Source organism: Vibrio aerogenes (genome assembly GCF_024346755.1).
Taxonomy (GTDB): domain Bacteria; phylum Pseudomonadota; class Gammaproteobacteria; order Enterobacterales; family Vibrionaceae; genus Vibrio; species Vibrio aerogenes.
Genome location: NZ_AP024861.1, coordinates 461,373 through 519,043 on the forward strand (window position 1 = coordinate 461,373; position 57,671 = coordinate 519,043).

Sequence of the window (57,671 nt, forward strand, 5' to 3'; positions counted from 1 at the left end):
TGAAGTATGAAAACGGAAAGCTGACAGGTGTTGAAGCTGTGATTGATAAAGATATGTCAGCCGCTTTTCTGGCCAGACAAATCGGAGCTGATGCATTGTTGATCCTGACGGATGCGGATGGTGTGTATCTGGATTGGGGGACCCCGGCACAGACCCGGTTGCAGGCAACAACGCCGAAAGCACTGAAGCGTTATCAGTTCGATGCGGGGTCTATGGGGCCAAAAATTGAAGCGTCCTGTGAATTTATTCGCCAGGGGGGGAAAGTTGTTGGCATTGGTGCCTTAAAAGATGGACTGAAGATTCTGGAAGGTACTGCCGGAACCTGTATTACTCACGATTAATTTTTTATTTACGAATGGGGGAGAAACGATCGTTTTTCACTGCCAAGGTATTGCCATTCGTAAGCATGATATAAGCAGAGGATTGATGTCATGGCTTTTAATTTACGTAACCGTAATTTTTTGAAACTATTAGATTTTTCATCCCGTGAGATCCAGCATTTTCTGGATCTGGCCATTGCCCTGAAAAAAGCAAAATATAATGGGTATGAACAGCCCCGTCTGGCCGGTAAAAACATTGCGCTGATTTTTGAAAAAACCTCAACCAGAACTCGTTGTGCATTTGAAGTTGCCGCATTTGATCAGGGGGCACAGGTGTCTTATCTGGCACCATCTGGTTCTCAGATTGGTCACAAAGAATCAATGAAAGATACCGCAAGGGTACTTGGCCGCATGTATGACGGCATTGAGTATCGCGGGTTTGGTCAGGAGATTGTAGAAGAGTTGGGAGAATATGCTGGTGTCCCAGTCTGGAATGGACTGACCAATGAGTTTCATCCGACTCAGATTCTGGCGGACTTCATGACGATGCTGGAACACAGCCGGGGAAAACAGCTTCACGAAGTTTCATTTGCTTATCTTGGTGATGCCAGAAACAACATGGGAAACTCCCTGATGGTGGGGGCGGCAAAAATGGGGATGGATATCCGGCTGGTCGCACCGAAACAATTTTGGCCAGAGGATCAGCTGGTAGCCACATGCCGGGATATTGCGCAGAAAACCGGCGGAAAAATTACCCTGACTGAAGAGGTCAATGAAGGGGTTCAGGGGTGTGACTTCCTGTACACCGATGTTTGGGTCTCGATGGGAGAATCTCAGGAAGCGTGGGATGAACGGGTCAAACTCATGACACCTTATCAGGTTAATATGGATGTGATTAAGGCAACCCACAACCCGGCGGTCAAATTGATGCACTGTTTACCTGCGTTCCACAATGATGAAACAACGGTGGGTAAAGAAGTGGCTGAAAAATATGGCATGTCAGGTCTGGAAGTCACCGAGGAGGTTTTTGAGTCTGACTACTCAATTGTATTTGATGAAGCGGAAAACCGGATGCATACCATCAAAGCGGTGATGGTTGCGACGTTGGGAGACTAATACCGGAATAACCTGAGTGATACGTAAATTCCCTTGCTGCTGGCGACATCTGAGACTCAGGGATGAACCACTCATTTTTCTGGTGGGTGTGATATACGCTCAGGTTATTTTGAATCTCATTAGAGCGTTTATCTTTCATCGCCGCTCCTGCCGGAGGCGATGAAAGATAAATACGCTCTAGTGAATAATTACATAAATGTGAATTAAATTGGTTTTTTAGTTTATATATTTGTCTGTTAACTATATTTTTATTTGATAATGAACCAAAAACTAAACTTTTGAACTGCTATTTATATTAGTGGTATGGATAATACATTCGGGCAACGCGGTTATTGTCAGTCTGGAGCGACTTCAACTTTGATGGATGAGTGTGATGTATTTTAAATACATTTGATTGCGGAACAGATCATGAGGCTTTAAAAACGGGCAGTCAGTCTGCTCCGGTCGCTGATGGTATTGTATCCATATGAGTATACCCTGCACTGCGTCTGAGTTTTCACACGGGCCAGTGATGGATATATGACTGAACTGAAAAAAGGGGGGCCTGTGAGAAGGCAAATCGTTCAGGAGGAAGGCTCAGGCAGAGAAGACTCACTATTATCTGTTTGTAAGCGGTTACTACAGCAGCAAAGTTTTTCAAATCAGGGAGAGCTCAGGGTGAGGCTGGAAGAGCTTGGCTATACCGGGATTAGTCAGTCGACCGTTTCGCGTTTATTGCTCCAGCTGGGCGTTGTGAAGGCGAAAAATGCATGCGGTAAAAAAGTGTACTGCATTACGGTTGAAACGGCGCCAGTGAATGTGAAGTCATCCATTGCATCTCAGATTGAGTTTATTACTCATAATCAGTCGATGGTGGTGGTAAAAACTTATCCGGGCAGTGCTCAGCTGGTGGCCAGACTGGTCGATTCAGATCCACACCGGGAGATCCTTGGTACTGTCGGCGGGAATGATACCGTAATTATCATTCCGCGTGATATTGAAGCCATTGAAAACTGTGAACATGTCGTGAAACAGCGACTGGGTGTGGCATAACCATCATCTGAAATCAACCAATCCTGATGATGGCCTGAGTACCTTTGAGTTGAATATACCCACACGATCTGAATATCTCATTTTCAGGTTGTTTGGGTATTGTACCATTCTAAGTCATTTTCTGATCTGGATATATCTGGTTCCGCAAACCGCTCAAGCCACCTCTTTTCGTTTACACCTCTTTTCGTTTATAAAAAGGGCTTAAACAAGGGCATCCATGCCCTAATGCCCTTGTCTGTTTGCTCCAACAGACACATCCAGATGATCAGTTTATTGTCCAGATTGGTATGAATCCGGAAAGTATTGTAATTATCCGGTTGAGTCTGAATACAACAGACGCAGAGCAGAAAGAAATACCAGTAGACCGGACTTAACAGACTGAGGAAGAATTGCCAATCAATTGTGCTTCCCCGATAAAGTAACCATCTTCATCAAATCGTTTTATCTCATTATTTTCCAGTACAATGGTGATTTTACGGATATCTGCAAATTGCCAGTTCCGCCATTGATAGAAAAATTTATCTTTTTCCACCCACCAGTACCCCTCATCGATGTCATTAGGCCTGTCAGAGACTCCGGTCATTTTACCGTCAGCCTGAAAAGAAATGCGGTATGGAATATTAAAACAATCTTTCGTTAACAGAACTTTGTTTGTCAGAAGCTGGCGAATAGCCTTACTGCTCAAAGGGGAGGCCGCACACTGGGACAACTGCTCAATCGGCATGATCTGTTTTGCAATTTGAGAAAGCAGCGCAACCCCTTCCCGGATACGTTCGGTTCTGATCGACTGAAAACTCAGCCGGAAGCTGTTGGTTTTTTTATCAGAAAAGTAATATCTGCCGCCGTTGTTGATCAAAATACCTTGTTGTTCAGCCAGCTCTTCAAACTGTTCTGCATCGAACCCTTGTTTATAGTTAATCCAGAAAGCGGTGCCAGCCAGTGAGGGAATAACACCGGACTGCGGAAAATAGTAATTCAGGGCTTTTTCCATCGTCAGCCATTTCTCCCGGTAGCGTTTCAGCATTTTCTGCGCCAGTGAATCGTAATGTCCCAGGCTGAGAAACAGCGCAAGGGTTTGGCAGTTATTTTTGGGCGGGCAACTGTGTGTCCGAAATTGCAGTGCTTTAATTTGTGTGATGAGTGGTTCAGGTGCAACGATATATCCGATACGTAACCCGGGTGCCAGCGTCGACGTAAAACTGGATATATAGATGATGCGATCACTGGGATATTCACTTTTTAAAGCCGGGCAGGCATCTTCGATGAAATTAATATCATGCTCGAAATCATCTTCAATAATCAGGAAATCGTGTTCCTGTGCCATATCCATCAACTTTTTGCGCCGGTCAGGAGATAAGCGGACTGTGGTCGGAAACTGGTTACTCGGTGTCGTGTAAACAAGCTGACATTGTGCCATTTGTTGATCGACAGCAATACCTTTATGATCAACCGGGAGCGGACAAATATTGGCCCTGCGGGCCTGAAACTGATGCAGTGCTTCCGGGTAGCCGGGGTTTTCAATCCCTACGGTTGTCTGGCTGGAAACCAGAAGTTTGGACAGATAATACAAGCTGTTCTGGCACCCCAAAGTCACTGCTATCTGATCTTTGTCGACAAAAATCCCCCGCTTCGGTAAAACCCTCGTACGTACCTGTTCTATCAGGGCTTCACTGCCTGCATTCACTGAAGTCCATGTCCGGTGATTACTTTTATTCAGCGATTGAATGCTGCACTTGCGCCATTCGGAAACAGGAAATAAATCTTCATCGACAACACCACTGACAAATAAATACGGATAGCGGTCTAAGTCCTGAGCAACCCGTTTGGACACGGTATTTTCAGTAATCAGATAATTGCTCCAGTCCAGCTGCTCTGTTTCTGGCTGTTGTTCAGATTGAATCGGTTTGAGGGCAGGGAGTTCCAGAGCCGGATTAATGAAATAACCTTTTCTTTCCAGAGAAACTAAAATGCCATCTTCGGTCAGCTGTTCATACACCCGCAAAATTGTATTACGGGAAACCTGAAGTTCTTTTGCCAGGCGTCTGGAAGAAACCAACGCTTTATCTTCAGGAATAAACCCTTCAAAGATAGCTTGTGCGATGCTGCTTTTGATTTGATCCTGAAGTGTTCTGTCATTCAATGGATCAATATGAATGTATTGGCTTAGCATACGGCTTACTCCTGCTCTGCTTTGTCACCGTAATCTCGAAACTATCACCAGTTTAATCAATGTTTCAACGACTATCTGAGATTCAACGGCTATCTGAGGCGTCGCTGCCGTCTGGGCGGGGTTATATGGAAAAAGCGAAGGTAATGCCTGAGAGGATGCTGTACCTTCGCTTTGAATACACCTGAGATGCTTTGTTCTCCGGTGTCTGTTTAGCCTGCCAGAAGCGTTTGTAATTCAGCTTTTACAATATTCAGCCCTTCTGTGATCAACTCTGGCTCAATCGTTAGTGGTGGCAGAAAACGAATCACATTTCCCTTCACGCCACAAGACAATAAAATCACCCCGGCGTGATTGCTTTTCACGACCAGCTGTTTGGTGAGATCAGCCAGCGGAGCACCAGTTGACGGATCATTAAATTCGATTGCGATCATCGCGCCCACTTGCCGGATATCTCCGATTTGAGGGATTTCTTTCTGCATTGCTGTCAGCTGTTCTGTGAACTGAGCCCCGACCAGCTGAGCTTTTTCACACAGATTCTCCTGCTTGATCACATTGAACACTTCAACAGCAGCCGTACATGCCAGCGGTGAACCCGCATAAGTTCCACCAATTCCACCCGGATTGGCTGCATCCATCACTTCCGCTTTGCCGACCACGCCGGAAATCGGGAAGCCGCCACCTAAGCCTTTGGCCATGGTGACAATATCGGGTTCAACATCAAAATATTCGCACGCAAACATTTTGCCGGTTCTCGCAAATCCTGTCTGAATCTCATCACAAATCATCAGGATGCCATGCTGGTCGCAGATTTCCCGTAGTTTGCTGACCCAGGAAGCTGGTGCCTGATAGAAACCACCTTCACCCTGGATGGGTTCGAAAATAATGGCTGCAATCCGGCCGGGTTCAATGTCACAGGCGAACAGATCAAACAGGGCGTTGATGCTCTCTTCTTCAGTCACACCATGATAAGTATTCGGGAATGGCAGATGATAGATTTCATTTGGGAAAGGTCCGAAGCCAGCTTTATAAGGGGCAACTTTACCCGTCAGGCCCATACACATATTGGTCCGGCCATGGAAGCCGCCTTTAAATGCAATAATACCGGAACGACCAGTATATGCTCTGGCGATTTTCACTGCATTTTCAACCGCTTCAGCACCCGTTGTCAGAAACGCAGCTTTGGTTTCTCCAGAGATTGGGGCATGCTCAACGACTTTTTCAGCCAGTTCAACGAAGCTGCCGTATGGTGTCACCATTGAACAGGTATGACTGAAATTTTCCAGCTGTTTCTTCACCGCTTCAACGATCTGTGGATGCGAATGGCCCGTATTATTCACTGCAATACCAGCAGCAAAATCAATATAAGTCTTACCTTCAATGTCAGTGATTTTTGCATTCTTAGCTGATGCAGCATAAACAGGCGCAAGGTTTGCCATCCCTTTTGCAACGACTTTTTCTTTACGTGCCTGCCATTCCAAATTTGTCATATCTTTATTCCTTCACAAAATCTGTGTTTACCCATTTCATCTGTTTCAATGACAGTTTCAGCGTATCGTGTCTGATGATTCAGGGTATCGGGTCATATTTGAAATGATCGCTGTTGTGACGGGCGATCATTCCGGTTCACATAATCTGTTCTTAAAATCCACCGAAACAGAGGTATTTCACATTCAGGTATTCATCAATGCCCTGTTTGGCACCTTCGCGGCCGAATCCTGATTGTTTAACACCACCAAACGGCGCGACTTCGTTAGAAATGATGCCTTCATTGATTCCTACCATGCCATACTCGAGTTTCTCTGCGATATTGAATGCGCGGTGCAGGTTGCCGGTGTAGAAGTAACTCGCCAGTCCGTAAATGGTATCGTTGGCTTTTTCGACCAGTTCAACATCGTTTTCGAAGCGAATGACCGGTGCTATGGGGCCAAAGAGTTCTGTTTGAACAATTTCCATCTCCTGCGTGACATCAGCCAGAATGGTTGGCTCAACAAACAGACCTTCCAGCGATCGGCCGCCTGAAATGATTTTCGCGCCTTGTTCAACCGCTTCGTTGATGTACCCCATCACACTGTTTTTCGCCTTCATATCAATCAGCGGACCAATATTGACACCCGCTTCCAGACCATTGCCGACTTTCAGCTCAGCCACTGCTTTGGCCAGTTTTTCAACAAACTCGTCATACACGGCATTCTGAACATAAAAGCGGTTTGCACAGACACAGGTTTGGCCGGCATTACGGAATTTTGAAGCAATAGCACCTTTGACAGCTTCTTCGATATCAGCATCTTCAAACACAATAAAAGGTGCATTTCCGCCCAGCTCCATTGAGGTACGCTTGATGGTATCCGCACATTGTTTGATGAGATGGCTGCCGACCTGAGTTGAACCGGTAAAGGACAGTTTTTTAATGTCATCGTTCTGGCAGAAAATATCGCCAACAGCGACAGATGAATGGTTGTTCAGCACAATCAGCAGGTCTTTTGGCAGTCCTGCTTCGTAAGCCAGTTCAGCCATTGCATAGGCAGAAAGTGGCGTCTGATTCGCTGGTTTGACGATAAAACTACATCCCGCTGCAAGCGCAGGGGCTGCCTTACGGGTGATCATTGCGATTGGGAAGTTCCAGGGTGTAATCGCCGCAGCCACACCGACCGGTTGCTTAATGGTCATAAGCCGTTTACCGGAGGCTGGTGTCGGAATCGTTTCGCCGTAAGTTCTTTTCCCTTCTTCAGCAAACCATTGAATGAAAGAGGCACCGTACAGGACTTCCCCTTTTGCTTCAGCCAGTGGCTTACCCTGTTCAAGGGTCATAATTCTGGCCAGATCATCACTGTTTTCAATGACCAGATCATACCATTTGCGCAGTATGGCACATCGTTCCGCAGCGGTTCTTTCCTGCCATAACAGTTGCGCCTGCTTTGATTTTTCGATTAATCCATTTATTTCAGCCGTTGGCACAGAGGGGATGTAAGTCAGGATCTCATCTGTTGCCGGGTTCAGCACTGCAATTGCATCATCACTGGAAGCACATGTTACTTTGAGTAAATTTTTATTAACAATTTGGTCCATCACTGTGTCTCACTTATTCGCTGTTATAGCGATGTTAAATCTAAAATCAGTGATTCCCGAAGTACCAGATAAATTAATTGTGTGGTACCAGTTATCAATCAGAACTCTGGATCAACATGGCTGGTACCATACGAAATCTCTGTCTGGTTCTATCGCTTTTCACTGAGTTTCTTCATATTGAGTCAGGACACAAATCAGTAACAAACTAGTAACGACACAGGAAGAGGAATTTCTATGTTTGGAGTAAAGGGAAAGACACTGGCGAAAAAATTACTGGCAGTAACGCTTGGCGTCAGTGCGCTGGTGAGTTCGGCTGCGGGGTTTGCCGCTGAGTATAACTGGCGTTTTGCAAACCTTTATGGCCGGGGAACAGCATTTGGTGCAGTCTATGAAGATTTAGCAAAACAAATTGAGACCATGTCTGGCGGCCGTATTGCTGTACAGGTACTTTATTCCGGTGAAGGTGTAGGAACCAGTGGTATCCTGAATGCGGTGAAATCTGGCCTGATAACGATGGGCGCACCGTTCCAGCCAATGCATGCAGGTGAGTTTCCTGCAGGGGTTGTTGAAGTCGGTTTGCCTGGTGGTACATCTGACGTCGGTGAACTGATGACTTTGTTCCATGAGCGCGGTTTTGGCGATGTCATGAAAAAAGCCTATGCATCTCAGGGCCTGGTTTCACTGGAACCTTATATCCAGCCACCGGTTTACATCATTACCAAGAAACCAATTAATTCAATTGCTGACTTTAAAGGCATGAAGATTCGTGCGCCGGGTGCTTATGGTAAGTTCCTGCGTAACTTGGGTGCTTCACCCGTTTCACTGGCATGGAGTGAAATCTATACCTCACTGGCAACCGGTGTCATTGATGGTTCGATTGGCTCGAACATGATTGACCACCGTGACGGTAACCACGTTGAAGTGGCCAAGTATATGTATCCACTGCCGATTGCCGGTGCTCAGGTATTGCCCATTGTGGTCAACCGCAGAGCCTGGAATAAACTGCCTGATGACTTGAAAGCGATTGTCAAAGGTGCAACGGCAGTGCATGCCATCGAGCAGGTTACTAAATCAAAGCTTTGGGAATCACAGGCTGTGGCTGAAATGGAAGCGAAAGGCCTGAAATGGAGCCCGGCACCATCAGATGCAGACAAAAAAGCCTGGAAGCAGGCAGGTCAGACGCTTGCTCAGGAATATGCGAAAGAGAATCCTTACTCGAAACAACTCGTAGAGATTCTTGAAAAGCAGTAAACATGGACATGTCAGGGTGAAGTGCTTGTCTTCACCCTGACTGGTTTAGGAGTTAAAACGATGACATTAGTTTTAAGAGGATATTGTCAGTTCATCAGATATGTTGTCAGATTTATCGGGCGCTCAGTGTCTTATTTACTTCCTGTGCTGGCCGGTATTGTCGCTTACGAAGTATTTGCCCGTTATATCCTGGATAAACCCACTATTTGGGGCTACGACTCTTCTCTGTTTTTGTTCGGATATATCGCTGCACTTGGCGGGGCGTATGCCCAGCAAAAAGAAGCGCACATTAATGTAGATATTGTTCACGGAAAAGTATCAGAGAAAGTGCGTCGTCTGTTTGATATGACGACCGCAATACTGGCAATCGGTTTTCTGGCTGTGATGACAAAAATGTGCTTTGGTATGTTTCTCGAAAGTATGGAGTTTCACTATAAGACCCAAAGTGAATGGGCACCGCCAATGAACCATTTCTGGCTCATGGTTACCATTTCTGCTGTGATTTTTATTGCGCAGTATTCGACAGAATTAATTCAAAACATTTTCTGGTTTGTCACTGGCAGAGAGTTATTGGGTGAGCACTGTGATCTCAGTGAGTTGAGTGAGCAACCTTTCAGGGTCGACAGCCACCAGATTGATAAGCCCGCTTTTGACAAGGAGAGTCCTGATGGGAATTGAAATGTTAACCGTGGTCCTGCTGGCCTGTATTTTAACGGCATTCGCCTTAGGTGCTCAGGTCGGTCTGGCATTGGGCGGAATTGCGATGGGAGTGGGTTACGTCACCTGGGGTGACTCCATGTTTAATATTGTCCCGACTACGGTTGAAAGTACTTTTTTCAACTTTATTCTTTTAGCAATCCCACTTTATATCTATATGGGACAAATTCTGACCCGTTCAGGTATCGGTGATGCCATGTTTAATGCCAGTCAGCTGGCGATTGGGCGCCTGCGTGGATCACTGGCGATCAGTGTGATCGGCGTCTGTTCGATGATTGGTGCGATGGTGGGAATTATCGGTGCCGGGATAATGACTTCGAGCAGTATTGCGCTGAAGCCGATGCTGGATCGTGGCTACGATAAAAAACTGGCGCTGGGCGTAATTATGGCGGGGGGATCGCTGGGGATTTTGATTCCGCCAAGTATTCCGATGATCATGTTTGCTTCTTCCACGCAAAACTCCGTGGGAAAAATGTTTTTAGGTGCCATGGTGCCGGCATTGATTACCATTGTTTTGCTGATTTCTTATGTGATTATCTCGTGTAAGCTGAATCCGGAGCGCGCACCGCTCGATTCTGATAATGATATTGAAGTTCCAAAAGGTTATGAGCTGTTTAAAACGATTCGGGATGGGGCTTCCTCACTGGCGCTGATCGTGGTTGTTTTAGGCAGTATTATTGCAGGGATTGCCACACCCACCGAATCGGGCGCTTTAGGCGTTGTGGGTGCGATTATTCTGGCGATTTTGTTTAAACGCTTTAAGCCCGAAATGCTGCGTAAGGCCGGGATGCAAACCTCGATTCTTGTGAGTGTGGCGATGTGGATTATTCTGGGTGCCTCCGTTTTCAGTAACTTCCACTTACTGATGGGCATTCAGGGGATGGTGTCAGGATTTACCAAAGGTCTGGACCTGCCTCCGATTGTGATCATCATGATGTTCCAGGTCATCATGCTATTCCTTGGGTTTATTATCGATGAATTTATTATCGTGCTGATGTGCGCGCCGATCTTTACGCCTGTGGCTGTCTCTCTGGGCTATGACCCAATCTGGTTTGGTGTGTTGATGATTCTCAACATTGTGATTGCTGTTCAGACACCACCGTATGGCTTTGCACTTTTCTATCTGAAGGGAATTGCACCAAAAGGGGTAACCATGATGGATCTGTACAAATCGGTGATTCCGTTTATCTCGGTTCAGTTCATTGTTTTGGTGATTTGTATGATCTTCCCTGACCTGGTGACATGGTTACCTAATCTGGTTATGAATAGTTAACATTGAAACGTTTGTGGTAGTTATTGATTGAGTAAAGCTGAGATAGCGCTAAAATCAGACAGTAGTCTTAACATACTGTGTAGTCTTCAAAAAATAAAAGGAGAAGATAAATGGCCACAGACTCAATTGCTGATACTGCCGCAGCAAAAACAGTGGAAAACCTGTCACAGGTGAATCACTGGCTGACTGATAATTCCGACCTGCTGGTTCAGTATGGCGTGAACATTCTGGCAGCAGTACTGATCCTGTTCATTGGTAACCTGTTCGTCAAACTGATTGCGGGCAGTGTTGCCAGAGTCCTGAAGAAAAAAGCTATGGATACGGCAGTCGTCGAGTTTATTCATGGTTTGATTCGTTACCTGCTGTTCATTATTGTACTCATTGCTGCGTTAAGCCGGGTTGGCGTACAAACGGCTTCAGTTGTTGCTGTCATTGGTGCTGCCGGCCTTGCTGTTGGTCTGGCTTTACAAGGGTCATTGTCAAATTTTGCAGCTGGTATTTTAATTGTCGCTTTCCGGCCATTTAAATCAGGTGATTTTGTTGAAGTCTCCGGCGTCTCAGGTGCGGTTGAAAGTATTCAGATTTTTCAGACGGTATTAAAAACGCCGGATAACAAAATGGTTGTCGTGCCTAACTCTGGTGTGATTGGCGGGCCGATTACAAACTACTCCCGCCATGCAACCCGGCGGATTGATTTTGTGGTTGGTGTGTCTTACAGCGCTGATTTGCAAAAAACCAAACAAGTGCTGAAAGAAGTGATGGAACGTGATGAACGTGTTTTGAAAAGCCCTGAAGTCACGGTCGGTGTCGTCGAGCTGGCGGACTCTTCAGTCAATTTTGTGGTTCGCCCATGGGTGAAAACGGAAGACTACTGGGGGGCATACTTTGATTTAACTCAGGCGATGAAAGAAGCGCTGGATGCAAATGGAATCGAGATTCCGTTCCCGCAAATGGATGTCCATCTGGAAAAAGCGGATGCTTCCTGATAAACGGTTCTGAACTGATTTTCTGTACAAAAAGCGGTGATGTTCACCGCTTTTTTTCATTTGAACGTCTATGACGTGATGAGTATATAAGACTAAAGTTGCAAATTGAATAATATTTAACCAATCTGGTACAATGATACCGTGAAATTATTTTGAAAAGCCTCTGTTGTTGAATCACCGCATACTTTACTTCGGCTGGATGATTATAAAGTTATTTAATAACAACAGGTTGTGTTTGAGGTGTTGTTGTATGATTTATCACTTTCTGGTGAGATTAACCATTGGTTCTCTGGCTGTATTGGGAATAAAAATCAGTGCGCTGTACTTTTTGCTGCTGGTGGTATTACTCAATACCCATCATAAAGAATTTTTTGGCTGGTAATTTTCAGACTAAAGTCTGATAAAAAAGGCGCTGATCAGCGCCTTTTTTTACTTTTTTGCAATGTATCACATGGTTACAACGGTTCAACGACTGATTACAGAACGTGAACAGAGGCAGTGTTTGTTGTGCCTGAAGCAACCAATGCACCGGAAACCATGACAACGATGTCACCTTTGCGGCCCAGCTCCGAGCTCAAAGCCAGGTCTTTACCTAAGTGGTAGAAATCGTCAGTGCTGTTAATTGAGTCAACAACAACAGGTGTAATACCTTTTGACAGAACCAGTTGTGCTGCGGTTTTCTTGTTGGTTGTCAGCGCAAGGATGTTTGCAGTCGGGAAGTACTTTCTGACAGAGCGTGCAGATTTTCCGCCTTCAGTTGCAACCACGATGAGTGGTGCACTCAGTTTTTCAGCAGTATCGACAGCGCCTTTACAAACGGCTTCAGTAATTCTCAGACGAGGGCTGTCAAGACGTGAGCCCAGTTCTGCTTTCAGTGCAACATCAGTGCGCTGAGCAATTTGCGCCATGATGGTTACCGCTTCTACAGGATACTTACCTTTTGCTGTTTCGCCAGAAAGCATGACTGCATCGGTACCGTCCATGATCGCGTTAGCTACGTCACCGGCTTCTGCGCGGGTTGGACGTGGGTTTTTGATCATTGAATCCAGCATCTGAGTTGCAGTGATAACAACTTTTCTTGCACGGTTACATTTTTCGATCATCATTTTCTGGGCAAAGATGACTTCCTCAGGTGGAATTTCTACCCCTAAATCACCACGTGCAACCATGATGCCGTCGGATAACTCAAGAATTTCGTCGAAGTTATCAACGCCTTCCTGGTTTTCGATTTTTGAAATGATATGGATGCTTTCGCCGCCATTTGCATTCAGCAGTTCACGAATTTCACGGACATCGTCAGCTTTACGAATAAATGAAGCCGCAACAAAATCAACACCCTGTTCACAACCGAATTTCAGGTCAGATTTATCTTTTTCAGACAGCGCTGGCAATTTCACAGAAACGCTTGGCAGGTTCACACCTTTATTCTCACCCAGTGCGCCATTGTTCAGAACCGTACATTTCACTTCTGTTTCGGTTTTTGCAATCACTTCCATTTCCAGCAAGCCATCGTCAACCAGAATGGTGTTACCTACAGAAAGATCCTGAGCAAATCCAGGATAAGTGACAGCAACACGGTCTTTGTTTCCGACCACCGTTGCATCTGTTGTAAATGTGAATTCCTGGCCAGCGACCAGATCAACATCATCGCCGTTTTCCAGCTTGATGGTACGGATTTCAGGACCTTTAGTATCCAGAAGAATCGCGAGTTGTTTTCCGGCAGCTTGCATGACCTGACGGAAGTTTTTGATACGACCGCCATGTTCTTCGTAATCACCGTGAGAGAAGTTTAAACGCATGACATTCATACCAGCGTCAACAAGTTGGGTAAGCTTCTCTACTGATTCTGTTTTAGGGCCAATCGTACAGACGATTTTGGTCTTCTTCATGGAAAATATTCTCCGATATTCATATCAAATTGAAAGAAAAGGGGTGCCTTAAAGTGTTTTACATTTCGGTTTAACCCGGATTGTTGTTCGTTTGCCGGGCATTAAGCGGCTTACACTGCAAAGCTGAAAATCTTTCAACAGAATGGTCATTTTACAACTGATAATGACCCCCTGTTTTGAATAAAAACACATCAATATTCGGGGTGTTGCGCGGTTTTTGTGATGTATTTTAGTAACTCAACATTCATTTTTGTAATTTTCTTACTTTAATGAGGGCGAATTCTATCATCTAACTAAGAGAATAGCACTGTCTAAGACTTGTTTTAGGACAAGGTTTTTGCATGAAGTATTAATTTTTTTTATCAAAATAAATAGACAATAACCTTTCGTTTTGATTATTATTTGTTTCACTTTGAAACTTATAGTTATCATTTTTTATGTTGAAACGAAACACTCAAGTCAGGCGTCACGAAATTGTTCAGCTGGTGAATCAGGATGGTGAGGTCAGTGTTGAGTCTCTGTCCCGGCGTTTTCAGACTTCTGAGGTAACTATCAGAAAAGATCTGACTTCCCTTGAAAAGAATGGGCAATTACTGAGACGGTATGGCGGTGCGGTCGCATTACCGCAGGAGGTTGTGATTGATGAGGTCAATTCAGATGTTTCGGTTCAAAAGGAATTACTTGCGGTTGAAGCAGCAAAACTGATCAAAGATCATCACAGGATCGTGATCGATAGTGGCAGTACCACCGCCGCATTGATTCAGCAGATGAATAATAAACAGGGTTTGGTGGTGATGACCAATACATTGCATATTGCGAATGCGTTGCATGAATTGGAAAACGAACCCACACTTTTAATGACCGGCGGCACGTGGGATCCGCATTCTGAATCATTTCAGGGACAGGTTGCCGAATCTGTTCTTCGTTCTTATGACTTTGACCAATTGTTCATTGGCTGTGACGGCATTGATTTAAGCCGGGGCACAACCACATTTAATGAACTCACCGGATTGAGCAAAGTGATGGCGGAAGTTTCCCGCGAAGTCGTTGTCATGGCTGAGTCAGAGAAAATTGGCCGGAAAATTCCAAACCTTGAACTTGGATGGGACAAAATTAGTGTGCTTGTTACCGATAATGATTTATCCAAAGCAGATGAACAGTTGATTATGGCACATCAGGTCAAAGTGATTCGTGCGAAATAAATACCCTGTGTTTTATAGCGAACAGCATCCGGGGTTAACAAATGAAGCAGGCGAAGCCAGATTGATCCGGTCTGTCGCCAACCATTGATGAGAATGGAGAAAGAATATGTGTGGAATTGTTGGTGCAGTGGCACAACGAGATGTGGCTGAAATTTTAGTCGAAGGGTTACGTCGTCTGGAATATCGCGGATATGACTCCGCCGGGGTTGCTGTGATTGATCATGAAAATCAGCTGACCCGGGTCCGCCGGCTGGGTAAAGTTCAGGAACTGGCAGATGCGGTTGAACAATCTCATGTTGCCGGTGGCACCGGCATTGCGCATACCCGTTGGGCAACACATGGTGAACCTTCTGAAGCCAATGCCCATCCACACGTATCGGGCGATATTGCCGTGGTTCATAACGGGATTATCGAGAATCATGAAGCACTCAGAGCGCTGCTGCAGGAGCGGGGATATCAGTTCAAATCTCAGACTGATACTGAAGTGATTGCACATCTGGTTGAGTGGGAACTGCGTCAGAGTGAATCACTGACAGAAGCGGTCCAAAAGGCTGCGAAACAGCTTGAAGGTGCGTATGGTACTGTCGTGTTGGATCGCCGCGATTCATCCCGTCTGGTGGTTGCCCGTTCCGGAAGTCCGATTGTGATTGGCTTTGGGGTCGGGGAAAACTTCCTGGCCTCTGATCAGCTGGCTTTGCTGAATGTGACCCGTCGCTTTATGTATCTGGAAGAAGGTGATGTGGCGGAAATTACCCGCCGTGAGGTGACTGTATTTGATGTCAATGGTGTCAAAATTGAGCGTGAGATTTCTGAATCGAATGCAGAACATGATGCCGGTGATAAAGGTCAATTCCGCCACTTTATGCAAAAAGAGATTTTCGAGCAGCCTAAAGCGTTAATCAATACGATGGAAGGCCGGTTGGGTAAAGATAGTGTTGTCGTTGACAGTATTGGTGTGCATGCCGCAGAGATCCTGGAAAAAGTTGAACATGTGCAGATCGTCGCCTGTGGCACATCGTATAACGCCGGGATGACCGCCCGTTACTGGTTTGAGGGGATTGCAGGGGTAAGTTGTGATGTCGAGATCGCTTCTGAGTTCCGTTACCGTAAGTTTGTAACGCGCCCGAACAGTCTGTTAATTACGCTGTCTCAGTCCGGTGAAACCGCCGATACACTGGCAGCGCTGCGCCTTGCCAAAGAAAAAGGTTACATGGCGGTGATGACGATCTGTAATGTGGCCGGATCATCGCTGGTCCGTGAGTCTGACATTGCATTTATGACCCGCGCCGGCGCTGAAATCGGTGTCGCATCGACCAAAGCATTTACCACGCAACTTGCCGCTTTACTGATGCTGGTTACCGGCATCGGGAAACAGAAGCAGCGAATCGATGCAGCGAAAGAGAAAGAAATCGTCGATGCATTGCGTGCGCTGCCGGCCCAGATTGAGTCAGCACTCAAGTTTGATAAGCAGATCGAAGCCTTAGCCATTGATTTTGCAGACAAACACAACACTTTGTTCCTCGGCCGGGGTGAGTACTACCCCATTGCACTGGAATCAGCACTCAAGCTGAAAGAGATTTCTTACATTCATGCTGAAGCTTATGCCGCCGGTGAGTTGAAACATGGCCCACTGGCGTTAATCGATGCGGATATGCCGGTTGTGGTCGTTGCGCCCGGAAATGAACTGCTGGAAAAACTGAAGTCAAATATCGAAGAAGTGCGGGCCCGCGGTGGCTTGTTGTATGTCTTCGCTGACGAAGGTGCGGGTTTTGAATCCGATGAAACCATGAAAATCATCACCATGCCGAAGGTCAGTGAAATTACCGCACCAATTTACTACACCGTGCCAATGCAGTTACTGTCTTACCATGTGGCTTTGATTAAAGGTACCGATGTGGATCAGCCGCGGAATCTGGCGAAGTCGGTGACTGTGGAATAGATAACTAAATTTTCGAGAGTTGTAAGACTTATACAATAAACCCTGTCTTTATCGTCAGGGTTTATTTATGAAAAAGAAATTAATGCATTGAACTTACAACTTTTAATTACTTAATATTTCTACACCATGGACATTAAGACCGTAGTTAGCTGCACAAGTATGATCTAACAGCAACATGACTTTTTTATTTTGTGCTTGTGCTGTAGCCAAAATTGAGAACATTTGCATACTAAAATCAGAGTTATTATCGTAATGATAGGTAGCCATTTTCTGCTCATTGGTGACACTACAAGTTGTATTTGGTGTTTCTGCTACATGAACAGTCATCCGATGAGCACCGTCGTAATATCTGGCTAGTTTAGTAATTGTGAATGGTCCATGCCATATTTGGTTCGTACCTGCATGTGTGGTTGCATATGTACTACAGGAAAGAAATAGTCCTAAAATAACAAGTAATATAGATTTCATATTTTGCTCCGGAGATTTTATGCTTTGACAGCCTCAGCATGTTGGGGAGTAATAAAAATTAATCAGATAAAATCTCAACACCGTGAACATTCAAGCCATAGTTTGCAGCACATGTTCTATCCAGTAATAACATAACCTTTTTATTTTGTGCTTGTGCTGTCGCTAACACTGTGAACATTTGCATACTATAATTACTGTCATTGGCTGTCTGGTAAGATGCCATCTTCTGTTCGTTGGTGATACTACAGGTTGTACTTGGTGTTTCTGCTACATGAACCGTCATCCTGTGGGCTCCATCATAATATCGGGCTAACTTCGTGATAGTAAATGGTCCGTACCATGTCTGACCGTTTCCAGCATTTGTCGTTGCAAATACGCTAAGAGAGGTCATTAACCCTAGTGCTAAAATAATTAGTTTTCTCATGTGCTTAATCTTCCGGTTGTAATATACTGAACTGAATAGTCAGAAATTCTGACTATTGTAAATAATTTTAAATTAATAATTCCTTATATTTTTACCTGATAAAAAATTAAAATCAACTTATCAAAATATTAGTTGATAGTGATCTATGCCATAATAAATTTATTTTTCATACAATTAAGTTCTCTTTATAGTTAGTTATTTTTTTTAAAATTTTTTTATGATATTTTAAAAAATATAATGCTTAGATTAAAATATGTATCCAGTGTCATAGTAATGTTAGTTATATAATTTATGACCTTGTTTTTATTATGATTTAATTAATTTTATTCGATTGTGTGTCAGGTGGGAAGTGATAATTAATCGTTGGCTAGTGATTTTTTTTATAGGTTCAGTTCTGGTTGCTGGTATTAATATTCTGCTTTGGTATAACGATACCCAGACAGAACCTAATACATTTTTGTCGACTGAAGAAAATGTTCAGTCACCTGTTTCTGCTCATAAAAAAGAACCCTTGACAGTAGAAAAAATAAATCGTCAGGCTCCGGTCAGACAACTTCGTAAGGTGTTGATTCATGGTGAGTTAGGTGAGTCTGACCATGTGCTCTCTTCACAAGAGATCGACCAACAAACACAGCAACTAGAACAAGAGCTAAAATCGCTCAGTTCGGAAAATGAATAATATTATTTATCATATCATGTCGTGATGTCACAACAATGTTAAGTAGGAATGGGATCATAAATCTATGAATAAGCTCGCCGGCCTGTTGGGTCTTTTAACCGCTTCCGTGTGTGCTCAAACTGTTTCTTATACAGAAACAGTCGGGACGTTGCCTGGAGAACTGAGTATTACTCAGGGAATCGCCTCTTATCAAATACCTTTGGAACTACCTGATGGGCGTGGTGGAAATACCCCGCAACTGGCGATTGAATATTCCAGTCAGGTTGACAGTCATTCATCGATGGGCGTTGGTTTTACTTTAAGTGGCCTGACATCAATTGGACGTTGCAGTAGCAACCAGTTTACCGATCAGCAATATTTACCGGCAGAAAATAGCCCGCGGGATAAGTTTTGCCTGAATGGTTCCCGAATGGTTATTGCTGATGGTATCCGGGGCGAAGATGGCTCCGTTTATTTCCTGCAGCAAGATAACCTGACCCGGATTTCACTGACAAATAACGCCTCTGATTCTGGCAGTTACTTTGTTGCTAAAACAAAATCCGGTGAGCAGATGACTTATCGTTTTCATACGCAGAGTGGTCTATGGCTGTTAAGTGAAACAACAAATACGACGCAGACGAATCCAGTGAAGTATACCTATACGGATAACGGAGATATTTCCCGGATTAGTTATGATATTTATCAGGTTGATTTTAAATATCAACCCATGCCAAATTCTGATTTTCTGTTATCCCGGAAAAACAAGGTTGGCAAACTCTATTCATCTTCTGAAAGGCTGACCCGCATTGAGCTTTCAGCCAGTGATACGCTGAAAACTTATTATAAAATTAATTACCAGCCAAAAGGGGAGACTCAGGTTTCCTCAATTGATGGTCATCTTGTTCGCTCTGTTCAGTATTGTGACAGCAGCAATCAATGTTTGCCGGCAACCACTTTTACCTGGAACAATATTCAACAGCCGGCAGCAGATCAGGAATTTTTCAGTCAAAGTACTTTGAATACTCAAATGGGGAACTGGGGTAAGAAGACGCCAGCTGGCTGGAGTGGTTACCCGATTTCATGGTGGACTGATGTGACCGGGAATGGTGATTTTGATTTTTGTAAAACAGCATCGTCCGGGATGAATTGCCATTTTAACGTGGCGGGGGAAAACCATGAGATTGCCTTTACTTTAACAAATTGGGGAAGCGCTGACTCTCATTGGTGGTTGGATCTCAATGGTGATAACAAAAATGAGTATTGCCGGGATGATAATCAACAGTTGGTTTGTACGACTTTTTCACGTGATGGTAGTCAAAAATCGGACCAATATCCTTTACCTGATCTCGGTGTCAAAGATTATCGTTGGTGGCAGGATATGGATGGTGACGGGGTGACAGAGTTTTGTCGCCGGGTGACAACCGATCTGGTTTGTAGTCAACTGGAAAAGCAAGATTCAGGTTTCCTCTGGAAAGACACCCTTCATCTGAAAAATATGACCTGGGAGAAAGGTGCTCAGGTCAGCTGGGTCGATCTGGATGGCAATGGCAGCCAGGATTTATGCCGGATTGCAACGACAGGTGCAATGACTTGTACCTTGTTCAATGGCACTGAAGTGAAAGGTGCTCAGGAACGTCATTTTTCATTGACTAAAGCTGGCGCCAGTGACAAGCGATGGTGGGTCGATATCAATGGTGATGGTGCCAGTGATTTATGCCGCGCAACAAAGAATAGTGCCGGAAAAGAGATTGATTTAACTTGTTCTTATGGTTCTTTGGAGCAGGTTACAGAGCTGAATAATGATTTGGTGCTGGAAGGTGGCACAGACTGGGCTGGCACCTGGGGAGATACCGGCAAAAGCTGGTGGCAGGATTTCAATCAGGATGGTGTGATTGATTTCTGCCGGGCGATAGGCACTCAGGTCTCATGTACGAATATCAATCATGAAAACTATCGGTTTAAGATCACTTCGTGGGGAGATGGCAAACGTTGGTTTTTCGACCTCAATCAGGATAGCAAACTGGATTTTTGTACCAGTCAATCTGGTCAGCTCAATTGTGCTTCAGCAAGTACGCCTGCCCGTCAGTTTTTATTATCCAAAGTCACAAACGGATTGGGGATGACCTCTCAGGTCTGGTTCGGTTCTTACGGAGCGCATACGGATCGTACCAAGCTAACACCACCAGAATTGCCGATGCGTTCACTTTCACTTGCCAGCCAGGTCGCTTACCGGTTGGATGCGGATAACGGAAGCGGAAAAACCAGTTATGTTTTCCGATATGGGCCGTATACTTATCATGGTGCTGGTGAACGAAGCGGCGGGTTCTCATGGATCATGCAAAGGGAGTTCATTAATGGTAAGAACAGCCGTAACCATTACGTTGAGTTATATACGGCATTCCCTTATACCCAGCGGACAAAACATTCGCAGGAATATCTTGCAAATGATGATCAACTTGATGCGACTTGTTCCAAATGTAATGAGGATAGTTTCTGGAACTATCGTCACCTCACATTGACCAGAGAGTCAGAAACTGCTTTTGGGTATAAAACACAGACACGAACCGGTCAGGCTTATCAGAAATCACAGCTTGAAGTGAATACAAAGGTACAAAGTCTTGCCAGTAAACCGTATCAGCTGATTCAGTATCAAAATCAATATTATGTAAAGAAACCAGAGATGCATGTGCCGATAGCCGGCTCGATTATCGTGCCGATCTCACCATCACCGCAATATTATCTGGCAGAAAATTTTGCAGAAATTTCAGAATTATCTCATGGTGCGAAAGCAACTTTGACGGCTGTATCTCAGGATGTTGCCGCACAGCTTGCTTTGCAACCGATACAGCAAGAAGTTACTTATATTGTTGATCCTGTTCAATATCAGCAAGTTCTGAGCAATACACCAGTTACTGTTTCACACGAAACCTATCTGGTTTATGAGACAACCCGCACGGACAAAGAATATGATCTGAGTAAAGACCTGCTCAGAACGATTGTCACATCCAATGAACAGGTTGATGATTATGGTAATCCTGCGAAAAGCGTGACTGAGACAACCGGGATCAACCCGGTCAGTGGGGTAAGCGAGTCATATAAGACCGAAGTTGAAAAACAATACAGCAATGATAATAGTGCGAAGTGGCTGATTGGTCTTTTGACTCATGTACAAACTACTCATATTCATGCTGATGGCAGTAAAATTGTCCGGTCATTGGTGAATGAATATGATCCGGACACCGGTCTGTTGCTCAAAGAAACCAAGAACCCAGGGAATTCGTTAGCAGTGACAAAACAATATCACTATAACGATGAAGGTTTCCCTGAATCTGAAACGATTTCGGCTCAGCAAAACGGAAGTCAGTCCAGCCGGACAACAGCATCATTGCAAAACTTTTCACAGGCTACGCTGACTGAATCCCGGACCGATCCTATGGGACACCAGATCCGGACGGTGTTTGATCGGGTCAATAATTTGACTACAATTCGCGATATCAACAACCTTGAATCCCGGATTTATAAGGATAGTTTCGGTCGTAAGACAGAGATCTGGCAACCAACAACAAATGGATTTGTGAAAACCTATATCAGCTATTTATCAGCATCAGCCAGCCAGTGTGGTCCGGTGCCATCAGGTGCTGTGTATTGTAAAGTATCACAAACCAGCGGTAAGCCTGATGAAGCTGTTTTCTACGATCTGCTTGATCGTGAAATCCGTAAGTCACATAAGGCATTGAATGGTAAGTGGGCGATAGTGGATAGCCAATACAATGCGCTGAATCAGGTATTGTCTGTGACACGTGCTTATTATCAGGGCGATGTGCCACAATATACTTATAATCACTATGATAAATCAGGTCGGCTTGTTTCTGTGTCTGAACCCGGACCCGCGGGTAAAGACAGTAGTTGGGTGACTTATACATACAGTCCGTTTGTGAAAGTTAAAACGGATGCAAATGGCAGAAAACATTCAACTTACACTAACGTCATGGGGTGGCAAATTCAGGTTAGTGAGGCCGAAGGTGGTAAGGTTTCTAAACATTACTACGCCGACGGTTCATTAAAACAGGTGACAGACTCGGGCGGCCATACAGCATCCTTCCAGTACAACATTCAGGGTAAAAAGATCTACCACAAAGATCCGGATCTGGGTACCTGGACATATGTTTATGATGGATTTGGTCAGTTGCAAAGCGTTACGGATGCAAAAGACCAAACGTCTGCGATGACCTATGATGCGCTTGGCCGGATGATAAAACGCACCGAACAAACAAAACAGAGTGGTGAAACGACTAAAAACCGGACGACAATCTGGGCTTATGATGCTGTTTCAGATAAGAATGGGACCCGCCGCTGGAATGGTGCGTTGCTGCAAAGTGAAGTAAAAGATGAGCTGATCGAGAATTACTACTTTGATACTGCCGGCCGGAAGATTAAAGAAGAACAGATTACGGAAGATCAGACATTTACGCGCTCATTTGAGTATAACACTTTGGGACAATTAGTGAAGGAGACCCGACCTGATAACTTTACGCTGAACTACAAGCGTGATAACACGACGGGGATCAATACGGAAATCTGGGGAGATATTACTCAGGCACAGGTGAATTTCAGTGCTGAAGAATATCAACAGGTCATTCTGCCGTTGATTGATCAGGCATTGGCCCGTGCGAAAGATTATCTGCAAAAAGTGAAAGAGCTTCGGGCACAGCAATACTTTTATCAGGCGCGTCAGGAGGAATATCAGGCACTTCAGGATCATGTCATTTCTGTTGATGGAGCTTCTGAGAATGCAAAATATGCGCAAAAGATGTATGCCGAATTACATGGACGTGCATTAGATGTGTATACCGATGAATATGGCGAAGAATATTATAGGGTGCCTGACCGCACTGTTATCGTGAATGGTTCGATGATGATTCCGGTTATTCAGTCCCCCCAATTCCATCTTAAGCTGGAAGGCAATGTTTTACGTCAGGTGAGTCTGGAAGAATGGGCAGCCGTTGAAAGCAGCCTGACATCTTCTGATAAGGTGGCTTATTACGGTAATTATACGCCGGAAGGTACATCAGGACTGGCAACGTTTACGCTTGACCGGGATGATCCGCTTTATGATCAACGGATGCGCCAGATGTTCACCCGCTTGAACACACTGGCAAGTGATATTCAGCGTGCTCAGTATGTTCAGGATCATATTAATCAAAAAGCAACCACCTATCTGGAAGCGGCAAATCAGTTGGTGAATCTGGTGAAACAGGTCAAACTGGTGTCACAAAAATATCGTTCTTTGACGACGTCGAGTGAGACAGAAGCTGAGCAGCTGCAAGCATTGAAAGATGATAACCCATCTGCCGGGCGTCTCAGTTACTGGAAAATGAGTGATATGGATGCTGAAGGAAGGATTACAGCTGAGGTTTATGGTAACGGGTTGATCAATAGCTATGACTACCATGAAGGCAGTGGTCAGTTACTGAATGTTTCAACCCGTCAGGGAAGTAAGCTGATTCGCTCGCTTCAATATACGTATGATCGTATGGACAATGTGACCAGTCGTTACGATATCGTGAATGATATTTATGAAACGTACAGTTATGACAAACTGGATCGCTTAATTTCGAACCGCCTGACGGGGACAAATGGCAAACATATGGATAATCCACTGTTTAATCAGACGTATACTGTGAAATACAGTACGGGTGGAAATATCGTTTATAAATCCGATGTCGGTAATTATCTGTATGCGGATGCTTCTCACGCTCATGCAGTAACGAAAGCTGGTGATGCGACATATACATATGATAATAACGGTAATATGCTGTCCGGAAATGGAAGAAGCTTTGTCTGGACTGGTTTCAATAAGCCAGAAAAGATGACTTCGGCTGATAGTTGGGCTTCATTCAAGTATGATCAGGACAGGAAGCGCTACTTTAAGCAAAATAACAACGGTGAGAAAACGTGGTATTTTGATAAATCTTACGAACGTGTTGAAGGAACTGATGGCAAAGTTACCCATAAGCAGTATGTTTATGCGGGTGGTCGCCTGATTGCTGTCAATATCGATGTGAAAAAGACCGATGGTGACGGAAATGATGCTTCTGTTGATCGACAGGTTCGTTATAGTCATAGTGATGCTTTACAATCAGTAGATATGGTTACCGATATCTGGGGGAACATTGTTACCCGTAAAAATTATGACGCATGGGGTAAATCACGTGCATTTGAATGGGCTAAACCGTCTAATTATGTTGCACAGGCGCTGATGATGAACCGGACTTATACCGGCCATGAAGAGGTGACAGAAGTCGGACTGATTCATATGAATGGACGGGTGTATGACCCGATACTGGCTCGTTTTATCAGCGCTGATCCTTATATCCAGGCACCGGATAATACGCAGTCTTACAATCGCTATAGCTATGTTGTCAATAATCCGATGAAATACTCAGACCCATCGGGGCACTTCTTTAAGAAGTTGTTTAAGAAAGCACGTAAGCTGTTGAAGCGAATTGCTAAAAATGTTTATCGGGAAGTATCTAAGAGTAAGTGGGTTAATGATACCCTCAGAGGCTTCTCCTGCTCCGTCGGGATGTTGGGATGTCTGTTATACGATGGGTTTATGACGCTTGGGAAAACAGGTTCTTTCACGAAAGCGGGGATATCAATGGCGGCAAGCTTTATTACGTCAGTTTCTGTAGATATCGGAGTTAAGGTAGGGAAATGGGTTCAGGAATTAGCGCTGAAAGCATCACCATATTTGAGTAAAGCGGTGAATGCAACTTTGTCATGGACAGGGATGGATAAACTCGTCGGTCTGTTTACCGATAAAAATGTCGGGAATCTGGCCTCGAAAGCAGCTGTATATGGTGCTTACAAAGGATCGAGTAAATTTGTCACTAAAGAGCTCAATAAACTGGCAGATTCGATGAAGAAAAATGCGAATTCGACTGAGACTGGTACGATTGCCCATGCGAGAAGCATGATAGCTTCTGCGGCTTCTATAACCAGTTCGCGTGGTGTTTCAGCGCAGCAGAGTCGTTCTCAATCAACGGCCGCTTCAGCCAGAACCAATCCATTGTCGGTATATGACACAACGACAAGTTATCAGCAGGATGTGCAGAGAGCCGCGGCAGGCTAGTTCACGTATTTTCAATCCCAATAGGAATCTGATGAAAAAACCTGACATTGATGTCAGGTTTTTTACTTGTTTGATAGCGATATTATCCTGACGATAAGCACTGATAATCCTATTTTAAAAGCCACTTTACTCCCTGACTTCCTCCCCCCATGCCAACTCTTTATAATTGTGTTTTATATCTTATTATGATATCTATTGCACTGCGTTGTGTTGTGTTACTTTGAAGCCACTGATGAATAAGTGACGGCTGTACATTCAAATATATCTTTGATGTGATTTGTTCTTTATTTCGATCGCTGAAGACACTGTCAGCTGTTTCTGCCTGTGAGAAAGACGATACTGACATTATCCCTTACAGATAATCCTGTTTTCACTCATGACGAGCGATTTGGTTGCAGTTTTCCTGCCTCAGGCGCTCAGGGTTTCAGTTGATTCAGAAGTTAATGTATATACCCAAAACTGAAGTTGCGCTCAAAGCGTGAGTCATAATAATTCCTGTATGGCCGGAGCTGGCAAAAGTATTGCCGAATATCAGCTGAGCAAGTTGGTTGTTTCTGAAAATAAAGGGATATTAAAAGAAAAGATACCAATCGCATAAAAGGTTTGAACATCAGAATGAGTTTGGCGGAGCAAGCGTCATTAACGTGATAACAACTTCAGGTATGTCCGGTATAAATTATATATAAGGTATACCATAATGTATAAAGAATTAGGCTGGATCCAGCAGACTCTGCTTGATCAGTTTCATCACCGTGCCAGTGAAATCGCTTTGCGGGACTGTGCTTCACTTCCGCATCAAATTTACACCTATCAGGACGTCGAGCATAAAATAAGCATCATTTCTGAATACTTACTCCCGCACTATAGCCAAAGAGCACTGCTGTTGCTTCCTGGTAGTTCTTATTTTGTGTTCAGTTTTTTAGCCTGTGCGATGTCAGGCGTGACGGCGGTACCGGTCAATCTGCCCGGAGAGAAAAGAATCCGCCGGGTGAAAACCATGCTGACCCATATCATGAAGGACTGCGATCCGAAAATTATTCTCGCCATGTCTTCATCCAGAGAAAGTATTGAATCACTGGGATGGAATCAGGAACGGCAGGTTATCTATCTGGATGAATTATTTGAAACTCATCAGGGGTTCTCACTCACCCAAACGATGTTCCGGGCGCCGGTTGCACCCGTTATGCTGCAATATTCGTCGGGGTCGACCGGGGTACCGAAAGCGGTGTGTAATTATGATAAAAATATCATGAATCACCATCACTTGATGGTCAGAATGAATGCTGCTGTTGACGGTATACATACGGCAACATGGTTGCCTTTTTATCATGATCTCGGATTGTTTTATGGCTTATTATTTCCGCTTTTCTCCGGCGGGAGCTGTACCTTTATCCGGCCAAGTCAGTTTGTTGCGGATCCGTTGTCATGGTTGTCTCTGATTGGACAATATAAAGCAACGATTATTACAGCGCCCGACTTTGCTTATCGTTTATGTGTGGATGCCGTTGATGAAAAAGAGGTTCCCGGACTTGATCTGTCCAGCCTGCAAGTCGCCTTAACCGCGGCAGAACCGATCCGGCCTGAAACCGTTGACCTGTTTCAAGACTACTTCCGCCCGGCAGGCTTTACCCCGGACATGTATATGACCGGTTACGGCATGGCAGAAGCCACACTGGTGGTCAGTTATAAAAAAATCGGCGCACCGATGATTCGCAAAACGTTTGATGAAAAAGCACTGGCACAGGGGATTGCCAAAGAGACGCCACAGGGCCGGGAATTGATTGGCTGCGGTAAAGAATTTGGCAGCTGGGATTTGAGAATTGTGGATCCGGATACCTGTCTTCAGTGTGAAGCGGGTCAGGTGGGTGAAGTCTGGATGAGCGGTGAATGTTTACCCGCAGGGTACTGGAATCAGCCAGAGCTGACAGCAAGTGTCTATCAGGCAAAACTGGCCGGGCAACCCAGTGATAAGCACTATTTACGGACCGGTGATTTGGCTTTTCTTCTTGAAGGTGAGCTGTATATTTGCGGACGAATTAAGGATGTGATTATTGTGGCGGGTGAAAACCATATGCCCAATGACATGGAAGCGACCATTGAAAAATACTGTGAGCTGGTAGATATCGGTGGTGCCTGCTTTGTTCAGGATACTGAGACCGGCGATATCAATAGTATTTGTGAAGTGCACCGTCATACGCCTGAAGAATATCTGGAAAGTCTGGCTCAGGATATTTACGCCCGGGTGCGTCAGCATCATCACTTGCTGGTGTCCCAAGTCATTCTGATCCCCAAAGGCCACCTCAAAAAAACTTCCAGCGGTAAAATCCGCCGCCGTCATATGCTGATGGATCTCAACAATGAGACATTGAATGTTTTATATCGTGCATCATTTAATGACATCAACAAAGAAGAGATTGCCCTTCGCACAGCAGACGGGAAGAGCGCAGAACCTGATTTCATTCTGTCGTCACTAAAAGCCGTGCTGGGAGAAGAGATTATCGATGAAAAACAGGGTTTTGCAGATCTGGGTGTGACCAGCCTTGTCGCTGCCCAATGGTGTCGGCAGCTGGCCGGACATTATGGGTTGTCCATGTCTCCGACGATCCTGTTTGCTTACCCGAATGTAAAAGCACTCCGCCAGTGGATCCATTCCCGTCTCCCATCTCAAGCGACAGAACAGTCGTCAGTTTCGGCCAGAAATCAGCAGGTTGCTGTGGTTGCAATCAGTTGTCGTTTACCCCGTCAGGAAGCAGACTCATCCTGGCGTGACTATGCTGACTGGCTGATGAAAGGTGAGTGTGCCGGAAAAATGCTGGCTTCGGATGATCGCCAGTTTTCCCTGCCGGTCGGCTATCTCGAAGATGTGGATAAGTTTGATGCCCGTTTCTTTGGTCTTTCTTCTCAGGAAGCCCGGTTGATGGATCCACAACAGCGTTGGCTGATGGAACTGGGCTGGCATCTGTTTGAGCAGGCCGGGTGGTCTCCTGCACAAATCAAAGGACAAAAATACGGCATTTATATTGGTCAGGGCAGTCAGGACTACAGCGATATGGTCGTCAGCCAGAATCATGAAAAGTTTGCCAAAGGGTATTTTGTCACCGGGAACTCCCGAAGTGCGGCGTCCGGCAGACTGGCGAAATACTTTGGACTGAGAGGTCCGGCAGTCACGATTGATACGGCTTGTTCTTCTTCTTTGGTGGCCATTGATGCCGCGGTGAAATTCATTCAGTCCGGTAGCGGTAATACCGCCATTGCCGGTGGGGTGAACTTTCTGCTTTCAGCATCGAATGAACAGGCATTGATCAGCGCAGGCATGCTCTCTCCGGATGGTTGTTGCTCAACACTCAGTGAGCAGGCCAATGGCTATATGCGCTCCGAAGGGGCCGGATTAATCCTGCTGAAAAGTTATGATGCTGCGGTTGCTGATGGCGACCCCATCCTGGCTGTGATAGAAGCCAGTGCCGTCGGGCAGGATGGTGAGAGCAGCAGCCTGACTGCGCCCAATCCTTTAGCGCAGGGGGCAATGGTTCAGGATGTTCTGGAACAAAGTGGCTTATCGGTTGATGATATTGATGCCGTTGAAATGAACGGCACCGGCACAGCGTTGGGGGATTCGATTGAATTGCATGCGCTCGACAGTGTGTATAGCCACCGTCAGAAAGCGTTGAACTTAACCACCTTTAAGCCTCAGCTGGGGCACTTTGAGTCAGCTTCGGGCGTGGTTGGGGTGATTCATGCTGTCGCGCAGATGCACCAGCAACACTTGTTTGCTCATCCGGGCTTTACCCGCTTCAATCCGCACTTGTCGGAATGGATGTCCCGCTATGCATTCAGTCGTCATGTGCGTCCTGAGAAACTCAGCCGGATGGCTGTGAATGCGTTTGGATTTACCGGCACACTGGCTCATTTGATCTTGCGTCATTATCCACAGGATTCAGACTGGCCAGAGGCGGGGCAATCGCAAACCGATCTGTCAGAAACGGATCTATCAGAAACGGATCTGTCAGACACAGATCAGCAGTCAGCTGCGGGTTCGTCGCAGCCGCCATTGCGTCAACCGACGGTGAACCGTTTCCCGCTGACCGCAGCCAGTGAACACAGCCTGCGTGCTCTGGCGGCACGCTGGAAATCACTGTTACAGCATCAGCCTGATACGATGCATCAGCCGCTGATACAGGCCTGGTTATGTAAACGGGAGCACGGATTGCCGGTCCGGGTGTGTCTGAAATATGCAGATGTTGCTGACCTGACGGCACAACTCGATGAAATCGCCTGTGGCATTTTGCCGGACAGTCAAACCGCCGGTTCTGAGGTGGAACTCTGGTTGCAGGGAGAGCACTATGACTGGTCAGCTTCTGTCAGCTATCCGATTTTCCCGGCAACGGTCATCAACTTATTGCCTTTGTATCCTTTCTGCCGGGAGCGTTACTGGATTGAGTTGCCTGAAGCAGCTGGTGCTGTTGATTCACTGGGCGCCGTGGCTGAAGCTGCCGTGGATGGGCATGCATTTATCACCCGCTGGCTGAAAGAGGCGCTGGATATTGAGACAGACACGCTCTCTGATCAGGACAATCTGATTAATCTGGGACTGAATTCTGTTCAGCTGATTGATTTTGTCGATGAAGCACGAAAAGCGGGCGTTCATTATGAGCTGGTTCGTCTTTATGAGCATCCGACGATTCAGGGGTGGCTGTCCCTGTGGCATCAGGAAACGCCGGTCTCAACATCGCAGGTTTGTGCAGAAAACTGCCCGGATGATGTCCTGAGCCAGCCCTTTGAGCTGACCAATATTCAGCGGGCTTACTGGCAGGGCCGGAATCCTGATCTGGTTCTGGGGGGCGTGGCCTGCCACGCTTATCTTGAATTTAATTGCCCGACGCTGGATACCGACAGACTCAGCGATGCCTTGAATGCGCTGGTTCAGCGTCACAGTCTGTTGCGGATGAGAATGAATGCAGACGGGGCGGGTTATTTTATTGCATATGAACCGGCCCGGATAACGGTTTACCCGTGGCAGGATCTCAGTGATTCAGAAGCGCAGCAAAAGCAGCTGGAACTTCGGGAACAGTTGCAAAGCAGAGTACCTGATTTGCGTACGGAGCCGGGATTTGCGGTTTGTGTCAGCCAGACAGCGCAGGGAAGCCGTTTGCATGTTGATGTTGATATGGTGATTGCTGATGCCATGAGTATTGAAATTCTGCTCGATGATCTGGCCGGTTTCTATACGCATCCTGAAACGACTCAAGCGGTGGAACCCACGGTTCATTTCCCTGAATATTTGCACGATATCCGGACAACAGGCGGCTCTGATGTCGATCAGGCGTACTGGGAAGCTCAGATTCCGGACCTGCCCGGTGCACCGGCACTACCGCTGGCAGTCCGGCCGGAGCAAACCGGAAAGCCCCGCTTTGTTCACCGGCAGTGGCAGTTACCGGCTACCCGGTGGACGGCATTGCAACAGGCCGGTTATCAGCACCAGATTACACCATCGATGCTGTTGGCCGCTTGTTTTGCTGAAACCCTCCGCGGCTGGAGCGATCACCGGGAGTTCTGCCTGAATCTGACGATTTTTAACCGTCGTCATGAAACGCTGGACATTGCCGATATGGTGGCAGACTTCACCACACTGATGCTGCTTGCCTGTCGTCCTTCGGCTCAGGATACCCTGCTGGACAATGCCCGTTGCTTAAATGAAACCTTTATGGCCGGGCTGGATCATGCCCGTTTTGATGCGGTCAATGTGCTGCGGGAAATGTCGCGACAGTCCGGTACTCAGGTCATGATGCCGGTGGTCTTTACCAGCAATATTGGTCATGATTTCCTCCCGGATTATCCGTTCGGAAAAATTGATTATGTGGTTTCTCAGACACCGCAGGTCTGGCTGGATTGTCAGGTCCGGCAGGACGACGGCAATCTGGTGATCAGCTGGGATTCTGTGGATGAACTGTTTCCTGAGCAGATGATCGATCACATGTTTGACTTTATGGGGCGCTTAATCACGTCGCTGGCTGAACAGCCTGAACGATTATCTGAACCGGTTCATGCCTTCCTGTCAGACGAACAACTCGAACAACGCTTTGTCAATAACCAGACAAATCTGATACCGCTTCATCACCGGACGCTGCATGGACGTTTCTTCGAATGGGCTGAGTCTCATCCCGGCCATATCGCCCTGATTGACGAGCGGGGTTCTCTGACCTATCAGGAACTGGCGGAAAGGGCAACCGGGCTCGCATATCGTCTGTATCAGCATGATGTGTGTGTCGGCGACCGGGTTGCTGTCATTCTGCCGAAAGGACGGGAGCAAATCATCGCAACACTGGCCGTGCATGTGGTTGGGGCTGCTTATATACCACTGGATAAAGAACAGCCTCAGCAGCGCATTCAACAGATCATTGCTCAGGCATCTCCCCGCTGTCTGGTGGCCGACAGCAGTGCAGAAAGTTATTCTCTGCCCGTGATTGATATTGCAGATACCGGCGCAGCAAGACTCGAGCAACCCTGCTGGCCGAGGTTCTGGCCGGGCAATGTGGCTTATATCATTTATACATCCGGCTCAACCGGTGTACCGAAAGGGGTTGTCACGACGCATCAGGCCGCAGCCAATACCATTGACGATATGATTGTTCGCCTCTCACTGAATCCATCGAGCCGCTCGTTTGCATTGTCAGCACTGAATTTTGATTTATCCGTGTTTGATATCTTTGCGCCTCTGGCTGTCGGCGGGGCGGTTGTCGTGCCGGCAGAAGCGGACCGTAAGGAAGCCCGGTGCTGGTTAGAGATGATCAATCAGCATCAGGTCACGGTCTGGAATTCGGTGCCTGCATTGTTTGAAATGTTGTTAATTGCAGCAGAAAGCAGCGAAGTATGGCACTTGCCGGAGACATTAGAGCACGTGTTACTTTCCGGTGACTGGGTCGGACTGGATCTGTATCCGCGTTTGCATCAGCAGAACCCGCAGACAAAATTGCTTGCTTTAGGTGGTGCAACCGAAGCGGCTATCTGGTCCAATGCATTTCCTGTTTCGCAGGTTGATCCGCAGTGGCGCAGTATTCCTTATGGTTATGCGTTGAGTCACCAGTCTTACCGGGTGATGGATGAACAATGCCGGGATTGTCCGGACTGGGTCATCGGCGAGCTGTGGATTGGTGGTGAAGGCGTCGCGCAAGGTTACTTTGGCGATCCGGAGAAAACCGCAGCTCAGTTTGTCGTGCATGAAGGTCAGCGGTATTACCGGACCGGAGATACCGGCCGTTTCTGGCCCGATGGCGTGGTTGAGTTTTCCGGCCGTCGTGACAATCAGGTGAAAGTGCACGGGCACCGTATCGAACTTGGCGAAATTGAGCATGTTGCATCTGCTGTTCCGGGGATTCAAAAAGCGCTGGCGCTGGTCACCGACGCGCCGTCAAAACAGATTCTGCTGTTTGTGGAAACCGATGACCCGGCAATTCAGGCACAGTTAACAGAAGACTATATGCCGGTGCCGGAACATGGATTTTCATCACAGGAGAAAGCATTGGTTGCACCGGTACTGAGAGCGCAGCTGCCGGACTATATGTTGCCACAGCACATCGTCTTATGCCGGAAAATTCCGCTGACGGCGAACGGCAAGCTTGACCGTAAGCAGCTGACCGTGATTGCTCAATCGATTGTTTCTGACAGTCAGCAGCATGAATTCGTCGCGCCTTCAAGCCCTGAAGAGATGCTGCTGACACAGGCGCTGACTCAGGTGCTGTCCTGGCCTAAACCGCTGAGTGTGACTGATAATTTCTTCTCCATTGGCGGGGATTCACTGACGGCGATGCAGCTGACGTCTGTACTGGAAAAGCAGCATGGTGTGATCTTGTCGCTGCGCACGATTTTCAATCATCAGACCATCGCCCGGATTGCTCAATCTATAGAGATTCCGCAGTCAACGGATGCGGGTGTCGAGTATGAAGAAGGGGCGCTTTAGGCCCGCCGGGGTTGAGGCTGTGATGTTGTGATGTATCCGGAACTCAGGATCTCATGGCGCAGAGATCCGGTATCAGATGCGGCTTCATCCCCTGTTTTGTCAGGGAACAGACCCTGGAGCGTATTTATCTTTCACAGTCACCTGTCGTCGCCTCCGGCAGGAGCAGGAACGGTGATGAAAGGTAAACACGCTCTAAACATTCAGGGAAGATTTTTGTCCATTCAATGAAAAGGAGTTGTATGAAGCATACAAACTATTCCCGGAGACGATGGCTGATATTAACAGCCGGATGTTTTATCAATTTATGTATCGGCTCAATGTATGCGTGGAGTGTTTTTTCTGCGCCTATGGCTGATTATTTGAGCCAGTTAAACGGAACGCAGCTGACAGCGGCTGATTTGGCGATTGTATTTGTGGTTGCCAACTCAGTCGGGCCGGTGACCATGATTTCAGGTGGCCGGATTAATGATATGTTCGGGCCAAAGCTGGTGATTCTTGTCGGCGGGCTGATGTTTGGCGGCGGGATGGTATTTTCCGGTTTCGCAACCAGCATCACGCATCTGATCGTTGGCTATGGATTGTTAACCGGCCTTGGGCTGGGCATGGTCTATGGCGCGACGATCAGTACGTCGATCAAATTTTTCCCGGACAAACGGGGTTTGGTGGGCGGATTGAGTACGGCATTATTCGGCATCAGCTCGGTGATTATTCCGCCGGTTGCAGCTGCGATTACCCGTCACATGGGCATTCTGTCTTCTTTTAAAATCATTGGCATTGCGTTTACCGTCATTGTTTGTGTCAGTGGATTTTTTATTGATAAATGCCCGGACGGATTCAAACCGGATGGCTGGAGACCACCACAGAAATCAGGGGACACACATCAGGAAAACTTCACCTGGAAGCAGATGCTGGGAACGCCGACGTTTTACATCTTGTTGGTGCTGCTCACCTGCGGGGCCGTCGCCGGGCTGATGTGTATCGCACTGGCTGCGCCACTGGCCAGGCAGATGATAGGAATGTCAGTGGCTTCTGCGACTGCTGCTGTGTCAACACTGGCTTTGCTGAATGTCTCCGGCCGGGTTGCTGCGGGGGTGCTTTCCGATAAAATCGGCCGGGTCAACACGCTGGCGCTGGCCTGTGTGCTTTCTGTGGCTGGCTTGTATCTGTTGTATATCGCCGGGCAGGGCGATGTGAAGACATTCTACGCAGGTATCTCTGTAATTGGGGTCTGCTTCGGTGCTTTTATGGGGGTCTTCCCCGGATTAACGGCCGATCAGTTCGGGACCAAACATAACAGTGTCAATTTTGGCATTATGTTCTGTGGCTTTGCGATTGCCGGTTACGTCGGCCCGACCATCATGCGACAAGTCTTCGATGCGACCGGCAGTTTTAAAGGCGCATTCTTAATCGGCATCGGGTTCTGTCTGGCCGGGTTTGTACTGACCGGTATTTATCATCTGCTGCATCAGAAAGCCCGGCGGATGAAAGTGGCTGCGGAGCATTGATCATTCGATATGTCAGCGCTGTTTTCACCGCGCCGGATCCTGCCCGTCACTGAGCAGGATCCGGCCGGCACTGATGTATGTCACAGAAAGTATCTGAAACAGAGCATATCCATAAAGCAGGACTTGCCCGTAAAACAGAACTTACCCGTAAAACAGACATATCTGTAAAACACGCCCTACGCAAATGCATTGACGAGATCGTCAATTTTACTGAGGAGGCGAACCGCATGATCGCGGGCGCGTGTTTCTACGCCTTCCTGCGTGTTGTACACCCCCGGAATATAAACCATACGGTGGGTATAAACCGGCGGCTGATAAATCATGCCGGACAGGTAAGCTAACTGCTGCATCGGGTGTGATAATTGTTCAATCGTAAAGTGATTATGGCCCAGCGGATCATAAGATTCTTTCGGGCCCCCAATCGTGAAAGACAGAATAAAGTGTTTGTTTTTCAGCTTGTCTCCTTCCGGCCCGTACGCAAAATTAAATTCAAACACATCATCAATCCACTTTTTGAGCAATGCAGGAACGGAATACCAGTAATACGGGTATTGTAAAATGATGATGTCAGCTTTTATCAGTGCGTTTTGTTCGGCTTCAATATCGATTTTATAATCCGGATATTGCTGATCCAGATAACGAATATCAATGCTTTCAACCTGTTGATCCAGTTGTTGCAAGATGATTTTGTTGGTCCATGACTTCTCTAAGTTCGGGTGACCGGAAATGACAACGACGTGACTCATATTGACTCCAGGGCTAAATCTTGTCTCTGTGATAAGTGTATTTTAGAGACTCCGGTAGCAATAACCAGATGACAGTCACCTAATTAATTGTTAGCTTTTGCCTAACAAAAATCGCGTGTCGCAGGCAGATAAATGAAAAGTTCCGGAGCCAGTTATAATCAGATCATGATATTTCACTCGATTGCCCGTGAAGGCAGTATCCGGGGCGCAGCCCGTCAACTGGAAATGGCCGCGCCTTCGGTGAGTCAATCCTTAAAACGCCTCGAAAGCAAACTCGGGCTGCCGTTGTTTAGCAGGTCGACCCGACAGATGAACCTGACGGAAGCGGGCAGGTTTTTACTGGAAAATACCAAAGAAGCCATGACAACCCTGGATTGTGCGCTGGAGGGTGTCCGTGATCTCCGTCGTGCGCCCTCCGGCAAGGTGAGCATGACGATTCCGCGATTTGTTTATCAAAGTATGATTCAGCCTGTTTTTGCTGACTTTTGCCGTCTGTATCCGGATATCGAACTGGAGATCTCGGTGTCTGAAGCGCTGGTTAATATTTCTCAGGAGGGGATTGATGTCGGCATCCGGTTTGGTGACCTGATTGAGGAAGGCCTGGTCGCGCGGAAACTGACCGGCCCTGTTCAGGAATCATTCTTTGCTTCACCCGCTTATCTGGAGAAGTACGGTACACCTCAATCACCTGAAGATCTTGAAAACCACAAACTGATTCAATACCGGTTTGGCGCTTCAAACCGACTTGCTCCGACACGGATGAAGCAAGCGGGAAGCACCGTGACCGTAGACATACCCGGAGCAATGATCGTGAACGACACCGACATCATTATAGACGGTGCGGTTGCAGGCATCGGTATCGGACGTTTTCTGACACCGTTGATGGCAAAATATTTTGAACAGGGCGTGTTAGTGCCTATTCTTCAGCCTTACTGGTTTGAATATCCGGGCCTTTATCTCTGTTTTCAGCAAAACAGTCAAAAAGCGAAAAGGATCCGGGTGCTTATCGATTTTCTCCTTGAGCATGCACAATTAAGAGCGCTTTAAGTACTCGCTTTTGGGGTGATAAATTCATCGTTTCCAGTGCTTCAAATCCTGCCAACAACAAGCATACAATCTTTGTTAAAAAACAGACAATCGACATTCTGTTGGTTGTCTGTTTTATATTTTTTCTTTTTATTTTATTGATTTTTAATGAAAAAATATCCTTCCCTAAGTTGGCTTAATTTTCGCACCCTGATGTAGGAATTGTTTTCTTTAACATCCTATGGAGGGAACCTGATATGGCAATTCGTCAATGTGCAATATACGGAAAAGGCGGGATTGGTAAGTCAACGACCACTCAAAACTTAGTCGCGGCTTTAGCGGAAGCGGGCAAAAAAGTCATGATCATCGGTTGTGACCCGAAAGCGGACTCCACCCGCTTGATTCTTCACTCAAAAGCGCAAAACACCATCATGGAAATGGCTGCAGAAGCGGGTTCTGTTGAAGATATCGAACTGGAAGATGTGCTGAAAGTGGGTTACGGCGATGTGCGTTGTGTTGAATCTGGCGGTCCTGAGCCAGGTGTCGGTTGTGCCGGTCGTGGGGTGATTACTGCAATTAACTTCCTTGAAGAAGAAGGGGCTTACGAAGACGAGCTGGACTTTGTGTTCTATGACGTACTGGGTGACGTGGTGTGTGGTGGTTTCGCGATGCCGATTCGTGAAAACAAAGCGCAGGAAATTTATATCGTGGTCTCTGGTGAGATGATGGCGATGTATGCAGCCAACAATATCTCGAAAGGCATTTGTAAATATGCAGCAACAGGTTCTGTCCGTCTTGCCGGTCTGATCTGTAACTCACGGAATACGGACCGTGAAGATGAGCTGATCATGGCGCTGGCAGCAAAACTGGGTACGCAAATGATTCACTTCGTCCCACGGGATAATGTGGTTCAGCGTGCTGAGATTCGCCGGATGACCGTGATTGAGTACGACGCAAAATGTAATCAGGCGGATGAATACCGCACACTGGCGCAAAAAGTGATTGATAACAAACTCTTCGTTGTTCCGACACCGGCAACCATGGATGAACTGGAAGAATTGCTAATGGAATTCGGCATCATTGATGAAGAAGATGAATCCATCATTGGTAAAAAAGCGGATGAAGAAGTTGCTGCCTGAGCTGGTTTGTTCAGTGCTTTCCATAAAAATCATTGCATGAGGGAAACTATATGTCGATGAGTAAAGAACAAGCTCAGGCGCTGATCGATGAAGTGCTTGAAGTTTATCCTGAAGCTGCGAAGCAGGATCGTGCCAAACACATGGTGGTGAATGACAGCAGTGAAGACAGTGCAAAGTGCATTGTATCCAACCGTAAATCCGTTCCCGGTGTGATGACGGTGCGTGGTTGTGCTTACGCCGGTTCGAAAGGTGTGGTCTGGGGACCGGTCAAAGATATGATTCATATCTCACATGGTCCGGTGGGTTGTGGTCAATACTCCCGTGCGGGACGCCGGAATTACTATACCGGAACCACGGGCGTCGATTCATTCGGTACGCTGAATGTCACCACGGATTTTCAGGAACGGGATATCGTCTTCGGCGGAGACAAAAAACTGTCTTCAGCGATTGATGAGCTTGAACAATTATTCCCGCTGACCAAAGGGATTTCTGTTCAGTCCGAATGTCCGGTGGGCTTGATCGGGGATGATATTGAAGCAGTTGCCCGTCTGAAGGGTGAAGAAATTGGAAAGAAAATCATTCCGGTTCGCTGTGAAGGTTTCCGTGGGGTGTCTCAGTCTTTAGGTCACCACATTGCCAACGATACCTTCCGGGATTACGTATTTGAAGACGATCATGAATCTCCGGTGGAAACGACCGATTACGATGTGGCAATTATCGGTGACTATAACATCGGTGGTGACGCATGGTCTTCGCGGATCATTCTCGAAGATATGGGGCTGCGGGTGGTGGCTCAGTGGTCTGGTGACGGTACATTACCTGAACTGGAAAATACGCCGAAAGTCAAACTGAACCTGGTTCACTGTTACCGTTCAATGAACTACATCGTGCGTTACATGGAAGAAAAACATGGCATTCCATGGGTCGAATATAACCTGTTTGGTCCGGCTAAAATAGAAGCCTCCATGCGCAAGATAGCTTCTTACTTCGATGAAAAGATTCAGAAACAAACTGAAGAAGTCATTGCCCGTTATAAAGAACAGTGGAATGCAGTCATTGAGAAATACCGTCCACGTCTTGAAGGGAAAAAAGTCATGCTTTATGTCGGTGGTCTGCGCCCGCGCCATATTATCGGTGCTTACGAAGATCTGGGCATGGAAGTGGTTGGTGCCGGTTATGAGTTTGCTCATAACGATGACTATGTCAAAACCACACCGGATGTCAAAGATGCCACGTTGCTGTTTGATGATGCCAGTGCCTATGAACTTGAGGAATTTGTGAAACGCCTTAATCCGGACATCGTTGGCTCCGGGGTGAAAGAGAAATACGTGTTCCACAAAATGGGTTATCCGTTCCGTCAGATGCACAGCTGGGATTACTCCGGTCCTTACCACGGTGTGGATGGTTTTGCCATTTTTGCCCGTGACATGGATATGACGATTAACAACCCATGCTGGAAAAAATTGCAGGCACCATGGCTGGCAGAAAAGTCTGAAGATGATGCATTAGCGAAATCTGCTTAAGGGTCTTTACCCCGAACCTTTCAGGAAAGGATTTCCAATTAATTTAACCGGGCCGGCGTTCACGGATTAGTGGCACGGCAGGAGAAGACTCATGACTCAAAAAGTTGAAGATATCAAAGCTGGGTACAAATTATTCCAGCAACCGGAGTATCAAAAGCTTATTAAAAATAAGCGGGATGCCTTTGAAAATGCTGTCGACGCAGCCAAAGTGAAAGAGACCTTTGAGTGGACCACGACAGAAGAATACAAAGAACTGAACTTTGCCCGTAAGCATGTCACGATTGACCCGGCGAAAGCCTGTCAGCCTCTGGGCGCAGTGTTGTGTTCTCTCGGGTTCGAAAAAACATTGCCGTATGTGCATGGTTCTCAGGGATGTGTGGCCTATTTCAGAACGTATTTTAACCGTCATTTCAAAGAGCCGGTGGCGTGTGTTTCTGACTCAATGACTGAAGATGCCGCGGTATTTGGCGGACAGGACAATATATTTAATGGGTTGGAAAATGCTTATGCGTTGTATAAACCAGAAGTGATTGCGGTTTCCACAACCTGTATGGCAGAGGTCATCGGGGATGACCTGAATGCCTTTATCGGTAATGCGAAAGATAAAGGTCATCTGCCATCAGAAGTACCCACGCCATTTGCCCATACGCCAAGTTTTGTCGGCAGTCACACCACTGGCTGGGACAATATGTTTGAAGGGATTCTCAAATACTTTACGGCGCAGTCAATGGACGACAAAACGCCCGACAGCAACGGAAAAATCAACATTGTACCGGGATTTGAAACGTATCTGGGTAACTACCGGGTGATCCGCCGGATGCTCGATGAGATGGATGTGGATTATTCATTCCTGTCTGATCCATCTGAAGTGCTCGATACACCGGCTGATGGTGAGTACCGCATGTACGCTGGCGGAACACCGATTGCTGAAGTCAAAGATGCACCCAATGCAAAAGCCACGCTGTTGCTGCAACCATCACAGCTGGTTAAAACTAAAAAGTTCATTGAAACCGTCTGGCAGCAGGATGTGCCTAAATTCAACATTCCGATGGGCCTTGAATGGACCGATGATTTTGTCATGCAAGTCGCTGAGTTAACCGGAAAGCCAATCCCGGAATCGATCACCAAAGAGCGGGGTCGTTTAGTCGATATGATGACCGATTCTCATACCTGGCTGCACGGTGTCACCGTGTCGCTGTACGGTGATCCGGATTACCTGATGGGGATGTGTAAGTTCCTCACTGAACTGGGTTGTGAAATCAAACATGTGCTTTGTCATAACGCCAACAAACGCTGGAAGAAACAGATGGAGGCACAGCTGGCAGAATCACCTTACAGTGAAAATGCACAGGTCTTCTTCAATAAAGACTTATGGCATCTGCGTTCTCTGATGTTTACCGAGAAACCTGATCTGTTGATCGGTAATTCATACGGTAAATTCATTCAGCGCGATACGCTGGCAAAAGGGGCTGAGTTTGAAGTACCGCTGGTACGCATCGGCTTCCCGATCTTTGATCGTCATCACCTGCACCGCCAGTCAACACTGGGCTATGAAGGCGCGATGTATATTTTGACAACACTGGTGAATCAGGTGTTAGAAAAACTGGATCGTGACACGATTGAAATGGGCAAAACCGATCTCGGATTCGATTTGGTTCGTTAATTGCCGTTCAGGCAGGGCCGGCGCAGCAGTGTCGGCCTGCTTTTCTGGTTAAACAGTCTTACAAAGAACAGGGATGGAACTGATATGGCTAATGTAATGATTCAATATAACGAGCAGGGAAAGCTTTCGCTGTATTTGGCTAAGAAAGATTTAGAAGAAGAAATTACTCACTTTGAATTTGATGAAGAGAATAAGTGGGGCGGTGAAGTGCACCTGAGTGGCGGCGCGATTTATTACATCGACCCGATGGACAGGCCTAAACTGCCGATTACCGTCAGGGCCAAAAGATTGCAGGCAGCCTGACTGCTTTTATTTTAAACGAAAAGGCTATTTTAAACAGACACAGAACCGGATATTGCAAACAGTACCGGGAGATGAGAACGGGAATTGCACAGATTTTCACATCGTCAGGAGGCAATGAAGATGCAACAATCTTATATTTCAGAACAGGCAGCCTTACGGGTTGCGATAGCAACCCGCCTGCTGCCCAATGTCGGGATGAGCTCTCTGCTGGGGTTGCTGATTCAGCATCTGGGAGAACCTTTGTCGGAAGAGAAACTGGCCGGCATTTCACCCAAAGCATTTCGTGTGATGGTGAATTCTTTGGGAGAAGGGCCCAGCCGCAAAGATGTCACAAACGCACTGGCTGCATTGACTAATTCTGAAGCCAGTGATGTCGAAGCGCCGGTCGTTTCCTCCGTCGTTCCTCTCAAGGGGCCGACCATTCAGGTTGCGGTGACATCAAATCAGGGAGAAATGATCAATGGTCATTATGGCTCATGCATGCGGGTATTGGTTTATGAAGTTGGTACAACGAGTCACCAGTTAGTGGATGTCCGGAGTATCCGGGCGGACCTGACCGGGGAAGCCCGATCTACTTATATGGTTGATCTGATTCGGGATTGTCAGATGCTGTTTACACTGTCGATTGGTGGCCCGGCAGCGGCCAGAGTCACCCGCGCGAATATTCATCCGATCAAGAAAGCGACGCCTGTTCCGGCCGCGCAGGTGTTAACGGAACTGTCTGGTGTACTGGGTAACCATCCACCGCCATGGCTGAAGAAAATCATGGGCATCTCGTCTTCTCCGCAGCTGATGATGGAGGGGTGACTGAGATGCATCACAGATTGCAGTCCGCAGGGGTGAGTCCACAGGTCATTACACAAATTGGACACTGGCTTGAATCCCATCCCTGTCAGTCTGAAAGCGGGCTGATTCCCCTGAAAGCACAGTATCCTGATTTGGTATTCACGTTGTGTTCAGAAGATGACATGGGGTTTCACGACCCTTGGCACTCCTTTTCATATTTTGACCTTCACCTCGTGGCACATAGTCTCAGTGGTTGTAGCTCACTGACACCCAGCCCCGGGATGTGTTCAGGTCTTGTGATTGCGCTTCACGAAGAGTGAGGCGCTTTTTTCTTTTCCTGCGTGTCCCCCGTGTTCCTGGTTGAACCTAACAAAAAGAATGACTATAAATTATATAATTGTCATAAAAATTTAAATAATGCATGGCATGAATCTTATTATCATCAATTAATTTAAATATTTTTACTGTGAATACATTGATTATCAATATTGTTTAATATATTTTGAATTGCGTTCAATTTATTGCTTTGGCGTTTTAAACAATATTTTATTGTTTTTTTGTCTTTATTTTGAATTGCGTTTTATTTTATTTTTTATTTATTAAATAATTGGTGTTAAGTATGAAAAAATATATTCCATTATTGATTACAGGTCTTTCATTACCTGTGATTGCGATGGCTTCATCACAAGTAAATGGTGTTTCAACAAATCCTGCGCCACAAGTTATCCCCTCTCAATTACCTGGCTCACCATTGATGGCTGCTATAGTTCACCGGCTCCCATCATCATATGATGGGATGAATAAACATTTTTGCGATGCTGTTTTTCTTGGCGGACGTTACTGGCTGACTTCGGCTCAGTGTGCCGACCTGATTATGTTTGGTCCCGAAGTGAATGCAGATGTGATTGTCGGTATTAAAAATCTCGATCAGATGGAGACAGACGGGAAGAAAATTGCGATCAAAAATATTTACAGACATCCGCTGGCAAAAGATCTGGACACAACTCAAGATGGGCTATATGACTATAATATCGCCGTGCTTGAACTGGATGAAGCGGTAGCAGGTACAGCAATTGAGCCTGCTTCTGCTGAACTGGTCAATTCGCTGGTTTCCGGTCAGCCACTTCAACTGACAGGTTGGCGTGAGCTGGGAGATGCATCTACCGGCGTTCTTTATTCTGCCACACAACATCAAACGGAAGTATCTTACGTTGAACGCAGCACCTGCCAGAATGTCGGCGAATACTACGCTTCCACTGGAGGATATTTCGAGTCTATGGCAGAACTTTACGCTTCTATTGAAAAAGACTACGCTTCTCTCGGCGAAGATGTGATTTGTGCGGGCGATTATATTCATGCCGCTGTTGGTGACCGGGCAAGCCCTTTAATTATCAATGATCAGGGCACCCCAAAACTGGCCGGAATTACCAGTTGGGGTAATAAAAGCTTCTCTGATACCCCTTATGGTGTTTACACCAATGTTGGCTTGGTCCATGACTGGATAGAAAATATTATTACGGGTCAATGGGCAACACCAATTAAGGCAGACTCTTATTCTGATGAGAAAGTTGTCCTGGTCGATGTGCCTGTTGAGAATCATAGCCAGCAACCTTTCACAATCACTGATATTAACTTACCTGAAGGTGTGACGCTTGACAGTAATTGGTGTGATTCCGAATTACAGGTTGATGAGAGTTGCAGTCTGACCTTCCGTGTCAATAAAGAGGAAGCAGGCCATATGCGGGAGAATTTTGACTATGAAATACAGGCGGGTCTTTTCGTTGAAGGTGCGCCATATAGTTATATCCCGGTTTCATTATGGATGACCTATGGCTATCCAATCAAGGTGTCATCAAATTCTGACAATAACGTCACTTTGGTGACGGTTCCGGTGGATAATCAACATGACGAACCTTTCTCTGTCACTGAAGTGTATCTGCCAGATGGCGTAACGATTCATGATAATCATTGTCGTACCCCGGTCGCACCTGCCAATACCTGTAATATCACTTTCCGCGTGAATAAAGAAGAAGCGGGTATAGAACCCGGTGATGTTTTTAATGATCTGAGTGTACTTATGGTGACTGATAATGCACCATACTCTGTCCGTGCCATATTAACGATGAATAATGGCTAAGATAAAAATGATACTTATGATCCAGGAATTAACCCTGAATAATAAGCAATGATATTTATCAAATAATATTTGAATAAAGGGGCAATTAAGCCCCTTTCATATATTTCCATCCCGGAATACGATAATTATCTCAGGTTCTGGCTTGATGTTGTAAATATTCAACAAACACCGGGATTTTTTTCGCCAAATGTTTCCCGGAAGAGTAAAAAGCATACAACACCAGATCTTCGGGTTCATATTCCAGTGGTACAACGGAAAGATAGCCGGTACGTATCTCTTCCCGGCTTTTCAGCACAGAATATGCTGAAAAGCGTATAGTTGCCCAAGCACTTTAAAAAGTTAGCTATATAGCTAATTTTGGTTAACTATTATATTATGTTAGCTATATAGATAACTTCTGGGTGTTTGTATGGCAAGTCGGGTATCAATGGGTAAGCAAGTTGCGTATCAACGTAAACAGCTTGGAATGACACAACAAAAAATGGCGGAAAAAACAGGGATTCATAAAACAACGCTTTCAGAAATCGAGAATGGGCGCTTTACCGGATCACTGGACATTTTTGAACGTTATCTCGATGCTGTTGGCTTAGAACTTCAGGTTGAGGTTAAACGACATAAGCTGCCGGACTGGGATGAGATTGAAGAACTGTTTCGGGAGGAGAATGAATGATGATACCTGAGAAGCTACCGTCTAAAATTGATAAAATTGATGTGTATTCGGGGGAGCAGGCGCTGGGTATCTTAACCCATGGTTCTGTGTATCATTACCAACCGACTCAAAGTCAGCGATATGTGTCTCTGACGATGACTAAAAAAAACCTTGATGGTTATTCTTCAGGTGCACTTCATCCTATATTTTCGCAAAATCTTCCGGAAGGATTTAACCGCCGGTATATTTCTGAAAAACTGGCCCGATATGCCAGAGTTAATGATATGTATTTGCTTGCTTTGCAGGGAGAGCAGGGTATTGGCTTACTTGCTTATCACAGTGAATTAAATTTGTCTGAAGCAGAATCGATCTCTCTTGATGAAATTCTCCGGTATAAAAGCAAAGAACCTCTCTTCCCCCGGTTACTTGAAAAATACTATCTCAGGAACACGCTTGCAGGTGTTCAACCGAAAGTCAGTCTCCCCAGAACGAACCGGACTCTGGAGCAGAAAGACTTGATCGTTAAATCATTTGACGAAGAGTTTCCATTACTGACTGTGAACGAGTTTGTTTGTATGGAAGCCGCAAGATATTGCGGGTTAAATCCTCCTAAAGTTTATTTATCTGAAAGCCTTGAAGTTTTCGTAGTGGAACGTTTTGATAAGATTGATGACGCAGGGAAAGAAGTCAGAATGGGGTATGAAGACTTTACTACTTTACTGAAAAAGCCTAACCATCCCGATGCAAAATATTCCGGTAGCTATGAGACATTGCTGAAAGCAACACATCTGTATACAAACAGTCATGAAGAAGTACGTAAAATGTACCAGTACATTGTATTTAACTGTCTGATTGGTAATGGTGATGCGCATCTGAAAAACTTTGCACTTCAGTATACACCAGATATGAATCACATTTTTGTATCCCCTCCCTTTGATATCACGCATACCCTGATTTATGACACCATCGATAATAAAATGGCACTGAAACTGGCAAACAGTAAAGTATTTCCGGACAAGGCTCATCTTCTCAGGATTGCTGAATCAAAAACATTCAAAATCAGGGATGCAGAGGCAATTATTGATCAAATGGCCGAGTCTATTCAGATGTATCTGAGAGATTCTGATGAAGTGATGCTTTTTCGCGGCCTTCGGGAATCTATTGAAAAGTCAGTATCCCGGGTGATGTCATCAACCTATAGCCGTAAACCTTACCGGCATGATAAGAAGCGAAAATATGAATGAGTCTGAGAGATACGATCTGTATCGATAAACCTTAACCGCGCACCAAATAATCCTGAAACAGCCAAAACCTCCGGAAACCTGCAATAGTGCTATGTAGCACACTCTTTGGTGACATTTTTATATACGTTGCGCTATTTAGTGATATTTTTATATATAAAGCGTATCTCAGGAAATCATAATAATAATGAAGAGACATAATCACATACTGGTCGTAGATGATGATGCAGAAATCCGGGAGCTGCTCGATACCTATTTAACGCAGATGGGGTACGTGGTCAGTGTCGCAAAAGATGGCGATGAATTACACCGCCATCTTGAACAGCACGGTTATCCTTCGCTGATTTTACTTGATGTGATGATGCCCGGAGACGATGGCTTCTCGCTCTGCCAAACCATCCGTAAAACATCCGATGTGCCCATCATTATGCTGACCGCCGTGTCCGATGACACGGAGCAAATTATCGGCCTTGAAATGGGTGCTGATGATTATATTGCCAAGCCGTTTAATCCCCGCCAGCTGATTGCCCGTATCAAAGCCGTATTGCGCCGGGCTCATCCGCCGGCATCTGAGAAAGATTTGCCGCCTAAATCGATCTCTTTCGGCGTCTGGCAGCTGGATACCCTGTCTCATCGTTTACATCATCAGGAAACGTCAGAGACCTATGAACTGTCAGGCAGTGACTTTTCACTGTTGATGCTGTTTTTATCCCGCCCCAATGAAGTGTTGGACCGGGATACAATTAGTTGTGTGACCCGCGGAAGAGAAGCCATGCCTTATGAACGGGCAATTGATGTACAACTCAGCCGTCTCAGGCAGCGGTTAGGCGATGATGGTAAAACCAATCAGTACATCAAAACCATGCGGGGCAACGGCTATATTTTTGTCGCTTCTGTCACCTATCATGACCAGAGTCTGAATTGATGAAGGCCAAGGCTCAGTCTCTGTTATCGAGAACCTTCATCCTGACGCTCCTGGCTATTTTGCTGGCACAGGGGATTGCTTCTCTGATTTGGTACAGCCAATCCAGACAGAAAGATACGCAGGGCGCACAAGCCACGGCAGAAAGCATGGCTGCAACCATCGCCTCCTCTGTATACTTTTTTCAGTCTTTGCCGGTGGATTACCGGCACATCATTCTTGACCAAATCCGTAATATGGGCGGCACGCGTTTTTTTGTCTCATTTAACCGCACGCACCTGACGATTGAACCCATACGTCCTGACCGGCGGACGACGGTGATCGTTGATGCGGTGCGCCGGGTATTACAAACACAGTTACCGGCACTGCCCAAAACAGAAGTGGCTTTCTCTAGTCCGGAGCGGTTACGGGTGTTCAAAAACGATATTTTCCTGAATGAGCTGCCCCGTTCCTGGGCACATGAGACGCTGACACTCCCCGCCGTGAAGCCGCCGATACTGGTGGTGCAAATTCAGCTGGCACCTGATGAATGGCTGTATATCGCCGGGCTGATGCCTGCACCTTATGTCACCCTGGATAACCCGCTGATTAGTGAAGAGCAGGTGCTGTTTCTGATCGTCTCCACGCTCATATTAAGTCTGACTCTTTACCTGTTACTGCGGCGTCAGGTGCGGCCATTGAAGCGATTATCCGAAGCGGCCAATGAGATGAGCCTTGATATTCATCAGCCGCCTCTGGCAGAAGAAGGCGCGACCGAACTGGTCACGGCGACCCGTGCATTTAACCGGATGCAACAGCGGATTCGTCTTTATATCCATGATCGGGAGCGCCTGTTTTCTGCGATTTCCCATGATCTGAAAACTCCGATTACCCGCTTGCGACTGCGGGCTGAACTACTGGATGACCCCAAAACTCAGGGCCATTTTCACCGGAATCTGGATGAGCTGGAAATGATGGTCAACGGCGCATTACAAGCCGTGAAAGAGACCGACATTCACGAAAATATCACCCTGATTGATATCCGGCTGCTATTGTCAGATATTGCCGAATCTTATAATCAGCAGACTGACGTTGTCACAATTTCTCCTGAAGAGCACCCGCATATTGCCGGACGCCCGCTTGCGATCAAACGCGTTTTAACCAACCTGATCGGGAACGGGGTGAAATATGGCGGAACAGTTGATGTCCGGACCCGCTTATCCGAACAGTGGCTGACGATCATTATCTCTGATCAGGGACCGGGGATTCCGGAAAAGCAACTCGATGCAGTGTTTGAACCTTATGTCCGGCTTGATCACACCAAACCCGGTCATGGATTAGGGCTGGGAATCTGCCGCAACGTGCTCCATGCACACGGTGGAGATCTCATTCTTTATAATTTGTCTCCGCGTGGCCTGTGCGCGGAAGTCTATATACCACGGTGGACGGACGAGAATGTAACAGGTGTGTTACATTAGTGTTACCTTTTGTTTCTTTTGTGTTCCTCTTGAACGATTAGGATGAAATGAAGTCATGTGAAAGCCCGGCTCCTGCCGCTCTCATTGATGAGTCAGCCTGATGAGTGAGGTGCATGCGCCATCACATGACCTGATAAAACCCATAACTTAATACCCATAACTTAATACCCATAACTTAATACTAATAACTTAATACCCATAACTTAATACTAATAACTTAATACCCATAACTTAATACTAATAACTTAATACCAATAACCTAATCACATAAACAATGGACAAGAAAGATGAATATAAAAACAACCCTGCTCACACTGTCCCTCTCGTTGTCGTCTTCAATGGCACTGGCCGCAGGTCAGGTTGAAGTCTTGCACTGGTGGACTTCCGGCGGCGAAGCAAAATCGGTCGCTGTTCTGAAAAAAATGCTCGAAGAACAAGGTTATCAATGGAAGGACTTCGCTGTTGCCGGTGGTGGTGGCGACAATGCCATGACGGTACTCAAAGCACGTGCAGTGTCTGGTAACCCGCCCGCTGCGGCACAAATCAAAGGTCCCAGCATTCAGGAATGGGGTGAACTCGGCTTTTTAGCCAACATCGATGATGTCGCGAAAGCCAATCACTGGAATGATGTTTTACCGGCGGTCGTCTCCAATGTCATGAAATATCAGGGTCACTATGTTGCTGTGCCTGTTAACGTTCACCGGGTGAACTGGCTATGGGCCAATAAAGCGATCTTCGATAAGTTAAACCTCAAAGTGCCAACCACCATGGATGAATTTTTTACCGTTGCCGACAAAATCAAGGCTGCGGGTTATATCCCTCTGGCGCATGGTGGTCAGCCCTGGCAGGATGCCACTGTATTTGAAGCGATTGCTTTAGATGTGCTTGGCTCTGAAGATTACCGGAAAGCATTCGTTGATCTGGATATGGATGTTTTAGGCGGAGACAAAATGGTCAAAGTCTTTGAGTTGTTCAGAAAAGTGCACAGCTACATCGATAAAAATGCACCGGGCCGTGACTGGAATATCGCGACTTCTATGGTCATCAATGGCAAGGCCGCGATGCAAATCATGGGCGACTGGGCCAAAGGTGAATTCACCGCTGCCGGTAAAGTGCCCGGCAAAGATTATATTTGTGCGCCAACGCCAGGCACATCGAATCAGTTCACTTACAACATAGACAGCTTTGCTTTCTTCAAAATCAAGAACAAAGCCGACCAGAAAGCACAGGATGCCTTAGCTGCGACGATTCTGACGCCTGAGTTCCAGCAGATCTTTAACCTGAACAAAGGCTCGATCCCGGTCCGGCTGGATGCGGATATGTCGAAGTTTGATGCCTGTGCCGTGCGTTCTATGAAGGATTTCAAAGCGACGGCTAAATCGGGCGATCTTGTGCCGAGTATGGCGCATGGCATGTCAACCACCAGCTATGCTCAGGGTGCGATTTATGATGTCGTGACCTTCTTCTTTAATACGCCAAATGCCGATCCGAAACAGACGACAGAAATGCTCAAAAAGGCGGTAAAAGCGGCGCTTTAATTCCTGTGATCTGGCATCTTTGATTCCTCAATGAGTCACAGATGCACCGGACAGGAATGAAGCAGAGACAGGGCTGATGTACGTTGCAGGTCACGTTATACCTGCCGGACATCAGCTTTCCCTGATGACCATGCCGATCTGAGCGATGTCCGTGCACCAGTGCACGGGCCAGATCTGCTGTCTGTGATGAATAATTTCGGAGCCTGTTTTGAAATCATCTCAAATCGTTTCAGTGTCCCGGCCCGGTTTTCAGGACCGGCTGCAACACTGGTTACCTAAAATCGTACTGGCACCGTCGATGATCTTAGTGCTGGTGTGCATTTATGGGTATATTTTCTGGACGGCTTATTTGTCGGTGAGTAACTCCCGCTTTTTACCGTCTTACAAGTTTGTCGGCACGATTCAGTATGAAAAGCTGATGGAAAATGACCGCTGGCTGACCGCGATTACCAATCTGGGTATTTTCGGCCTGTTATTCATTCTGATTGCCATCGTACTTGGCGTTGGGCTGGCGATTTTACTTGACCAGCAAATCCGTCAGGAAGGCGCGATCCGCACCATTTATCTCTACCCGATGGCGCTGTCTTTTATCGTGACCGGTACGGCCTGGAAATGGATGCTGAATCCGGGGCTGGGTCTGGAAAAACTGATGCATGACTGGGGGTTTACCCAATTTCACTTTGACTGGCTGATTAATACCAACATGGTGATTTATACGCTGGTGATTGCCGCGGTATGGCAATCTTCCGGCTTTGTGATGGCGATGTTTCTGGCCGGGTTAAGAGGGATTGATGCCTCGATCATGCGGGCTGCTCAAATCGATGGCGCCAGTCTGCCGGTCATTTACTGGCGGATTATTCTGCCTTGTTTGCGCCCGGTATTTTTCAGCGCGGTGATTATCACGTCTCATATCGCAATTAAGAGCTTCGATTTAGTCACCGCCCTGACTGCGGGTGGTCCGGGATATGCTTCCGACTTACCGGCACTGTTCATGTACAGTTACTCATTTACCCGCGGGCAAATCGGCCTCGGTGCCGCCAGTGCCATGATGATGCTGATGAGCGTGCTGGCAATTCTGGTGCCTTACCTCTACTCAGAACTGCGGGAGAAAAAATCATGAAATCAATGACTTTATCCCGTGTATTGATTTATGCGACGCTGCTTATATTTTGTGTGATCTACTTAATGCCCTTGTTCGTCATGTTGATCACTTCTTTTAAAACCTTGCCCGATATCCGCAGTGGTAACCTGTTATCCCTGCCGACCGAATGGGCATTCGGGGCATGGTATAAAGCCTGGGATTCGGCCTGTACCGGGGTTTCCTGCGAAGGGCTGAAAGGCTACTTCTGGAACTCTTTCCAGATGGTGATTCCGGCGGTTGCTATTTCAACCTTATTGGGTGCGTTTAATGGCTATGTCATCAGTAAATGGCAGTTCAGAGGATCGAACCTGTTTTTCAGTGCGATGTTATTTGGCTGTTTTATCCCGTTTCAGGTGATTTTGTTGCCGATGGCAACCACGCTGGGGCATTTGGGGCTGGCAAACACCACGGTAGGGCTGGTGGCTGTGCATGTGATTTATGGTCTGGCTTTCACCACGCTGTTCTTCCGCAATTTCTATGTTGGTGTGCCGGATGAGTTAATCAAAGCCGCCCGTCTGGATGGCGCAGGCTTTTTCACGATTTTCTTCAAAATCCTGCTACCGCTGTCTGTCCCGATTATTATGGTCACAGTGATTTGGCAATTTACGGCAATCTGGAATGACTTCCTGTTCGGGGTGGTTTACTCGGGTCCGGATACCCAGCCGATCACCGTTGCACTGAATAATCTGGTCAATACCAGCACCGGTGTTAAAGAATATAACGTGGATATGGCCGCCGCCATTATCGCTGCACTGCCCACGCTGGTGGTTTATGTACTGGCAGGTAAGTATTTTGTCCGTGGTTTAACCGCAGGCTCAGTCAAAGGATAATTATTGATGGCAACTCTTCATTTAAAACAAATTCGTAAAACATATAAAAATGCGGCCATTGAAACCCTCAAAGGCATTGATATTCAGATTGAGTCCGGCGAGTTCCTGATTCTGGTCGGCCCTTCCGGGTGTGGAAAATCCACCTTAATGAACACCATTGCTGGTTTGGAAGATATCAATGCCGGAGCGATTGAAATTGATGGTGTTGACGTGTCGCAGGTCGCTCCCAAAGACCGGGACATTGCGATGGTGTTTCAGTCCTATGCGCTGTACCCCAATATGACCGTGGCGGGGAATATCGCCTTTGGATTAAAAATCCGTAAAGTGCCCAAAGCGGAGATTGATGCTGAAGTGAAGCGGGTCGCTGAAATGCTGCAAATCGAACCTCTGCTGAATCGTAAACCTGCGCAGCTGTCTGGTGGTCAGCGGCAGCGGGTTGCGATGGGGCGGGCGCTAGCCCGGCGGCCTAAGCTGTATCTGTTCGATGAGCCGCTCTCGAACCTCGATGCCAAGCTGCGTGTCGACATGAGACATCAGATCAAGCGTCTTCACCAGCAGCTCAATACCACCATTGTGTATGTGACTCATGATCAGATTGAGGCGATGACACTGGCAGACCGCATTGCGGTGATGAAAGATGGTGAATTACAGCAACTGGGCACGCCGAAGGAGATTTATAACCAGCCTGAAAATATGTTTGTGGCCGGTTTTATGGGCTCACCGTCGATGAACTTTATCCGGGGGACAGTCACCCTTGATGTACAGAATCGTCCGATCCTTGAAGTGCAAGATGCTGCCGGGAAGATCCTGCCGCTGCCGCTGCCGGAGCGGATGAAAGACATGTTGCATCAAGACATCGTTATGGGGCTCCGGCCTGAACATATTTCCGATCATCTGGAAAACGGCACACCGCTTTTCACAACACATGCACTGACCATGGAAGTGCTTGAGCCGACCGGACCGGATATTATCGGCATGATTAAAGTCAATGACGAAGACGTCGCCTGCCGTCTGTCTCCGACATTTGAAGGCCGGGCGGGAGAAGCGGCGACACTGTATTTCGATATCTCAAAAGCCGTTTATTTTGATGCAGAGACAGAAAAGCGGCTGGATGATTAGCAGCTGATGAGACTCCCTCGCCGGGGCGTGGGAGTCCGTTGATTGAGTTGACAGCGATATTATCTTTATCTGCAAGACAGGCCACACTAAAAAATCTCCCCCAGCCAGTCGATAAATACTTTCACCCGTGAGGCGTATTTCCGGTTGCGCGGATAAAGCACCGAAACCGGTGAGGGCGCAGGCGGGCAGTCTTCCAGTAGCGGCACTAAGCGCCCTTCGATGATATCCTGCGCGACATGGTAGCGGGGCACCTGAACAATCCCCAATCCGCTGCGCGCCGCCATCACCAGCGTCTCTGCTGAATTGACCGTCAGCGATGTATTGATTGACCGGGTGTGCGTTTTGCCGCCGATGCAAAATTCCAGTGGCATCGGTGTGCTGCTTCCGGTCGCCCGAAAGCCGATCATCTGATGCTGCTCCAGCGCCCGATAATCTGAAGGTAAACCGAACTGCTGGATATACTGCGGTGAAGCGACGGTCACTTCTTCGAGTGTAGCAATCTGTTTGGCTACCAGCTCCTGAGACTGAATATTTCCAACCCGCAGCACACAATCAATCCCTTCGCGGATCACATCGGCAATCCGGTCGCCTTCGCTGAGAAATAAATCAATCTCCGGATATGTTGCCAGAAACGACGGCAGTTTTGGCATCAGAAAGTGCCGGGCCAGTGTGCCGTGCACATCGACCCGCAAAGCCCCTTTGGGGCTTGCGCCGGATAAAAAGGTTTCTGCGTCTTCAACGTCCTGAATGATCGACAGACAGCGATGATAAAACGCTTTGCCATCAATCGTCGGTGTGACCTGACGGGTCGTCCGCTCCAGCAACACCACGCCGACTTTTGCTTCCAGCTTTTTGATGACATCGGACACGGTCGAGGCGGGAAGGTTGAGATCTTCAGCCGCAGCACTGAAGCTTTTTCGCTCAAAGACGCGGGTAAAGACTTTCATTGTGTCGATTCTGTCCATGAAGATCCTCAGCGTCTGATTGTTCGGTTTTTCCGGATACTGTTACCAAATATTAGCTGATTATCCGTTTTTCAGGAAATGATAAGTTTGTCTGCGATTTAAACAGTCATTCAATCAAAGGATACAAATATGTCAGAGTTAACCAAAATCGCTTTAGTTACCGGGGCTTCAAGAGGCATTGGTGTCGAAATTGCCAAACGCCTTGCCAGCGATGGCTTCCGGATTGTGGTCAATTATGCCGGGAATACGCAGGCGGCTGATGAGGTCGTGCAGGCCATTCAATCATCCGGCGGTGAGGCGGTGGCTTTTCAGGCGGACGTGTCAGATGCTGCTGCGGTGTCGCAGCTGTTTGAATTTGTCGAATCCACCTGGGGGCAGGTCAGTGTGTTGGTGAACAATGCCGGGGTGATGGAGCTGAAAACGTTCGCCGATGCCAGTGACGCGCATGTCAATAAGATGGTGGATATTAACCTCAAAGGCACGATTCATACGCTGAGAGAAGCGGCAACCCGCCTGGCACATGGTGGCAGTGTGGTGAATTTCTCGACCTCCGTGGTTGGTCTGAAGCTGGAAAGTTACGGCGTGTATGCGGCAACCAAAGCTGCTGTTGAAACGCTGACCGCGATTATGGCCAAAGAAATGCGGGGCAAAAACATCACTGTCAACGCGGTTGCTCCGGGCCCGACAGCAACGGAGCTGTTCCTGAAAGGCAAACCGGATGAGCTGGTTGAGCGCATGGCGAAGATGGCGCCGTTGGAAAGATTGGGTACGCCGGAAGATATTGCCGCTGTGGTGTCCTTTTTAGCCGGTCCGGACAGTGGCTGGATCAATGGTCAGGTTTTACGCGCCAACGGCGGTTTGATTTAATGGAGGCGGATGTTATTTATAGTACTGAAATTAAAGGGAAAATAGACGGGACTTGCAGCTAACGCTTCGCTTTTTGTGGTGGTTTTGTTTCGGAAGATTCTGGCTTTGGTGACTGGTTTGGTGCGCTATTGGGGTTGTTGATCCAAGTGGCGCATGGTACACGCGCCCCAGTCCCTTTTCACGGCGGAAAAGGGGCGAAAACGCCTTTTGGTGATCGCTGGCCGGAGCGGTTTTGTAAGTGCATCCTGCACACAAAACCTGAAAAATCCATCCATGGATTTTCCTCCTGAATCATGTGGTTTTTGATTGCTGTGCTAGCTTTTTGTTATGGGGTTGGTGGGATAGATTTGGTTGGGTGACTTGAAATTGCCTTATTCCAAGTTAGTTATTGAATCAAGCCTACGGGTTTACTTATCAGAGAGCACACATGGAATTAATCATCAGTTGCATTTCAAAAATACCGAATGTTGTGTGGAGCGCTGTCATAGCATCCTTATTAACATTTCTGGGAGTACTATGGACAAACAAAGGAAATGAAAAAAGGCAAGCAGCCTTACTGATTCACGAGGAAAATAAATTCAAATTTGAGCAAAAGATATCACTTAAAAAGGATGTCTTCTTGGAAGTTGCTGGCTCATTTGCGAATGTATTAGGTATAATTCCAAAGCTAATGAACTTAAACTTTACGCATGAAGATATAAATAAACTGATGGGAGATCACGGAGCTATAGTTGCGAAGATATATCTTCCTGCAAATGAAGCTACTGTTGCAGAGATATTAAATTGAATTAGTCACGACTTAATCTGACACCTCTTCTTGAAAAGTTGAGAGTTACCCGTTTTGATAAAGGTGCTGAATCTTCAATCAAAACAAAAAGAGGCAACTCTCATGCTTCATACTAACAATCCCATTATCAAACACAAAGCCGGTTTATTAAATCTGGCGGAAGAATTAGGCAATGTCTCCAAAGCCTGTAAGGTCATGGGCGTATCCAGGGATACGTTTATCGCTATCAGGAGCTTGTCGAACAAGGCGGGATTGATGCTTTAGTGAATCAGTCCCGCAGGGCACCCAATATCAAGAATCGGGTTGATGAATCGACAGAAAAGGCTGTGGTTAGTTACGCCATCGAATTTCCAGCTCATGGTCAGGCGCGTACCAGTAATGAACTCCGTAAAAAAGGGATATTTGTTTCCGGCAGTGGTGTCCGTTCCATCTGGCTGCGCAATAACCTGGAGAACTTCAAAAAACGACTGGCCGCTTTAGAAGCCAAAGTCGCCAGTGAAGGGATTATTTTGACTGAAGAGCAAGTTGCAGCGCTGGAGAAAAAGAAACAGGATGATGAAGTTTGTGGTGAAATCGAGACACATCATCCCGGCTATCTGGGGTCACAGGATACATTCTACGTTGGTAATCTGAAAGGTGTTGGCCGGATTTATCAGCAGACCTTTGTCGATACGCATAGTAAAGTGGCCTTCGCAAAACTTTACACCACGAAAACACCGATCACATCGGCAGATTTACTCAATGATCGCGTCTTACCGTTCTTTGAAGCCCATCAGCTTCCATTGTTGAGGATTTTGACGGACAGAGGCACTGAGTACTGTGGAAAAGTGGAGCAGCACGACTATCAGTTGTATCTGGCGATTAACGATATCGACCATACAAAAACAAAAGCCAGACACCCGCAGACAAACGGTATCTGTGAGCGTTTCCATAAAACAATTCTTAACGAGTTTTATCAGGTGACGTTCAGGAAAAAACTCTGCAGCACACTGGAAGAGTTACAAAAAGATCTGGACGAATGGCTGGATTATTACAACAATGTTCGAACCCATCAGGGAAAGGTGTGCAATGGCCGGACGCCATTAGCAACATTACTGGATTGAAAAAAGATTTGGGCAGAAAAGAATTTAGCTCAAATCTAATCTGACGAAAGCACCGGAAAAATGGGTAACTGTCAGATCAGGTCTGAGCTAGTACATACCGGGCAGTTGCCACCCGATACGATAAATTAGCAAGAAATTACAGCAGTACAGTGGCTCTATCTTTTGTCATGATGTGGTTGCCGATGTTCTGCTGAATAAATAATAAACAAAGATCAACGATGAGATGGTCTCCTCCCTTTAACGGCATCGCAATGTGCCAAACTTGGATTTGAGGATTCAAGTTAACAAGGCGAGGAGACCTATATGAATATTACAACTGTTGGACTGGATTTGGCAAAAAATGTAAGCCATGTCGTGTGTTGTAACCAAGCTGGAAAAATAGTCAGGAAAAGAATGCTCCGCCGTTCAGAAATACTGACCTTTTTCACAAAATTACCTAAGTGTTTAGTTGGTGTAGAAGCTTGTGCGACAGCACACTATTGGGCAAGAGAAATTCAGAAGTGTGGGCATGATGTTAAACAGATAGCCCCACAACATGTGAAGCCATATGTTCGTGGCAATAAGAATGATTACAATGATGCTCTGGCTATCGCTGAAGCCGTTGTGCGGCCAGAAATGCGCTTT

40 protein-coding genes and 3 pseudogenes (2 of these 43 cut by a window edge) are annotated in these 57,671 nt (G+C 46.5%); 34 read left to right on the top strand and 9 right to left on the bottom strand.

Annotation, left to right across the window (positions count from 1 at the left end; genetic code table 11):
- From arcC to OCV29_RS02150, 3 genes are all read left to right on the top strand, one after another.
- A protein-coding gene (arcC, locus tag OCV29_RS02140) for a carbamate kinase (protein ID WP_073601944.1) crosses the window boundary here: on the top strand, positions 1-341 show its 3' end. It extends 571 nt beyond the left edge of the window; 341 of the gene's 912 nt are visible here — the last part of the coding sequence; its start codon lies beyond the left edge, outside the window; the stop codon is at positions 339-341.
- A gap of 90 nt (positions 342-431) precedes the next feature.
- On the top strand, positions 432-1,436 hold the full coding sequence (gene argF / locus OCV29_RS02145) for an ornithine carbamoyltransferase (RefSeq protein WP_073601943.1): 1,005 nt from the start codon (positions 432-434) through the stop codon (positions 1,434-1,436).
- 546 nt (positions 1,437-1,982) lie between these two features.
- Complete coding sequence (locus OCV29_RS02150) at positions 1,983-2,468, top strand: arginine repressor (RefSeq protein WP_261887356.1); 486 nt, start codon at positions 1,983-1,985, stop codon at positions 2,466-2,468.
- Between the two features lie 370 nt (positions 2,469-2,838).
- On the opposite strand, the gene pdxR is transcribed toward OCV29_RS02150, so the two are convergent.
- The 3 genes from pdxR to OCV29_RS02165 form a co-directional block, all read right to left on the bottom strand.
- Complete coding sequence (gene pdxR / locus OCV29_RS02155) at positions 2,839-4,638, bottom strand: MocR-like pyridoxine biosynthesis transcription factor PdxR (protein WP_073601941.1); 1,800 nt, start codon at positions 4,636-4,638, stop codon at positions 2,839-2,841.
- 209 nt (positions 4,639-4,847) lie between these two features.
- Positions 4,848-6,125 carry a 4-aminobutyrate--2-oxoglutarate transaminase gene (gene gabT, locus OCV29_RS02160; protein ID WP_073601940.1) on the bottom strand — a complete coding sequence of 426 codons (1,278 nt, stop codon included), beginning with the start codon at positions 6,123-6,125 and terminating at the stop codon, positions 4,848-4,850.
- Positions 6,126-6,276: 151 nt separating this feature from the next.
- Positions 6,277-7,704, bottom strand: coding sequence for an NAD-dependent succinate-semialdehyde dehydrogenase (locus tag OCV29_RS02165; RefSeq protein ID WP_073601939.1), 1,428 nt, complete (start codon positions 7,702-7,704; stop codon positions 6,277-6,279).
- Between the two features lie 234 nt (positions 7,705-7,938).
- On the opposite strand from OCV29_RS02165, the gene OCV29_RS02170 reads away from it, so the two are divergent.
- The 5 genes from OCV29_RS02170 (at position 7,939) to OCV29_RS02190 (ending at position 12,313) form a co-directional block, all read left to right on the top strand.
- The gene (locus OCV29_RS02170) at positions 7,939-8,955 is read left to right on the top strand and encodes a TRAP transporter substrate-binding protein (RefSeq protein ID WP_073601938.1); all 1,017 of its coding nucleotides are present in this window, start codon (positions 7,939-7,941) and stop codon (positions 8,953-8,955) included.
- A 60-nt stretch (positions 8,956-9,015) separates the two neighbouring features.
- On the top strand, positions 9,016-9,633 hold the full coding sequence (locus tag OCV29_RS02175) for a TRAP transporter small permease subunit (RefSeq protein WP_073601937.1): 618 nt from the start codon (positions 9,016-9,018) through the stop codon (positions 9,631-9,633).
- Positions 9,623-10,945, top strand: a complete 1,323-nt coding sequence (locus OCV29_RS02180) for a TRAP transporter large permease (RefSeq protein ID WP_073601936.1) — start codon at positions 9,623-9,625, stop codon at positions 10,943-10,945. Before OCV29_RS02175 ends, OCV29_RS02180 begins: the two co-directional genes overlap by 11 nt.
- A 110-nt stretch (positions 10,946-11,055) precedes the next feature.
- Entirely contained in the window at positions 11,056-11,931 is an 876-nt protein-coding gene (locus tag OCV29_RS02185; protein ID WP_073601935.1) for a mechanosensitive ion channel domain-containing protein, read from the top strand.
- A 250-nt stretch (positions 11,932-12,181) separates the two neighbouring features.
- Entirely contained in the window at positions 12,182-12,313 is a 132-nt protein-coding gene (locus OCV29_RS02190) for a hypothetical protein (RefSeq protein WP_261887357.1), read from the top strand.
- Positions 12,314-12,407: 94 nt separating this feature from the next.
- On the opposite strand, the gene pykF is transcribed toward OCV29_RS02190, so the two are convergent.
- The gene (pykF, locus tag OCV29_RS02195; RefSeq protein WP_073601934.1) at positions 12,408-13,820 is read right to left on the bottom strand and encodes a pyruvate kinase PykF; all 1,413 of its coding nucleotides are present in this window, start codon (positions 13,818-13,820) and stop codon (positions 12,408-12,410) included.
- A gap of 437 nt (positions 13,821-14,257) precedes the next feature.
- Here pykF and OCV29_RS02200 point away from each other — a divergent pair, with 437 nt between their 5' ends.
- Both OCV29_RS02200 and glmS read left to right on the top strand, forming a co-directional pair.
- Positions 14,258-15,022, top strand: a complete 765-nt coding sequence (locus OCV29_RS02200; RefSeq protein WP_073601933.1) for a DeoR/GlpR family DNA-binding transcription regulator — start codon at positions 14,258-14,260, stop codon at positions 15,020-15,022.
- Between the two features lie 106 nt (positions 15,023-15,128).
- Positions 15,129-16,961: a glutamine--fructose-6-phosphate transaminase (isomerizing) gene (gene glmS / locus OCV29_RS02205; RefSeq protein ID WP_073601932.1), complete on the top strand. Its 1,833-nt coding sequence runs from the start codon at positions 15,129-15,131 to the stop codon at positions 16,959-16,961.
- Positions 16,962-17,063: 102 nt separating this feature from the next.
- On the opposite strand, the gene OCV29_RS02210 is transcribed toward glmS, so the two are convergent.
- Positions 17,064-17,429 (bottom strand): hypothetical protein, encoded by a 366-nt coding sequence (locus OCV29_RS02210; RefSeq protein ID WP_073601931.1) that lies wholly within the window; start codon positions 17,427-17,429, stop codon positions 17,064-17,066.
- A 58-nt stretch (positions 17,430-17,487) separates the two neighbouring features.
- On the bottom strand, positions 17,488-17,853 hold the full coding sequence (locus tag OCV29_RS02215) for a hypothetical protein (RefSeq protein ID WP_139281478.1): 366 nt from the start codon (positions 17,851-17,853) through the stop codon (positions 17,488-17,490).
- Between the two features lie 349 nt (positions 17,854-18,202).
- Between OCV29_RS02215 and OCV29_RS02220 the strand changes: the two genes are divergently transcribed.
- The 4 genes from OCV29_RS02220 (at position 18,203) to OCV29_RS02235 (ending at position 35,105) form a co-directional block, all read left to right on the top strand.
- Positions 18,203-18,532, top strand: a complete 330-nt coding sequence (locus OCV29_RS02220; RefSeq protein WP_139281477.1) for a hypothetical protein — start codon at positions 18,203-18,205, stop codon at positions 18,530-18,532.
- A gap of 64 nt (positions 18,533-18,596) precedes the next feature.
- Entirely contained in the window at positions 18,597-25,646 is a 7,050-nt protein-coding gene (locus tag OCV29_RS02225; protein WP_073601928.1) for an RHS repeat domain-containing protein, read from the top strand.
- A gap of 697 nt (positions 25,647-26,343) precedes the next feature.
- Positions 26,344-33,600, top strand: a complete 7,257-nt coding sequence (locus OCV29_RS02230; protein WP_073601927.1) for a non-ribosomal peptide synthetase — start codon at positions 26,344-26,346, stop codon at positions 33,598-33,600.
- Positions 33,601-33,839: 239 nt separating this feature from the next.
- Positions 33,840-35,105, top strand: coding sequence for an L-lactate MFS transporter (locus OCV29_RS02235; RefSeq protein ID WP_073601926.1), 1,266 nt, complete (start codon positions 33,840-33,842; stop codon positions 35,103-35,105).
- A gap of 176 nt (positions 35,106-35,281) precedes the next feature.
- Here OCV29_RS02235 and OCV29_RS02240 read toward each other — a convergent pair whose 3' ends face one another.
- Positions 35,282-35,851, bottom strand: coding sequence for an NAD(P)H-dependent oxidoreductase (locus OCV29_RS02240; RefSeq protein ID WP_073601925.1), 570 nt, complete (start codon positions 35,849-35,851; stop codon positions 35,282-35,284).
- A gap of 132 nt (positions 35,852-35,983) precedes the next feature.
- Here OCV29_RS02240 and OCV29_RS02245 point away from each other — a divergent pair, with 132 nt between their 5' ends.
- The 7 genes from OCV29_RS02245 to OCV29_RS02275 all read left to right on the top strand — a co-directional run bounded on the left by OCV29_RS02245 (position 35,984) and on the right by OCV29_RS02275 (position 44,428).
- A complete protein-coding gene (locus OCV29_RS02245; RefSeq protein WP_073601924.1) occupies positions 35,984-36,898 on the top strand; it encodes a LysR family transcriptional regulator in 915 nt (304 codons plus the stop codon).
- A 236-nt stretch (positions 36,899-37,134) separates the two neighbouring features.
- A complete protein-coding gene (nifH, locus tag OCV29_RS02250) occupies positions 37,135-38,016 on the top strand; it encodes a nitrogenase iron protein (protein ID WP_073601923.1) in 882 nt (293 codons plus the stop codon).
- 56 nt (positions 38,017-38,072) lie between these two features.
- Positions 38,073-39,539 (top strand): nitrogenase molybdenum-iron protein alpha chain, encoded by a 1,467-nt coding sequence (nifD, locus tag OCV29_RS02255; protein WP_261887358.1) that lies wholly within the window; start codon positions 38,073-38,075, stop codon positions 39,537-39,539.
- Positions 39,540-39,630: 91 nt separating this feature from the next.
- Positions 39,631-41,202 carry a nitrogenase molybdenum-iron protein subunit beta gene (gene nifK, locus OCV29_RS02260; protein WP_073601921.1) on the top strand — a complete coding sequence of 524 codons (1,572 nt, stop codon included), beginning with the start codon at positions 39,631-39,633 and terminating at the stop codon, positions 41,200-41,202.
- Between the two features lie 84 nt (positions 41,203-41,286).
- Positions 41,287-41,505, top strand: a complete 219-nt coding sequence (gene nifT / locus OCV29_RS02265) for a putative nitrogen fixation protein NifT (RefSeq protein WP_073601920.1) — start codon at positions 41,287-41,289, stop codon at positions 41,503-41,505.
- Positions 41,506-41,625: 120 nt separating this feature from the next.
- A complete protein-coding gene (locus tag OCV29_RS02270) occupies positions 41,626-42,312 on the top strand; it encodes a NifB/NifX family molybdenum-iron cluster-binding protein (protein WP_073601919.1) in 687 nt (228 codons plus the stop codon).
- A gap of 598 nt (positions 42,313-42,910) precedes the next feature.
- Entirely contained in the window at positions 42,911-44,428 is a 1,518-nt protein-coding gene (locus tag OCV29_RS02275) for a S1 family peptidase (protein WP_073601917.1), read from the top strand.
- Positions 44,429-44,558: 130 nt separating this feature from the next.
- On the opposite strand, the pseudogene OCV29_RS02280 reads toward OCV29_RS02275, so the two are convergent.
- Positions 44,559-44,687, bottom strand: a pseudogene (locus OCV29_RS02280) (LysR family transcriptional regulator); the annotation flags it as partial.
- 150 nt (positions 44,688-44,837) lie between these two features.
- Here OCV29_RS02280 and OCV29_RS02285 point away from each other — a divergent pair.
- The 8 genes from OCV29_RS02285 (at position 44,838) to OCV29_RS02320 (ending at position 53,325) form a co-directional block, all read left to right on the top strand.
- Positions 44,838-45,098, top strand: a complete 261-nt coding sequence (locus OCV29_RS02285) for a helix-turn-helix domain-containing protein (RefSeq protein ID WP_073601916.1) — start codon at positions 44,838-44,840, stop codon at positions 45,096-45,098.
- On the top strand, positions 45,095-46,321 hold the full coding sequence (locus OCV29_RS02290; protein ID WP_217653271.1) for a type II toxin-antitoxin system HipA family toxin: 1,227 nt from the start codon (positions 45,095-45,097) through the stop codon (positions 46,319-46,321). Before OCV29_RS02285 ends, OCV29_RS02290 begins: the two co-directional genes overlap by 4 nt.
- 184 nt (positions 46,322-46,505) lie before the next feature.
- Positions 46,506-47,243: a response regulator gene (locus OCV29_RS02295; RefSeq protein WP_073601915.1), complete on the top strand. Its 738-nt coding sequence runs from the start codon at positions 46,506-46,508 to the stop codon at positions 47,241-47,243.
- The gene (locus OCV29_RS02300) at positions 47,243-48,697 is read left to right on the top strand and encodes an ATP-binding protein (RefSeq protein WP_073601914.1); all 1,455 of its coding nucleotides are present in this window, start codon (positions 47,243-47,245) and stop codon (positions 48,695-48,697) included. The genes OCV29_RS02295 and OCV29_RS02300 overlap by 1 nt, the downstream gene beginning before the upstream one ends.
- Before the next feature lie 287 nt (positions 48,698-48,984).
- Positions 48,985-50,235, top strand: a complete 1,251-nt coding sequence (locus OCV29_RS02305; RefSeq protein ID WP_073601913.1) for an ABC transporter substrate-binding protein — start codon at positions 48,985-48,987, stop codon at positions 50,233-50,235.
- 208 nt (positions 50,236-50,443) lie between these two features.
- Entirely contained in the window at positions 50,444-51,355 is a 912-nt protein-coding gene (locus OCV29_RS02310) for a carbohydrate ABC transporter permease (RefSeq protein ID WP_073601912.1), read from the top strand.
- Entirely contained in the window at positions 51,352-52,206 is an 855-nt protein-coding gene (locus tag OCV29_RS02315; RefSeq protein ID WP_370737153.1) for a carbohydrate ABC transporter permease, read from the top strand. Before OCV29_RS02310 ends, OCV29_RS02315 begins: the two co-directional genes overlap by 4 nt.
- A gap of 6 nt (positions 52,207-52,212) precedes the next feature.
- Entirely contained in the window at positions 52,213-53,325 is a 1,113-nt protein-coding gene (locus tag OCV29_RS02320) for an ABC transporter ATP-binding protein (RefSeq protein WP_073601910.1), read from the top strand.
- A gap of 86 nt (positions 53,326-53,411) precedes the next feature.
- On the opposite strand, the gene OCV29_RS02325 is transcribed toward OCV29_RS02320, so the two are convergent.
- Positions 53,412-54,290 (bottom strand): LysR family transcriptional regulator, encoded by an 879-nt coding sequence (locus OCV29_RS02325; protein WP_261887359.1) that lies wholly within the window; start codon positions 54,288-54,290, stop codon positions 53,412-53,414.
- A gap of 129 nt (positions 54,291-54,419) precedes the next feature.
- Here OCV29_RS02325 and OCV29_RS02330 point away from each other — a divergent pair, with 129 nt between their 5' ends.
- The 5 genes and pseudogenes from OCV29_RS02330 to OCV29_RS02350 all read left to right on the top strand — a co-directional run.
- Positions 54,420-55,157, top strand: coding sequence for an SDR family oxidoreductase (locus tag OCV29_RS02330; RefSeq protein ID WP_073606151.1), 738 nt, complete (start codon positions 54,420-54,422; stop codon positions 55,155-55,157).
- Between the two features lie 427 nt (positions 55,158-55,584).
- The gene (locus OCV29_RS02335) at positions 55,585-55,944 is read left to right on the top strand and encodes a hypothetical protein (protein WP_073606152.1); all 360 of its coding nucleotides are present in this window, start codon (positions 55,585-55,587) and stop codon (positions 55,942-55,944) included.
- A 102-nt stretch (positions 55,945-56,046) separates the two neighbouring features.
- Positions 56,047-57,047, top strand: a pseudogene (locus tag OCV29_RS02340) (IS481 family transposase).
- 95 nt (positions 57,048-57,142) lie between these two features.
- Positions 57,143-57,241: pseudogene (locus tag OCV29_RS02345) on the top strand (IS5/IS1182 family transposase); the annotation flags it as partial.
- 109 nt (positions 57,242-57,350) lie between these two features.
- Positions 57,351-57,671, top strand: the 5' portion of a protein-coding gene (locus OCV29_RS02350) for an IS110 family RNA-guided transposase (protein WP_073606176.1). Its footprint extends 708 nt past the window's final position; 321 of the gene's 1,029 nt are visible here — the first part of the coding sequence; it begins with the start codon at positions 57,351-57,353; its stop codon lies beyond the right edge, outside the window.

Coding starts and splice junctions, on each gene's coding strand:
- nifK (WP_073601921.1), top strand. CDS start 39,631: ATGACTCAAAAAGTTGAAGATATCAAAGCTGGGTACAAATTATTCCAG.
- OCV29_RS02245 (WP_073601924.1), top strand. CDS start 35,984: ATGAAAAGTTCCGGAGCCAGTTATAATCAGATCATGATATTTCACTCG.
- OCV29_RS02210 (WP_073601931.1), bottom strand. CDS start 17,429: ATGAAATCTATATTACTTGTTATTTTAGGACTATTTCTTTCCTGTAGT.
- OCV29_RS02165 (WP_073601939.1), bottom strand. CDS start 7,704: ATGGACCAAATTGTTAATAAAAATTTACTCAAAGTAACATGTGCTTCC.
- OCV29_RS02305 (WP_073601913.1), top strand. CDS start 48,985: ATGAATATAAAAACAACCCTGCTCACACTGTCCCTCTCGTTGTCGTCT.
- OCV29_RS02270 (WP_073601919.1), top strand. CDS start 41,626: ATGCAACAATCTTATATTTCAGAACAGGCAGCCTTACGGGTTGCGATA.
- OCV29_RS02225 (WP_073601928.1), top strand. CDS start 18,597: ATGAATAAGCTCGCCGGCCTGTTGGGTCTTTTAACCGCTTCCGTGTGT.
- argF (WP_073601943.1), top strand. CDS start 432: ATGGCTTTTAATTTACGTAACCGTAATTTTTTGAAACTATTAGATTTT.
- OCV29_RS02315 (WP_370737153.1), top strand. CDS start 51,352: ATGAAATCAATGACTTTATCCCGTGTATTGATTTATGCGACGCTGCTT.
- nifD (WP_261887358.1), top strand. CDS start 38,073: ATGAGTAAAGAACAAGCTCAGGCGCTGATCGATGAAGTGCTTGAAGTT.
- OCV29_RS02180 (WP_073601936.1), top strand. CDS start 9,623: ATGGGAATTGAAATGTTAACCGTGGTCCTGCTGGCCTGTATTTTAACG.
- nifH (WP_073601923.1), top strand. CDS start 37,135: ATGGCAATTCGTCAATGTGCAATATACGGAAAAGGCGGGATTGGTAAG.
- OCV29_RS02335 (WP_073606152.1), top strand. CDS start 55,585: ATGGAATTAATCATCAGTTGCATTTCAAAAATACCGAATGTTGTGTGG.
- pdxR (WP_073601941.1), bottom strand. CDS start 4,638: ATGCTAAGCCAATACATTCATATTGATCCATTGAATGACAGAACACTT.
- OCV29_RS02175 (WP_073601937.1), top strand. CDS start 9,016: ATGACATTAGTTTTAAGAGGATATTGTCAGTTCATCAGATATGTTGTC.
- nifT (WP_073601920.1), top strand. CDS start 41,287: ATGGCTAATGTAATGATTCAATATAACGAGCAGGGAAAGCTTTCGCTG.
- OCV29_RS02170 (WP_073601938.1), top strand. CDS start 7,939: ATGTTTGGAGTAAAGGGAAAGACACTGGCGAAAAAATTACTGGCAGTA.
- OCV29_RS02330 (WP_073606151.1), top strand. CDS start 54,420: ATGTCAGAGTTAACCAAAATCGCTTTAGTTACCGGGGCTTCAAGAGGC.
- OCV29_RS02215 (WP_139281478.1), bottom strand. CDS start 17,853: ATGAGAAAACTAATTATTTTAGCACTAGGGTTAATGACCTCTCTTAGC.
- OCV29_RS02285 (WP_073601916.1), top strand. CDS start 44,838: ATGGCAAGTCGGGTATCAATGGGTAAGCAAGTTGCGTATCAACGTAAA.
- OCV29_RS02290 (WP_217653271.1), top strand. CDS start 45,095: ATGATGATACCTGAGAAGCTACCGTCTAAAATTGATAAAATTGATGTG.
- OCV29_RS02185 (WP_073601935.1), top strand. CDS start 11,056: ATGGCCACAGACTCAATTGCTGATACTGCCGCAGCAAAAACAGTGGAA.
- OCV29_RS02240 (WP_073601925.1), bottom strand. CDS start 35,851: ATGAGTCACGTCGTTGTCATTTCCGGTCACCCGAACTTAGAGAAGTCA.
- OCV29_RS02230 (WP_073601927.1), top strand. CDS start 26,344: ATGTATAAAGAATTAGGCTGGATCCAGCAGACTCTGCTTGATCAGTTT.
- OCV29_RS02300 (WP_073601914.1), top strand. CDS start 47,243: ATGAAGGCCAAGGCTCAGTCTCTGTTATCGAGAACCTTCATCCTGACG.
- gabT (WP_073601940.1), bottom strand. CDS start 6,125: ATGACAAATTTGGAATGGCAGGCACGTAAAGAAAAAGTCGTTGCAAAA.
- OCV29_RS02320 (WP_073601910.1), top strand. CDS start 52,213: ATGGCAACTCTTCATTTAAAACAAATTCGTAAAACATATAAAAATGCG.
- glmS (WP_073601932.1), top strand. CDS start 15,129: ATGTGTGGAATTGTTGGTGCAGTGGCACAACGAGATGTGGCTGAAATT.
- OCV29_RS02235 (WP_073601926.1), top strand. CDS start 33,840: ATGAAGCATACAAACTATTCCCGGAGACGATGGCTGATATTAACAGCC.
- OCV29_RS02295 (WP_073601915.1), top strand. CDS start 46,506: ATGAAGAGACATAATCACATACTGGTCGTAGATGATGATGCAGAAATC.
- OCV29_RS02190 (WP_261887357.1), top strand. CDS start 12,182: ATGATTTATCACTTTCTGGTGAGATTAACCATTGGTTCTCTGGCTGTA.
- OCV29_RS02275 (WP_073601917.1), top strand. CDS start 42,911: ATGAAAAAATATATTCCATTATTGATTACAGGTCTTTCATTACCTGTG.
- pykF (WP_073601934.1), bottom strand. CDS start 13,820: ATGAAGAAGACCAAAATCGTCTGTACGATTGGCCCTAAAACAGAATCA.
- OCV29_RS02200 (WP_073601933.1), top strand. CDS start 14,258: ATGTTGAAACGAAACACTCAAGTCAGGCGTCACGAAATTGTTCAGCTG.
- OCV29_RS02325 (WP_261887359.1), bottom strand. CDS start 54,290: ATGGACAGAATCGACACAATGAAAGTCTTTACCCGCGTCTTTGAGCGA.